The sequence below is a fragment of the Streptomyces sp. NPDC037410 genome, from assembly GCF_055602235.1.
The window spans coordinates 371,847-429,517 of sequence record NZ_JBVJWR010000003.1; the positions used below are offsets into that span (position 1 = coordinate 371,847).

Annotated in this window: 42 protein-coding genes (1 of these 42 only partly in view); 24 read left to right on the plus strand and 18 right to left on the minus strand. The window is 69.3% G+C overall.

Going from position 1 to position 57,671, the window contains the following annotated elements:
• A protein-coding gene (locus ACZ7HT_RS07125; RefSeq protein WP_471160896.1) for a M4 family metallopeptidase crosses the window boundary here: on the plus strand, positions 1 to 1,550 show its 3' portion. 529 nt of this gene lie to the left of the window's left edge; 1,550 of the gene's 2,079 nt are visible here — the last part of the coding sequence; its start codon lies off the left edge, out of view; the stop codon is at positions 1,548 to 1,550.
• A 133-nt stretch (positions 1,551 to 1,683) separates the two neighbouring features.
• On the opposite strand, the gene ACZ7HT_RS07130 is transcribed toward ACZ7HT_RS07125, so the two are convergent.
• The 3 genes from ACZ7HT_RS07130 to ACZ7HT_RS07140 form a co-directional block, all read right to left on the minus strand.
• Positions 1,684 to 2,595, minus strand: coding sequence for an ADP-ribosylglycohydrolase family protein (locus tag ACZ7HT_RS07130; protein ID WP_471160899.1), 912 nt, complete (start codon positions 2,593 to 2,595; stop codon positions 1,684 to 1,686).
• A 94-nt stretch (positions 2,596 to 2,689) separates the two neighbouring features.
• Positions 2,690 to 4,087, minus strand: a complete 1,398-nt coding sequence (locus ACZ7HT_RS07135) for a phage baseplate protein (protein WP_471160901.1) — start codon at positions 4,085 to 4,087, stop codon at positions 2,690 to 2,692.
• Between the two features lie 256 nt (positions 4,088 to 4,343).
• Positions 4,344 to 5,207 (minus strand): RNA repair domain-containing protein, encoded by an 864-nt coding sequence (locus ACZ7HT_RS07140; RefSeq protein WP_471160903.1) that lies wholly within the window; start codon positions 5,205 to 5,207, stop codon positions 4,344 to 4,346.
• 152 nt (positions 5,208 to 5,359) lie between these two features.
• On the opposite strand from ACZ7HT_RS07140, the gene ACZ7HT_RS07145 reads away from it, so the two are divergent.
• Positions 5,360 to 6,310: a MurR/RpiR family transcriptional regulator gene (locus ACZ7HT_RS07145; RefSeq protein ID WP_471160906.1), complete on the plus strand. Its 951-nt coding sequence runs from the start codon at positions 5,360 to 5,362 to the stop codon at positions 6,308 to 6,310.
• Positions 6,311 to 6,628: 318 nt separating this feature from the next.
• Here the strand turns inward: ACZ7HT_RS07145 and ACZ7HT_RS07150 are convergent, their stop codons facing one another.
• The 5 genes from ACZ7HT_RS07150 to ACZ7HT_RS07170 all read right to left on the minus strand — a co-directional run bounded on the left by ACZ7HT_RS07150 (position 6,629) and on the right by ACZ7HT_RS07170 (position 11,646).
• The gene (locus tag ACZ7HT_RS07150) at positions 6,629 to 8,710 is read right to left on the minus strand and encodes a trehalose-6-phosphate synthase (RefSeq protein ID WP_471160909.1); all 2,082 of its coding nucleotides are present in this window, start codon (positions 8,708 to 8,710) and stop codon (positions 6,629 to 6,631) included.
• Positions 8,711 to 8,791: 81 nt separating this feature from the next.
• The gene (locus ACZ7HT_RS07155) at positions 8,792 to 9,004 is read right to left on the minus strand and encodes a hypothetical protein (protein ID WP_471160911.1); all 213 of its coding nucleotides are present in this window, start codon (positions 9,002 to 9,004) and stop codon (positions 8,792 to 8,794) included.
• Between the two features lie 816 nt (positions 9,005 to 9,820).
• A complete protein-coding gene (locus ACZ7HT_RS07160) occupies positions 9,821 to 10,561 on the minus strand; it encodes an NUDIX hydrolase (RefSeq protein WP_471160913.1) in 741 nt (246 codons plus the stop codon).
• A 71-nt stretch (positions 10,562 to 10,632) separates the two neighbouring features.
• Positions 10,633 to 10,926 (minus strand): putative quinol monooxygenase, encoded by a 294-nt coding sequence (locus ACZ7HT_RS07165; RefSeq protein WP_471160915.1) that lies wholly within the window; start codon positions 10,924 to 10,926, stop codon positions 10,633 to 10,635.
• Positions 10,927 to 11,148: 222 nt separating this feature from the next.
• Positions 11,149 to 11,646, minus strand: coding sequence for a hypothetical protein (locus tag ACZ7HT_RS07170; protein WP_471160917.1), 498 nt, complete (start codon positions 11,644 to 11,646; stop codon positions 11,149 to 11,151).
• Between the two features lie 281 nt (positions 11,647 to 11,927).
• Between ACZ7HT_RS07170 and ACZ7HT_RS07175 the strand changes: the two genes are divergently transcribed.
• The 3 genes from ACZ7HT_RS07175 (at position 11,928) to ACZ7HT_RS07185 (ending at position 14,941) form a co-directional block, all read left to right on the plus strand.
• A complete protein-coding gene (locus tag ACZ7HT_RS07175; protein WP_471160920.1) occupies positions 11,928 to 12,887 on the plus strand; it encodes a peptidoglycan-binding protein in 960 nt (319 codons plus the stop codon).
• Positions 12,888 to 13,379: 492 nt separating this feature from the next.
• A complete protein-coding gene (locus tag ACZ7HT_RS07180; protein WP_471160922.1) occupies positions 13,380 to 14,618 on the plus strand; it encodes a geranylgeranyl reductase family protein in 1,239 nt (412 codons plus the stop codon).
• Positions 14,619 to 14,812: 194 nt separating this feature from the next.
• Positions 14,813 to 14,941, plus strand: a complete 129-nt coding sequence (locus ACZ7HT_RS07185) for a hypothetical protein (protein WP_471160924.1) — start codon at positions 14,813 to 14,815, stop codon at positions 14,939 to 14,941.
• Positions 14,942 to 15,449: 508 nt separating this feature from the next.
• On the opposite strand, the gene ACZ7HT_RS07190 is transcribed toward ACZ7HT_RS07185, so the two are convergent.
• Both ACZ7HT_RS07190 and ACZ7HT_RS07195 read right to left on the minus strand, forming a co-directional pair.
• Positions 15,450 to 16,100 carry a carbonic anhydrase gene (locus ACZ7HT_RS07190; RefSeq protein ID WP_471160927.1) on the minus strand — a complete coding sequence of 217 codons (651 nt, stop codon included), beginning with the start codon at positions 16,098 to 16,100 and terminating at the stop codon, positions 15,450 to 15,452.
• A gap of 355 nt (positions 16,101 to 16,455) precedes the next feature.
• The gene (locus ACZ7HT_RS07195) at positions 16,456 to 16,701 is read right to left on the minus strand and encodes a YybH family protein (RefSeq protein ID WP_471160930.1); all 246 of its coding nucleotides are present in this window, start codon (positions 16,699 to 16,701) and stop codon (positions 16,456 to 16,458) included.
• Positions 16,702 to 16,767: 66 nt separating this feature from the next.
• Here ACZ7HT_RS07195 and ACZ7HT_RS07200 point away from each other — a divergent pair, with 66 nt between their 5' ends.
• The gene (locus ACZ7HT_RS07200; RefSeq protein ID WP_471160933.1) at positions 16,768 to 16,989 is read left to right on the plus strand and encodes a hypothetical protein; all 222 of its coding nucleotides are present in this window, start codon (positions 16,768 to 16,770) and stop codon (positions 16,987 to 16,989) included.
• A 125-nt stretch (positions 16,990 to 17,114) separates the two neighbouring features.
• Here the strand turns inward: ACZ7HT_RS07200 and ACZ7HT_RS07205 are convergent, their stop codons facing one another.
• Positions 17,115 to 17,702 carry a GNAT family N-acetyltransferase gene (locus ACZ7HT_RS07205; protein ID WP_471160936.1) on the minus strand — a complete coding sequence of 196 codons (588 nt, stop codon included), beginning with the start codon at positions 17,700 to 17,702 and terminating at the stop codon, positions 17,115 to 17,117.
• A 141-nt stretch (positions 17,703 to 17,843) separates the two neighbouring features.
• Between ACZ7HT_RS07205 and ACZ7HT_RS07210 the strand changes: the two genes are divergently transcribed.
• A complete protein-coding gene (locus tag ACZ7HT_RS07210; RefSeq protein WP_471160939.1) occupies positions 17,844 to 18,887 on the plus strand; it encodes a hypothetical protein in 1,044 nt (347 codons plus the stop codon).
• 268 nt (positions 18,888 to 19,155) lie between these two features.
• On the opposite strand, the gene ACZ7HT_RS07215 is transcribed toward ACZ7HT_RS07210, so the two are convergent.
• Entirely contained in the window at positions 19,156 to 19,350 is a 195-nt protein-coding gene (locus ACZ7HT_RS07215) for a hypothetical protein (RefSeq protein WP_471160942.1), read from the minus strand.
• Between the two features lie 66 nt (positions 19,351 to 19,416).
• Positions 19,417 to 19,671: a hypothetical protein gene (locus tag ACZ7HT_RS07220; RefSeq protein ID WP_471160944.1), complete on the minus strand. Its 255-nt coding sequence runs from the start codon at positions 19,669 to 19,671 to the stop codon at positions 19,417 to 19,419.
• Between the two features lie 183 nt (positions 19,672 to 19,854).
• On the opposite strand from ACZ7HT_RS07220, the gene ACZ7HT_RS07225 reads away from it, so the two are divergent.
• Positions 19,855 to 19,995, plus strand: a complete 141-nt coding sequence (locus ACZ7HT_RS07225) for a hypothetical protein (protein ID WP_471160947.1) — start codon at positions 19,855 to 19,857, stop codon at positions 19,993 to 19,995.
• Between the two features lie 7 nt (positions 19,996 to 20,002).
• Here the strand turns inward: ACZ7HT_RS07225 and ACZ7HT_RS07230 are convergent, their stop codons facing one another.
• Positions 20,003 to 21,589 (minus strand): ISL3 family transposase, encoded by a 1,587-nt coding sequence (locus tag ACZ7HT_RS07230; RefSeq protein WP_471161128.1) that lies wholly within the window; start codon positions 21,587 to 21,589, stop codon positions 20,003 to 20,005.
• A 648-nt stretch (positions 21,590 to 22,237) separates the two neighbouring features.
• Here ACZ7HT_RS07230 and ACZ7HT_RS07235 point away from each other — a divergent pair.
• The 4 genes from ACZ7HT_RS07235 to ACZ7HT_RS07250 all read left to right on the plus strand — a co-directional run bounded on the left by ACZ7HT_RS07235 (position 22,238) and on the right by ACZ7HT_RS07250 (position 27,862).
• Positions 22,238 to 22,741, plus strand: a complete 504-nt coding sequence (locus ACZ7HT_RS07235) for a hypothetical protein (protein WP_471160950.1) — start codon at positions 22,238 to 22,240, stop codon at positions 22,739 to 22,741.
• Between the two features lie 514 nt (positions 22,742 to 23,255).
• Positions 23,256 to 23,609: a hypothetical protein gene (locus ACZ7HT_RS07240; protein ID WP_471160953.1), complete on the plus strand. Its 354-nt coding sequence runs from the start codon at positions 23,256 to 23,258 to the stop codon at positions 23,607 to 23,609.
• A 312-nt stretch (positions 23,610 to 23,921) separates the two neighbouring features.
• The gene (locus tag ACZ7HT_RS07245; protein ID WP_471160956.1) at positions 23,922 to 26,930 is read left to right on the plus strand and encodes a tetratricopeptide repeat protein; all 3,009 of its coding nucleotides are present in this window, start codon (positions 23,922 to 23,924) and stop codon (positions 26,928 to 26,930) included.
• Between the two features lie 194 nt (positions 26,931 to 27,124).
• Entirely contained in the window at positions 27,125 to 27,862 is a 738-nt protein-coding gene (locus ACZ7HT_RS07250) for a VOC family protein (protein ID WP_471160959.1), read from the plus strand.
• Positions 27,863 to 28,199: 337 nt separating this feature from the next.
• Here ACZ7HT_RS07250 and ACZ7HT_RS07255 read toward each other — a convergent pair whose 3' ends face one another.
• The gene (locus ACZ7HT_RS07255; protein WP_471160961.1) at positions 28,200 to 28,577 is read right to left on the minus strand and encodes a hypothetical protein; all 378 of its coding nucleotides are present in this window, start codon (positions 28,575 to 28,577) and stop codon (positions 28,200 to 28,202) included.
• 996 nt (positions 28,578 to 29,573) lie between these two features.
• Here ACZ7HT_RS07255 and ACZ7HT_RS07260 point away from each other — a divergent pair.
• Positions 29,574 to 30,194 carry a hypothetical protein gene (locus tag ACZ7HT_RS07260; protein ID WP_471160964.1) on the plus strand — a complete coding sequence of 207 codons (621 nt, stop codon included), beginning with the start codon at positions 29,574 to 29,576 and terminating at the stop codon, positions 30,192 to 30,194.
• Between the two features lie 291 nt (positions 30,195 to 30,485).
• Here the strand turns inward: ACZ7HT_RS07260 and ACZ7HT_RS07265 are convergent, their stop codons facing one another.
• Together ACZ7HT_RS07265 and ACZ7HT_RS07270 are read right to left on the minus strand one after the other, a co-directional pair.
• Positions 30,486 to 32,423: a hypothetical protein gene (locus ACZ7HT_RS07265; RefSeq protein ID WP_471160967.1), complete on the minus strand. Its 1,938-nt coding sequence runs from the start codon at positions 32,421 to 32,423 to the stop codon at positions 30,486 to 30,488.
• A 922-nt stretch (positions 32,424 to 33,345) separates the two neighbouring features.
• Positions 33,346 to 36,645 carry a DEAD/DEAH box helicase gene (locus tag ACZ7HT_RS07270; RefSeq protein ID WP_471160970.1) on the minus strand — a complete coding sequence of 1,100 codons (3,300 nt, stop codon included), beginning with the start codon at positions 36,643 to 36,645 and terminating at the stop codon, positions 33,346 to 33,348.
• 1,533 nt (positions 36,646 to 38,178) lie between these two features.
• Here ACZ7HT_RS07270 and cas3 point away from each other — a divergent pair.
• The 10 genes from cas3 to ACZ7HT_RS07320 all read left to right on the plus strand — a co-directional run bounded on the left by cas3 (position 38,179) and on the right by ACZ7HT_RS07320 (position 50,743).
• On the plus strand, positions 38,179 to 41,109 hold the full coding sequence (cas3, locus tag ACZ7HT_RS07275; protein ID WP_471160973.1) for a CRISPR-associated helicase Cas3': 2,931 nt from the start codon (positions 38,179 to 38,181) through the stop codon (positions 41,107 to 41,109).
• Positions 41,110 to 41,480: 371 nt separating this feature from the next.
• Positions 41,481 to 43,004, plus strand: a complete 1,524-nt coding sequence (gene casA / locus ACZ7HT_RS07280) for a type I-E CRISPR-associated protein Cse1/CasA (RefSeq protein WP_471160975.1) — start codon at positions 41,481 to 41,483, stop codon at positions 43,002 to 43,004.
• A gap of 29 nt (positions 43,005 to 43,033) precedes the next feature.
• The gene (locus ACZ7HT_RS07285) at positions 43,034 to 43,747 is read left to right on the plus strand and encodes a type I-E CRISPR-associated protein Cse2/CasB (RefSeq protein WP_471160978.1); all 714 of its coding nucleotides are present in this window, start codon (positions 43,034 to 43,036) and stop codon (positions 43,745 to 43,747) included.
• Position 43,748: 1 nt separating this feature from the next.
• Positions 43,749 to 44,933 carry a type I-E CRISPR-associated protein Cas7/Cse4/CasC gene (cas7e, locus tag ACZ7HT_RS07290; RefSeq protein WP_471160981.1) on the plus strand — a complete coding sequence of 395 codons (1,185 nt, stop codon included), beginning with the start codon at positions 43,749 to 43,751 and terminating at the stop codon, positions 44,931 to 44,933.
• A complete protein-coding gene (gene cas5e / locus ACZ7HT_RS07295) occupies positions 44,930 to 45,718 on the plus strand; it encodes a type I-E CRISPR-associated protein Cas5/CasD (RefSeq protein ID WP_471160984.1) in 789 nt (262 codons plus the stop codon). The genes cas7e and cas5e overlap by 4 nt, the downstream gene beginning before the upstream one ends.
• On the plus strand, positions 45,715 to 46,404 hold the full coding sequence (cas6e, locus tag ACZ7HT_RS07300; protein WP_471160988.1) for a type I-E CRISPR-associated protein Cas6/Cse3/CasE: 690 nt from the start codon (positions 45,715 to 45,717) through the stop codon (positions 46,402 to 46,404). Before cas5e ends, cas6e begins: the two co-directional genes overlap by 4 nt.
• A 35-nt stretch (positions 46,405 to 46,439) precedes the next feature.
• Positions 46,440 to 48,026, plus strand: a complete 1,587-nt coding sequence (locus ACZ7HT_RS07305; protein WP_471160991.1) for a Mu transposase C-terminal domain-containing protein — start codon at positions 46,440 to 46,442, stop codon at positions 48,024 to 48,026.
• On the plus strand, positions 48,023 to 48,817 hold the full coding sequence (locus tag ACZ7HT_RS07310) for an AAA family ATPase (RefSeq protein WP_471160994.1): 795 nt from the start codon (positions 48,023 to 48,025) through the stop codon (positions 48,815 to 48,817). The genes ACZ7HT_RS07305 and ACZ7HT_RS07310 overlap by 4 nt, the downstream gene beginning before the upstream one ends.
• Positions 48,818 to 49,190: 373 nt before the next feature.
• The gene (locus tag ACZ7HT_RS07315) at positions 49,191 to 49,772 is read left to right on the plus strand and encodes an RNA polymerase sigma factor (RefSeq protein ID WP_471160997.1); all 582 of its coding nucleotides are present in this window, start codon (positions 49,191 to 49,193) and stop codon (positions 49,770 to 49,772) included.
• Positions 49,769 to 50,743, plus strand: a complete 975-nt coding sequence (locus ACZ7HT_RS07320; protein ID WP_471161000.1) for a hypothetical protein — start codon at positions 49,769 to 49,771, stop codon at positions 50,741 to 50,743. Before ACZ7HT_RS07315 ends, ACZ7HT_RS07320 begins: the two co-directional genes overlap by 4 nt.
• Before the next feature lie 364 nt (positions 50,744 to 51,107).
• On the opposite strand, the gene ACZ7HT_RS07325 is transcribed toward ACZ7HT_RS07320, so the two are convergent.
• Positions 51,108 to 52,406: a GNAT family N-acetyltransferase gene (locus ACZ7HT_RS07325; protein ID WP_471161002.1), complete on the minus strand. Its 1,299-nt coding sequence runs from the start codon at positions 52,404 to 52,406 to the stop codon at positions 51,108 to 51,110.
• 1,234 nt (positions 52,407 to 53,640) lie between these two features.
• Here ACZ7HT_RS07325 and ACZ7HT_RS07330 point away from each other — a divergent pair.
• Positions 53,641 to 57,495: a DUF4365 domain-containing protein gene (locus ACZ7HT_RS07330; RefSeq protein WP_471161005.1), complete on the plus strand. Its 3,855-nt coding sequence runs from the start codon at positions 53,641 to 53,643 to the stop codon at positions 57,493 to 57,495.
• Positions 57,496 to 57,671 lie beyond the last annotated feature (176 nt).

Below are 57,671 nucleotides of genomic sequence, written 5' to 3' on the forward strand. Positions count from 1 at the left end.
CGAGCCACTTCAACGTGCTGGTGGACGCCCAGACCGGCAAGGTCGGGCAGACGTGGAACTCCTTCCACACCGCCGAGGGCACCGGCCACGGCTACCAGGTCGGCGACGTCCCGCTGACCACCACCGCGATCTCCGGCGGCTACCAGCTCAAGGACGCCACCCGCGGCAACGGGGAGACCCGGGACGCGCAGAACCTGACCGCCACCAACGACAGCCCGCCGGCCGGCTGGGGCAAGGCCTTCACCGACACCGACAACGTGTGGGGCAACGGCACGCTCAGCGACCGCGCCACCGTCGCGGCCGACGCCCACTTCGGCATCCAGGCGACCTGGGACTACTACAAGAACGTGCACGGCCGCAACGGCATCAAGAACGACGGCGTCGGCGCCCGTTCCTTCGTGCACTACGGCAACAACTACGCCAACGCCGGCTGGGACGACACCAGCTTCAGCATGATCTACGGCGACGGCGCCCCCGGCGACAAGCCGTTCACCGAACTCGACGTCGCGGGCCACGAGATGAGCCACGGTGTCACCTCTGCCACCGCCGGACTGAACTACTTCGGCGACGCGGGCGGCCTGAACGAGGCGACCAGCGACATCTTCGGCACCCTGGTGGAGTTCAACGCCAACAGTGCGGCGGACGCGCCCGACTACCTCATCGGCGAGAAGATCAGCTCCACGCCGCTGCGGTACATGGACGACCCGAAGAAGGACGGCGTCTCGCAGAGCTGCTGGACCACCAACACCAAGAACCTCGACCCGCACTACTCCTCCGGAGTGGGCAACCACTTCTTCTACCTGCTGGCGGTCGGCTCCGGCTCCTCCCAGTGGGGCAACAGCCCGACCTGCGACGGCGGGACGGTCACCGGCGTCGGCAACGACGCGGCGGGCAAGATCTGGTACCGCGCGCTCACCACGTACATGACCTCGGGCACCACCTACCCCGAGGCCCGTACCGCGAGCATCAAGGCCGCGATCGACCTGTACGGCGCGAGCAGCACCCAGTGCGCCGCGGTGGAGAAGGCCTGGAGCGGCGTGGCCGTCGTCCCGACCTCGACCACCTGCGGTGGCGGCACCACGCCGCCGCCGAGCGGCTCCAACCTGCTCTCCAACCCGGGCTTCGAGTCCGGCGCGGTCAACTGGACCGCCAGCTCCGGCGTGATCACCAACGACACCGGCGCCACCGCGCACTCGGGCTCGTACTACGCCTGGCTGGACGGGTACGGCAGCGCGCACACCGACACCCTGTCCCAGTCGGTGACCATCCCGTCCACCGCTACGGCGCCCACGCTCAGCTTCTTCCTGTCGATCGACACGAAGGAGTCGGGCACCACGGCGTACGACACGCTGAAGGCCCAGGTCGTCTCCGGCACCAGCACCACCACCCTGGCGACGTACTCCAACGCCACGCCGAGCGGCTACACCCAGCGGACCCTTGACCTGTCGGCGTTCAAGGGCAAGACGGTCACGATCAAGTTCACCGGCACCGAGGACTCGTCCCTGGCGACCAGCTTCCTGATCGACGACACCGCGGTCACCACCGGCTGACCCTCCCCCCAGGCTCCACAGAAGCATCCGATGGGCCCGACCGGTGAGAACCGGCCGGGCCCACCGTGCGTTTCGGTACCGCCCGGTGGGCGGGCGACACGGCGTCTGTCAGCGAGGAGGCCTTGACGGGTTCCTACGGCGATGTGAGCGGGGGCAGCGGTTCGCGGGTGGCGTGCCAGGCGGCCGGGAGAGCGGCGGTGCCCGTCCGAGCGGCGATCACTCCACCGGCGATGGCGCAGGTGGTGTCGATGTCGCCGCGCCCCGCGACGGTGGTCCACAGGCCTTCATGGAGGTCGTCGAGGTGTCCTGCCGCGCACCACAGGGCGTACGGCGCGGTATCGGGTCCGGACATCCGGTAGCCGGATCCCAGGACCTCCGCGGCGTGCCGGACCGAGGTGCGTGCCGGCATCCGGGCCGCGATCCGCAGGCCCGAGCGGACGTCGCTGTCGGGGAGGCGCGCGGCGACGGCGTGGAGGAAGTCCGGACGTGCCGGCGCCGGCCCGCCCCGGCTGCGCGCTGCCAGTGCCGCGGCGAGGGCCACGGCCACCGCCGCGGCGACCGCTTCCGGGTGGTGGTGCGACACCGCGCTCTGCCGGGCGGCCTGCTCGGTGACGGCGTCGAGGTCGGCGGCGTGCCAGGCGCCGAGCGGTGCGACGCGCATGGCCGCGCCGTTGCCCCAGGAGCCCTGGCCGCCGAACTGCCCGGCGACCACTACCCGCCAGGGCTCGCCCGCGCCGATCCGGCGGAGCACGTCGTGCATGGACGCTCCGTAGCCGCGGTGCGTGTCGTCGGCGTAGGCCTCGGCGAGGCGCAGGGCAAGCCGGCCCTGGTCGACATCGCCACGACCCTGGGCGAGTTCCCGAACGAGGACGACCGCCTGGGCGGTGTCGTCACTCCACCGCCACAGCGGCCCCGGGGGCAGGGTCCGTGTCTCCAGGGCTGCGGTGCCTTCGCGGCGCAGGATGCCGAACCAGCAGTCACCGAAGGCATCACCGAAGGCGAGCCCCGACAGCGAGTCCAGCACGGCGGCAGGCGGGTTGATCATCGGAGCAGTATCACAAGGCAACGGCGCCCCCGGCACTCCGATTTCGGCGCGGTACGGGCATGCCGTGTGGTCCACGCGCGTCACCCGCACGGGTTCAGCTGGTGAAGTAGCCGGCGTCGAGCCCGATCCAGCCGTTGAACGTCCGCTGGTCGAAGACGCGCAGCGATCCGTCCGTGAGGACTTCCCAGCGGACGGTCAGGGAGCCGGAGACCCCGGATCCGGTGGTCTGACCGACCAGGCCCTGCGTTCGGTTCGGGCGGATGTGCGGCGGGAGGACGAGGACCGTCTCGCCGTTGGTCCACGGGGTGCCGTCGGTACGGGCGAGCCGAAGGTGGATGTCGATGCGATTGCCCAGCTGGCGGTACTGGGGGGTGTAGTTGTCGGAGTTGGGGGTGTAGACGGCGGTGTCGTAGTCCAGAGCGGTCCACGGGACGTGGTCGCCGGTGCCGTCGGTGGTGCTGGTGATGCCGTAGAGGGCCATCTGGCGAGGTCCTGGTTCTTGTGTGGCGAAGCCGAAGACGAGCTGCGGCCCGTTGAGCGTCGGGCGCACGGTGATCGCTTCGGTCTCGCGGTGGGAGAGGTCAAGGGCGGTGGCGTTGAAGGTCCGCTCGATCATCTCGCCGGTGGTGATGTCGTAGACGTTCCACCAGGAGTTGCCCGGGCGCGGGTTGGTGGCGCTGTAGCCGCTGCCCTCGTTCTGGTGGACGAGGTCCCCGTACAGGCACCAGGCCTGGGTGCGGTAACGGGCCGGGAAGCTGTACAGCGGGGTGAAGGAGCGGCGCTTGAAGGCGTCGAGTTCGTAGACGCGGTACTCCTCGGCGCCGGCCACTTCGAGACGTATCCCCATGCGCCCGTGTTCGGCATCCAGGGATGCGGTGACATGCGAGGATCCCGGGACGGGGTCGAAGACCTCGATCTGGTCGCTTCCCGCATCGACGATGGCGTCGGCGGTGAACGCGATACGGCCGACACGCTTGCCGTAGGCGAAGCCGCTCTCGACGGGATCCGCGTCGGTCTCCAACCAGAGCCAGGGACGGCCGTCGACATGCTCGACGCCGAGTCCGCCGCCGTGGCCGACGCCCCTGAGGTACATGACGGCACGGACGGCGCCTTCGGGGGTCACCTCGTTGACACACAGATCGCCCCGGCGCTCGCGGTCGGTGCCGGGCAGGGCGGCGGGCTCGTCGGCCAGGCGACGGCCGTCGCTGATGAGTTGGGTCACGTAGGCGAGGCCGGTCACCGGATCGAAGGCCACCTGTTGGTGCACCCTGCCCTGCTTGAGCTGGATCTCCCCGCCGAACAGATCGACCGGCTCGGCCCGCAGGTCGAACCTGTGCCGTGCGTTCCAGCTGCTGCCGCCCGTCGGCTCGCTGTCGGCGGCGAGGGTCGCCGCGAAGGGAGCCTCTTGGCCGGTCGCCCGCGGGGCTCCGGCCGAGGCGAGGACAGGCGCCGCGGCCATGGCGGTGAGGAGGGTGCGGCGAGTCAGAGACATGACGCGAGGCCTTCGTAGCGCGGCTGCGACAGCACGACGGACACGGCCCGCACCGCGGACCCGAGGCCGACGTTGGCCAGGGTCGCCTTCGACGAGCTGCGGCGGCACGGTATTCGGACGGAACGGTGATTCATCAGCGTGCAAGCCCCCCTGCAAGATGATCTTCTGTACGGTGCCGTCATCCTTGCACAGCGAGAGACGAGGCTCGGCATGGAGCGCAAGGGGCCCAGCCGGCAGAGGCCCGTTCCGCGTCTGCCTATTGGGGTGGTGACGGGGGAGAGGCATCCGGGAGGTCTGGATCCTCCGGGTGCTGTACGTCGCCGCTGCCGAGCAGGACCCGGGCCCGGACCCGCATCGGCTCGTCGCCGCGCCGGGAGAGCAGGACCAGCTCGTCGACCCGGGCCGTCATGGAGCCGAGGAGGGCCTCCGCCTTGCGGGCGAGGGGGTGCGGGTCCGGGGCACGGCCGAGGGACAGATGCGGGGTGAAGCCGTGCGAGTGCGATCCGCACAGCGGGAAGCGGAGCTCCAGGGACTCCCACAGCCGCGCCCAGGGCTCGTGGTCGGCGGCGGCCGGGTCGAGCCAGACGGTGGCGTCCTCGCCGTGTCTGAACCAGTGGACGCCCGCCAGGCGGGCGGTGAACGGCGGCGTCTCCGCGAGTGCCGCGGCGACCAGCGGCAGGGCCCGGGGGAACTCGGCCTCGGGGACGAAACCGAAGAGCACGTTGACGTGCGGCGGCCAGCGGTGGATCTGCCGGTCGTGTGCGCGGCGGATGTGTTGGATCGGCGGCCACAACTCCGGGGGCGGCAGCCAGGCGACGGCGGTGCGGTTCGTCGACGGGACGGCGAGGACGTCGCCGGGTGCCGGGGCCGGCACGGGCCCGACCTGCCCGAGGAGGGTTTCGTCGAGCCGGTCCATGCCGCGGGCGCGGTCCCAGACGACCTGGCCGTCCGCCTCGAAGAACAACACCCGATGCCAGGGGATCTCCCCGCCCGGTACGAAGTCGCCGAGCAGGACCCGCTTCGGAGGGGCTCCGCGCTCGGCGATCCCCATGACGAACCGCTCGGGGTCGAAGCGCGGGTCCCAGAGCACCCGGTGGTAGATCTCGTCGCTGGTGTGCACGTCAGTACCTGCCCTCGACTATCAGGGTGACGCGCACCCGGCCGACCGTGCAATGCAGACGGCGTGGTGCGGCGGGCCGGTGCCTCGGGAGCGTCGGGGCCGGGCGCGGGTGAACTATCTTGGGCGGCAGTGAGATGAGAAGGAGACACTCCGTGGCATCCGGGCAGCAGGCGCGTGCACAGGCAGCCGCGATCACGCCGGGCAGGCGCTCGTCCGAGACCAGGACCGAGACCGAGGCGGGGGTCGAGACCGGCTCTCCTGCCGAGAGGGTGCGGGCGCTGTTCGGCGGGCACCGGCTGTCTCCCGCGCAGCGGCGTATCGCCCAGTTCCTGACCGATCACCTCACCGAGGCCGCGTTCCTGTCCATCACCGAGCTCGCGGAGCGCGTGGGGGTCAGTCAGCCGTCCGTGACCCGGTTCGCCTCCTCGCTGGGATTCAGCGGCTACCCCGCGCTCCGGGAGGCGCTCCAGCCCCTTGCGCTCAGCGCGGTCGCCGGTGCGCCGGGCGAGGGGGAGGAGCGGCATCGTAACGAGCTCCAGTCGGCGATCGACGCCGAGATCGAGAACCTGACGTCCCTGCGGCGCGCCCTCGCCGACCCCGACCGGATCGTCGACATCGGCCGCGAGCTGGCCCGGTCCGTCCCCCTGACGGTCGTCGGGCTGCGGATCTCGGTCTCCCTCGCCGAGTACTTCGCGTACGCCGCGCGGCGCATCCACCCTGATGTCCGGGTGGTGACGCGGGGTGGCAGCGTCGCTTACGACGGGCTGCTCCAGGCGCGCGAGGCCGGCGGCACGTGGGTGCTGGCCTTCGCGATGCCGCGGCACGCCAAGGAGACCCTCGCCGTCGTGCGTGCCGCCCGTGGCGTCGGGCTGCGCGTCGCGCTGATCACGGACCTCGCGCTCGGGCCGCTGGCCGACGAGGTCGACGAGGTGTTCACCGCGGGCACGGGCTCGCGGCTCGTCTTCGACTCGTACGCGGCGCCGGGGGTGCTGTCGGCGGGCATCCTCCAGGCGATGGCGGACGCGGACCCGGAGCGTACGCAGGCGCGGCTTGAGAAGTACGAGCACGCGGCGGAACAGCACGAAATCTTCATGGACGACTGAGACCGGCTGAGAGGGACCGAGACGGCAGGGGCCGGGTTCCGGTCTGTGATGCATGATCATTTGGAATGAAAATTTTCATTCCCTTGCTTACTTGACGGTATATATATTTACTAAGAGGGCCCCCACGGGCCCGATCGGCACATCGAAGGCTGCCCCCTCCTCCTCGGACGGCCCCGATGTCCCGACGGTCCGCGCGCCGCGTCATCGCGGGTGCTCTGTGGCGGCTCCGACCAACCCCTGGGTCGGGGCCGCCGCGCAGAGCCACACCGGACGGCCACAGCACGCATCAGAGGCCCGCAGCCGAGGTCCGGCGCGTACTCAGGTCGTCGCAGGGACGGGGACGGGGCCGGTCTGCAAGGGGGCCCAGGCGTGGTGGATGGCGGTGATGCACGCGCGGGCCCACTGATCGGGAGCCGGGATGTCGAGCAGGTCGTGCAGTCGGTTGATGTGTGCGGTGCGTTCGTGCGCGGGCATGGTCAGCGCGGCGTGCAGGCTGGCGACGAGGTCTTGCGCGCTGAGGGGGTCGGTGAGCAGGGCCGCGGAGCCGATGTGCTGAGCCACTCCCACGTACCGGGACAGCACGAGTGTTCCGGGGCGATGGGTGGCGTGGTGTGTGGTGACGTACTCCTGGGCGGTGAGGTTCATGCCGTCGGCGAGTGAGGTCACCCAGAACACGTCGGCGGCCAGGTAGTGGTCGATGACCTGGGGGAACTCGAGGTTGTGGGGGATGTATTCGACGGGCTCCCAGGCCGGTGTGGCCCAGCGGCGGTTGATGCGGTCGATCGCTCTTTCGAGCTCCTGACGGGTGGTGTCGTAGGCCTCGATGCCGGGTTCCGGAGGCGGGCAGATCAGACGGTAGGACACCTTCCCCCGGAGCTCGGGTCTTCGTGTCAGGAGCTCATGGAGTGCGTGGATCTTGTGGACGGGCGCTTTGGCATAGTCGAGCCGCTCCACGGACAGGACGAGCTGACCGTCGCCACCGTCGTCCTGCCGCCGATGCCGGAGGCGGGCCTCGGCCATGCGGGCGACGGCACGTCGGTCGATGCCGAGGGGATGCACGCCCAGGCGGGGGACACGCCTGGAGGCAGAGGCGAGCAGCCGGCGGAAGTTGTCGGCGCTGTCCACGGTGTGGAAGCCCGCCCAGTCCAGGTAGGCGAGTGACGTGATCAGTTGCTCGGCCGCTGGAATCCGACGGAACACCTCGGGCCTGGGGAACGGCGTGTGATGGAACAGCCCGATCGCCAGGTCGGGCCGCTGCGCTTTGAGAACCGCCGCGACGAGCCACAGGTTGTAGTCGTGCAGCCAGACTGTGCCCCCCTGCGCCGCGAGGGAGCCGATGTGATGGGCGAAGTCGACGTTCACCCGTTCGTAGTCAGGCCAGTGACGGGGCAGATCACGGATGAGATCGGGCTGGGACATCAGCGCGGGCCAGAGCGTCTCCTTGCATACGCGGTGAAAGTAACCGGCCCATCGCTCGGGGCTCAGCGGCAGGAGGGACAGCGGAACCCCGGCAGCCGTCGCGGCGGCGGTCGGCGTCCTCTCACCGGTGTGGGCCGCTGCCCACACGGCGTTCAGACGCTCATCAGCGAGCGCGCTCCGCAAGGTCGGCAGGATGCCGTTCGGACTGCACGGCGAACGCCAGCCGCCGTCGACCCAGCGCACGGGGGGACGGTGATAGCCGACCGTCACCGACCGGCTCTCCAGCCAGCCCAGACGCTCCATCCCCTCCAGAACAGCGGCAGCGCCCTCCCACACGGAGTGATGCACGTCCTCCCTCGCGGGAGCGGCAGCGGCCAGGGCCGTTTCGGCGTTCGCCACGACGACGGCGTGTGTGCCACGCGAGAGCATCGAGAGGTCATTGAGCGAGTCCCCCACCGCCAGCACGGCCTGCCGCGGCCAGCCCATGCCGCGCCTGAGAAGCTCCAGTGCGTTCCCCTTGCTCGCAGCGGCCGGCAGCACGTCGAAGAACTGGCCGGACGAGTAGGACCAGGAGCACCCCAAGGCCTTGACCGCGTACCTCAGCGCGCCGGTGAGATCCGCCGGATCCAGACGGAACGAGCACCGGCCTTCCTGCGGCACACCGTGCTGATACACAAGCCGCGGGAAGGCCTTCAGCTGAGACCGGACGAGTTCCGCGCCTGGCCAGCCCTCCCGTAGCTGCTCCTCCAACGCGCGGACATGCAGCATCCGCGGGGCGTCGACGACGCTCGCACCGACGTCCGCGATGATCCAGCGCGGCATCGGGACGAGGGGATCATCGCGCAGAAGGGCCTGCACGGAAGCAAGACCGCGCCCTGTGGCGAAGACGAGAGTGATCTGCGGATGCCGGGCCAGGGCGTCGCGCAGGCGCCGCCGCTCCTGTGGTTCGCCGCCCAGGAGGGTGCCGTCCAGATCGGTCACCAGCACCCTTGCCGCTGAAACTGCTCGCCGCTCCATCGGAGTCTCCCTTCACCGTCGTCGTCTGCTTCCGCCTGCGGCACTTCACCAAGCGGGATCGTGGGTGACAGGGTTGATGGGCAGGACCTCGTCACCTGCTTCCTGCGACGAGGCCGACGCCCGCTGGAACTCCCGGATCGCCTCTCCGAGCAGTGACTCGCGACAGTCGTCGCTTTCCAGGAGCCGGACGATCAGGCTGTCGGGCGCATTGCGTACAGCTTCCACGAGACGATCAGGGGCAGGCTCATGCGGTGCCATCTGGACCTCCAGTGCTACGGAAGAGGAGCGGCAAGCCGGCGGGCGCAAGGCCCGCTGAACAACGCGGACAGAGCACGGGCCGGCATCACCAGGCTCATGTGCCGTCCTGCGGCTCGGATCGCTGCAGCGCGCGACGAACCAGACGGCGCGCCGAAACCACTGCCCGGCACATCGACAGGCGGGCGTCTCGCAGTCCATCACCAGGCTGTCTCGCCTGGATGCGGGCCCCGGAGGGGCGCCGTTGCGTGAAAGCCTCGCCGGAATCGCTCGCTACAAGCCCGTCGGACCCACGGCTTCAGGACTGCTCCTGAACTGCGCCTACACCGGTCATGATCGCTCTCACCGCCCTGGCGCGCGTGATTCTGACCGCCATTGGAGTGATGGATCGCGCTGACGGCAGATGCATGCCGGGGATCTGCCCGGGCAGACACAGCTCCCTCGGCCGGGCAGACGGCGCCCAGGGATTCCAGGCCGACGGCCACCGGGATCTCTCCGGCAGCCACCCCGCCTCACCCGCGGCATGGGGGTGCGGCATGCCTTGATGCGCCCCAGTTGCTGCTCTGGGGCGCGGAGGAGGGCTTCCCTTCTTAGGGTCGCCGTCGGCATCGTTGGCCTTGGACATGGCGGGACTCGTGGGCACTTACCACCGCACCTGCCATGGCTGTTCCCGGTGCTCCGCCGGGCTGGTCCATCGCTCCCCGCGCGCAGAGGTTCGCGGTCTCCAACGTGACGGAAGCGCGGACGCCCTTCTTCGCCGGCTCGGCGATGGCCACGTACCGCCGATGGGGCCCCTTGCCCAGCGCGGTGTTGCACGGGTCAGCCGGTGAAGTACCGGTCGAACACCTGGGGCAGGTAGTCCGCCGTCAAACCAAGGCGACGTGCTGCGGCCTGTGAGGATACGAAGGCGATCTCGTCGAGCTCCGGCCCTGAACCGGACCTGGCTTGCACCACGGACAGATCCGCATGCAGGAGGCGTACGTGCGCCCCGGACGCAGGGGGGCAGAGAAAGTGGAAGCCGAGACTGCCGAACCGGGTGCCCCGGGTGAGGGCCCACAGCCGCAACTCCTCGACGGCGACACGTACACCGGTCTCCTCGACCAGCTCGCGGGCGGCGTGTCGGCGCAGATCTGCCATGGTCAGGGGGCGGCCGGCCGGGGGCGGTTCGACCGCACCGCCCGGAAGGCCCCACCGGCCGGGCGCCGCCGTGGTGGCAGACCCACGCCCGACCACGAGACCGTCTTCGGTGGGCAGGAGAGCGGTGACGAACACAGACCCGGGGACCTGCTCAGGCGGCCGTAGCCGACGCAGGGCTCGGTAGCGGTACGTCATGGGCGCCCAGCGGACGACCAGGCTTCCGTCTCCGGACTGGTCGACGCCGAGGGCGGCCACCAGCGGTCCGTCGAACGTGGCGGGGTTGAGGGCCGTCGTCTCCTCCCACAGCCGGTCCACCTCACGTCTCTCCCAGGGGGACAGGACAGGCGTCGGCCGCTCGCCGAACACCAGCCCGCGGGCGTCGAGGAACTCGACCGGAGAACTTCCAGGTATCGCTCGGAGCACGTGGGCCCTCCCCCTCGCATCTGCCTCCCGCGCCTTGCGGGGAGGGCCTCAGGCGGCAGCCGGGGCGCCGGTCACTCCGCAGCGGTGAACACGTGCTCGGCCGGCGGGCCGACGAGCAGTCCCGGACCCGCCGCCAGTGCCTCGGTCAGATGCGGGCTCGACAGGTGCGCATCGAACGCGGCGCGGTCCTCCCACTCCTCGAACACGATCCACGCACTCGGGTCCTCGGGGTGAACGTACGCCTGGTAGCTGATGTTGCCCGGCTCGGCCCGCGACGGCGCGACCAAGGACAGGGCCTGCTCACGGACCTTGCCCTCGGCGCCAGGGGCGGCCTTGAGCAGGGCGATCGCGGTGACCTTGGGCATGACGAGCTCCGTTCGACGCGTAGTTGGCGGGACGCGCGAGTCTATGGCTGCGCGCCGAACGCCACAACGCGCCACCGCTCGTACCCGCGTTGCCGGCTCAGCCGCCACCCGGCACGCCCGAACGCCGCCGTCTCATCGCATCTCCCTTACTCGCACCGGAGGGGCGTCCTACGACCGGGACTGGGACCGGACCGGACCGGTCCCAGTCCCGGCGGCGGCCGGTCAGACCTTGCCGTTGTAGTACGTGACGTCCCAGTGGTGCTTCTCGCGGGCGTACACGTTGCCGTTCGGGGACTTGTAGAGCAGGGCCCCGTCGCCGCGCGTGCCGGCCTTCTTGTAGTGCTTCTTGATGTACGTGTCGAGACAGGACGTCTGTACCGACATGTCGACCTTGTAGCCGCTGCGGTGGGTGTACGTGCCCCGGGTGCTGTGACCGACCTCGGTGCCACCGGTGATGACCACCGTGCAGCGGCTCGCCTTCTTGAAGGCGATGGCCCCGGCGACGGTGGCCCGGTTGATGTTCGTGAAGGACGTACAGCCCTTCCGGTTCCAGTCCGAGCAGTTCTTGCTAGACGTCCACGAGACACCTGCCGCGCGGAACTGCTGGGAGGCGGCCGCGTGGGTGTACTTGGCGGGGGCCGCGTCGGCGGATGGCGCGACCGCGAGGAGCGGGGCGGCGACCGCGGCGGCGAGGAGGGTGGGGCCGGTCCACTTGCGCATGACTGTGTGTCCTTTCGTCAGCACACCACCTCACCCGTTCGGGTGAGGTGCGGAGATGAAGCGGAGATGAAGTCGTCCCCCGCACCGATACGGCGGCACGCGGACGTTCCGCGGTGGGGGCGGTCGGGACGCCGGGAGCGGCGACGCCCTCCCGGCCCGCACACCGTGCCGCGCCGAGGCCCCGCGCCGCTAGCCTCGGCACCCGCCAGCGCTCATGCGTCCATGCACGCATGGATGCACCCGGCTGGCCTGCGACGATGCACATGCATAGGGGATGCGACATGGACCGCACACGGGCCGGCGCCGAGGAACCCGCCCTGACTGATCCGGCCGCGGCGCTCACCGCCGTACTCCGGGCGTGGTGGGAGGGGTGCGCCGGGGTGCGTCCCACACAGAAGGCCCTGGCCCGTCGGGCCGGGGTCGATCAGGCGACCATGTCCCGCTATCTGAACCCGGGACGGCCGATGGCCGCCCCGCCGTCGGTTGTCGAGGCCCTGCACGAGGCCCTCGAAGCACCGGACGGCGAGCTGGGCGAGGCGCTGCTGCTCGCCCGCGCGGCCCAGGAAGCGCGACGCGTGCCACGCGCGCGCGTGCCGCAGGCGCCAGACGAGGCGGTGCGCTCCGGCGCCCCGGGCACGGTGGCGGTCGCGAATCCGGCTGCCGTCGCCGTACCGGTAGCCGTCCCGGTGTCGTTACGCCGGATTCTGTGGCTCCTGCTCACCTGCGGGGCCTTCGCGGCGGGGCTCTGGCTGCGGCCGGTGATCGCCCCTCCCGGCACCGGTACCTCCACTGGCGGGGCCGACATGGCGGCCTCGCGCGACGAGTGGCCGGTCGTCCGCCTCGGCGATGTGCTGTGGGAGGCGCGTACGGTGCAGTACCTGCTCAAGGCGAAGGGCCACGCATTAGAAGTGACCGGCACCGTCGACCACACCACCGTCAACGCGATCACCGACTTTCAGAAGTCCCTCGGCCTCGTCCGGGACGGCCGCGTCGGCCCCCAGACCTGGCCGAGGCTGGTCGTCCCGCTCGGCGGAGGTGACGACGGTCCGGCGGTCGAGGCACTTCAGTCGCTCCTCACCGGTGCCGGCCATCCGACCGTGGTGAGCGGCACCTTCACCTCAGAGACGGAGGACGTGCTGCGCATCTACCAGGCCGAACGGGGACTCCCCGTCACCGGCAGGGCGACCCACCGCGACTGGCTGTCCCTGGTGAGCCACCAGGGCCCGCGCTTGCACGGCTGAGACAACCGAGCCCGGGGAGCGCCTCCGCGTGGCGACCCTGGTCGGCGTAGGCGACGGCGGTGCGGTGGTCGGCCATGGCGAGCCGCGCGGCGGGCCGGTCCTGCGTGGCGTACAGCCGCAGCAGGTCGTGGGTCTGTCAACGGCCGGGCATGGGAGGCGGGGGTGAGCAATCCGGCCTCTGCCAGATCGTCGAGCACCGGGGCGGCATGCCGCCCGTCGCGGCCCGGCCGCGGCGGGCTCCGTCCCGGTGTGCCGGGCTGGTACGAGCGGGAGGAGGCGGAAGAGCCGCGTCTACAGGGGCGTCAGATGCCGGTAGGCGCTGGCGAAGGCCTGCCGGACGTCGTTGTCCCCGGCCTTGAGCAGGGACAGCCGAGTGTGCTCGTCCCGCGGTGAGGCGGTCGACCCCGGCGAGCCTCGAGAGGCGCGAGCGGCTGGTGACCAGTGGTCAGCGACGGCAGCTACCCCTCACACCGCCACCGCCGGTGAAGCCCCATGAACGAAGCCGTTCTCGCACGCGCGGCCGCCTCAGCCGTGCCGCACGGACTGCCGGTGCCCGCCGGCGGGCATAGTAGGGGAGTGATCACCAAAAGTGACGGGATCGACGGTGGCCGTGACGGCGGCCGTGGGGGATCTGAAGGCGCCGATGACGAGGAGGCGCAGGCGATCGTGGTGGGGGCGGGACCGGCGGGTTCTGCTGCCGCGGTACACCTGGCGCGAGCCGGTGTGGACGTGCTGCTCCTGGAGAAGAGCGGTTTCCCCCGGGAGAAGGTGTGCGGTGACGGGCTGACCCCGCGCGCCGTCCACCAGTTGGTGCGGCTGGGCGTCGACATCGACGCGCCGGGCTGGATGCGCAACAAGGGAATGCGCTGGGTCTGCGCCGGACACCAGGTGGAGCTGGACTGGCCGCGTCTGGGCGCCCTTCCCGACTTCGGGCTCACCCGTAGCCGCCATGACTTCGACGACCTTCTCGCCGCCCGCGCGAGCGCCACCGGAGCGCGCCTCCGGACCCACGTGAAGGTGACGGGCACCCTGACCGACCGGGCGGGGCACGTCAGCGGCGTGACCGCCTCCCGCGGGCCGGATGCGGAGCCGGTCCGCTACCTGGCCCCGTTGGTGGTCGCGGCCGACGGCGCCTCAGCGCGTACGGCTCTCGGCCTCGGGTTCGAACGGGACGCGAAGCGACCCGTCGCGGCGGCCGCCCGCCGGTACTACCGCAGCGAGGCCCGCACCCACGACCCCTACCTGGAACTGTGGGCCGACCTGCGCTGTCCCCGCACCGGACTCGACCTGCCCGGGTACGGATGGGTGTTCCCCATGGGGGACGGGCGTGTCAACGTGGGCCTCGGCGCCCTGCCGCAGCAGCGGCGGCGCCGGCCCGTGGACCTGCGTGCGGCGCTGGAACACTGGCTGCCCCGCCTGCCCGAGGAATGGGGCCTGCACGAAGAGAACGCCGAGTCGCCCTTGCGTAGCGCGCCGCTGCCTATGGGGCTGAACCGGCGACCGCAGTACAGGCGGGGCCTGCTGCTCGTGGGTGACAGTGCCGGCATGGTCAGCCCGTGGAGCGGTGAGGGCATCGCCCAGGCGATGGAGGCCGCCGAGGTGGCGGCGGAGACCATCGCCCTGGGGGGGGGGGGGGGGGGGGGGGGGGGGGGGGGGGGGGGGGGGGGGGAGGGAGCCGGCGCCTGCGTGGGCACTCAAGTAGGGGATGATCGCATCCCCGGGCGGTTGTGATCTCCCCCCTCCCTCCCCCTCCCCCCCCCCCCCTCCCCCTCCCCCCCCCCCCCCCCCCGCGCCGGGAGCACGCGCTGCACCAGTACCCCGTCGAGATCCAGCGCCGGTGGGCGCGCTACTACCGGCTGGGGAACCTCGCGGGAGATCTCGTCTTCTCCCGGTTCGGCTACCGGCCGGTCCTCCACCCCCGGGTGATGGCGTCGCCGCATCTCCTGCGGGTCCTGGCCCGCCTGCTGACCCATGTCAGCGACGAGCCCGCGCAGGACACCGTCGACGCCGTCCTCCACGCACTCCTGCGCCTCGTCCCGGTGCCTCAGCGATAGCCCAGGCCCGGTGGCCGGCACTTGTCGCGCCGGGCATCCGGCACCGCCACCCAGTACGGAAGCCGTCTCATCGATCCTCGTCGACCCCGGACGTCCTGACCCGGCGTCGCCTTGCCGAGGCCAGGCACGACGTCACGTCCGCACTGGCAGCGAAGGGACTCCCACGAGCCCGGGCGGCCTCCGAAGCGGCCCGCAACGTCTCCATCGCCCTGGGCGTCGTGATCTCCTGGCTCTACGACCCCGACCACGTCGACCTTCGAGCACTCCTCGACGGCGCCCTCGCCCACCTCCCGACCTTCGCCCGCTCCCAATAGACCCCTTCGGCCGGACAGGCCACGCGACCTGACCACCCGTCGCAGGCGCGGGCGCCGAGCTCGTAACAGGCCGCGTTCTAGCCGCCCAGGCGGACGATGCGCTTCGAGAAGTAACTGCGCGACAAATGAGGACGCCAGTCAGCGAGGCTTGCCCGTGTCCGCAGCGGCAGGACACCCACGTTCATGCACGTTGATCAGATGCCGTCTTCGACGCTGTCCGTTCGGGCGACGTCTGCGAGAGGCTCATACTGGCCGCTGGCCTGGTCGAAAGTCATGACCTGCCCGGTCTCGATCTCGTACACCCAGGCGTGGAGTTTGAGTTGCCCCCGTGCCAGCGCCGCCAGTGCGCTCGGGTGGGTGCGCAGGTGCTCGATCTGGACGAGGACGTTCTCCTCGACGCACGCTTCCAGCCGCTCGGTCTCGGAAGCCGTGGCGTAGTGGTCGTCGATGAGCCGCCGTGTCGCCTCCGCGTGGACGAGCCACTGACGTGTCGCGGGCAGTCGTTCCAGTGATGCCGGGTCGAGCACCGCAGACATGGCGCCGCACTGGGTGTGCCCGCAGACGATGATGTCCTTGACCTTCAGGGATTCCACGGCGTACTCGATGGCCGCCGCCTCGGCCCCGGGCATGGGGCCGTAGGCCGGTACCAGGTTGCCCGCGTTGCGCAGCATGAAGAGATCGCCGGGGCCGGTCTGCGTCACCAGTGAGGGCACCACCCGGCTGTCGGAGCAGGTGATGAAAAGGGCCGATGGATTCTGGCCGGTCACCAGACTCTCGAACAGCTCTCGCTGCTGCCCGAAGACGCCGCTCTGGAAGATGTGGATCCCCTCGATGAGTCTCTTCACGCGCTTCCCCTCAGATGTCGGCCGTGGCGGTCCGGCACGGCTGCCGGGTCACGGGGTCGGTGCGCACGACGGTTCACTGTTTCGGAGCGCCAGGTCAGGCGCCTGCCGATCAGCTGCTGGTGTGTGGTGCAAATCGACCACACCACTCCTACATGATCACCCGCTCGATGCGGGTGAAGGCGCATCGAACAGCGACGGCACACCCCGTCATCGGTGTCGGCCCGCTCTGCCGCCTGCCGCCTCGATCCGCCGAACCTGCAGTGCGAGGTTCTGCTCAATATCCGATAGGGCCAGAGGCACCGCGCGGTTGAACCTCTCTGAAACCAATCAAGCTGACACGGGCCAAGTCTGCTGCTCATTCGCCCAGGTGGGGCCTATCCGCAGTACCGAACGGGTTGTCGATCACGTACCGCCACAGGCCGTCCGAGCCGTGCCGAGCGACATCCGTGGCTGTGCCTTCGATGCGGACGTGTTCTCCGTCCGGTCCCTCGCCGTCGATGACCCCATCGACGATGAGCAGCGCGATGTCGTCGGCGACGTAGGTGTGCCGAGGGCGGACGCTTATCGGCAATCCCAACGACTGGAACTCGGCGTTGCTCATTGATCACGACCCGATACGCGCCCTGACGCCGCGTCATTCGCCGGCGCCCTCGTCGTCCTCGTCGAGGTGGACGGTCGCCGGGTCACGCAGTGGCCGCAGGCCCTCACCCGGCGGGCGGTCGGCGAAGCCGTATCGGCCCAGCGACCCGCTGGTCCTGATGCGGGCCACCCGACCGACGGCGAGGGAACCGAGGCGGTCGAGGGCCTCCTCCGCGCCGAGACGGCCGAGGGCGGCATCACGCGCCTGCGCTGGTACTCCTTCTACCAGCTGGCAGAGTGGGACCGTTGAGGGTGAGGCGGCGGGTCATGACGGTAATGAGTGCCCACGACGCGAACGAGCACGCACCCTCTGCGAGACAGGCACCGTTGGCCGGCAGGTCACTTCACACCACAGCCCGGCCGACTCGCACAGCATCAGATGTCGCCGCGCACCACGGCATGAAGGTGCTGATCATGCCATCCGTCTTCGTGCAGCAGGGCGCCGCGCATCGTGCCTTCGAGGGAGAAGCCGGCCTTCGCCGCTACTCGACACGACGCCGAATTGGCTACGGCGTGGCACAGCCGGAGACGGTGCAGACCAAGTTCGTCGAACGCCCACGCGGTCACAGCCTTCGTGGCTTCGACCATGGTGCCGCGACCGCGTTCTGTGGACAGAATCCAGTACAGGATCTCGGCGCTGCCGCCATCGAGGTCGATGTCACCCCAACCGATCAAGCCCACGGCCTGACCGCCGTCAGGTCGGGCGATGGCCCATATCGCGCTCTGCTCGTTCTGCCAACGCTCGTGCATGCGCTCGATCCGCTTGCGTGCTTCCGTCTCCGACTTCACAGCGAGTCGGTTCCACTGGCGAATGGGCGGTTCCTGGGCGGCGGCCACCAAAACGTCGGCGTCGTTGACGTGCCAGGGACGCAGCTCAAGACCGTTGGGGAGAGCCAGCACGGGCTGTTCCATTTGGGCCAGGTGGCCTGCGGGAACGACGGGCGGGACCGGTGAGGTGATCATCGCGACATCGTGCCACAGCCCGACGTCGAACCCGCGGTGTCCACTACCTGACCGTGGACCCGGCGAACCCATGCGGTCACAGCACTTGGGCGTGTGCCGAAGACCCTGGGCAGGCCGGGCGGCGCGTGCCAGCATGACGCCGTGACGCAGATCAGCAAGGGGGAGGGCCTGCCGGCCCCCGGACAGTCAGGGCAGGCCGGACCGGTCCCGCTGGAGATCCCGCACGGAGCCGTCGGCAAGTCGTCGCGCCCGGGGCCGGACACGGGTTCGGGGCCGAGTCCGGGTTCGGGGCCGGACGCCGGTGCGGGACCTGGTTCGGGTTCGGGCACGAATACGGGTACGCACCGCGGTTCGGGCACGGGTACGGGCTCCGCCTCGGAGGGCGCGTCGGCCTGGTCCGGGTCCGGCGCGCGGGGGGAGGACCGCGCGCGGCCCCCGCGCCGGATCGACCTCGCGGACGGCGGACGGTGGGCGGGGCTGATCGCCCCCTCGCCCGCCCCGTCCGCCGGGAGGACCCTGTCCGCCGGGACGGCCGCGGCCGCCGGGATCCTTGGTGGGGAGTTCGAGGACATCGTGTACGTCGGCAGGGGCGACGCCAAGTTCGCCATGGAGGAGACACCTCCGCCCGGTTACGTCCTGGTCGACGTCGCGCGTACGGGCTCGGGCATCTTCTGGATGGACTCCCTCGACTGGAACGGTAAAGAGGCCGTCCACCTCGGCAGAAGCTTCCCGCCCCACCGGTTCGACCGGAGGGTGATGTGGTGCGACAACCTGTACCCCCTGCGCTTCCGCGTCCAGTGCGACAGCCGGGACGAGTGGGTGGTCGTGATCCGGCCCCTCAGCGCGGTGCGCGCGCTCGGCGAGGGGGCCACCGGGCGAGGCTCCGACGTCCTGCTCCACACCGGGCCCGCGGGCGAGCTGTTCTCCCGAATGCGCGCGGCGGAGGAGGGTGGGTGGCTGCGCATCGAGGGCCACAAGCCGCGTCGCCCCGGCGCCCCCGCCCCGTACCCGGACGCACTGGCGAGCGAGACGGGCCGGCGCCCGAAGGACGCACGGGTGCTCCCCGAGGGGCCCCTGGTCCTGGCGGTCGTCAACGGGGACGGCGACTGGTCGCTCGAAGTCCGGCCGGCCCGCCTTACGGAGGAGAAGAAGCCCGGCCTCTGGAACCGTCTGATCGGGCGCTAGCGACCTCGTGCGCGATAAGGGATAGGTACGTCGGACCGGTTGAGCTGAAGACAGCTGTCTGGCCTGGTGACAGCGTGCGCCGGTGCGCCGGATCGGCTCGGCCGCTGGCTTCGGCGGCTGGATCGTGGAGCAATCGGTGGCGGAGCTGGCCAAACCCTTCACGTTCGTAGTCGGCAAGGACAGTGTGCTTCGGCTGGCTCGCTGCGACGAAGCGAGTCCATGGCCTGTGCCGTCGGAGACACGGTCGTAGAACCTTGAGGGCCGAAGGTCACAGCCCATCGTTCATGGCCGCGACGAGGACAGTCGCCCCGTACCAGACGGCGAACTTGTCGTATCGCGTAGCAACGACGCGCTGTCTCTTGAGGCGGTTGATCCCGCACTCGACCGCACGGCGCTCGCGGTAGTCGACCGGGGCGAAACGCGGTGGGCAGATGCCCTCCTCCACGACCACCTGTCGGCGCACCCGTGGACGGGCTCAGCCATGTACGGGTGAACGTGCCCACCTCGTACTCGGACCCGCCCATGCCAGCTACACCACGTTGAAACCGCGCGATGCGTCGTAGATGTCAGCCTCGATGACGATCACGAAGAAGGTGGTGACGACGTAGTGGACCATGACGTGGTCTTCCCACGCGCTTCGCGTCACCGTGTCGCTCATGTAAGCAAGGTGGCTGTCGGCGCCTTCGGGATCAGCTGTGATCCTCTTGACGAGACGCAGGAACTTCCCCCGGTCCTCGGCCGGCATGTAGTCGCGGAATCGGGCAACCTGCTCAGTGAATTGCACGCGTCTCTTCATCGGGGCCGGATTCTATGGACACAGCGAAGCCCCCTGCAGGGAATATCAGCGAGCGCGTACTCGCCCGGGGGTAGTCCAGGTGGTGGTCTTCCCCTCCTGGAAGCCGAGACGAGGCCAGATTGCCGCGTCCAGGTGGTGCGGTGGTCGCCGTACGTGTGACTCCATGCGGCCATGGCCGAGCTTCCCGATGTCGGTGTCGACATCGCGGCAGACGAGCATGCCATCCTCCCCAGCGCCGTCGGCGAACTCAACTTGAGCACGTTCGTCTGTACCCGGTTGAGCACTTCCCTGGCTCTGGCAAGAATTTCGTAGCCGGAGATCATCTCGATGACGCGGTCGCCCGCTCCGTATAGCGGCGGCGGAGGTGGGCGATCAGAACGACGCGGTGTCGAAGGAGAGGGACGCCGGCGCGGCCGGCCATCAGGCGTTTCTGCAGCTTGACGTCGATGATGCGGCCTTCGTTGACGCCGGAGTTGTAGGGGGTGGTGATCCCCTGGGCGACGGCGTGCTGGTCTTCGCGAAGGGCTCCGGCGAGGCCGACGAGAGGGGCCAAGCCGCTGCGTGCCAGGTCGTTCAGCCAGCCCGGGAGGGGTGTCGCGTCGCGCTTGTCGAGCATGGCGGCGAACCGGCGAACCAGGTCGTGGGTGACCTTGAGTTCAGGGCAGTGCTCCAGGAGCCGGGGCAGTCGGTCGTTGATGTGGAGGTGGCGCCGGTGCGGGTGGGTGGTGATCCAGCGGGCCGTTTCACGTGGTGAGGGCGGCCGCTCGCGTGGTTCGTCGAGGGGCAGGCCCCGCCGGAGAGGTGCGACGGCCATCTTCACGCGCTGGTAGTGGCCGAGGTAGCCCTTGGTCTGGAGTTCCTCGTGCAGGATCTTCGCGCTGTGTTGCCCCTCGTCCCAGCGTTGTTGCAGGTAGTCGAGGTAGGGGTCCAGGGCGGAAGGCTTGCGGGGTGGGCGGCGCATCACCTCCTGCCAGGTGCGGGCCCGGGCGTATTTGCTGACCGTGCGGCGGTTCAGGCCGAGCTCGCGGGCCACGGAGCTGTGGCTCTGGCCGGTGCGGGTCAGGGCCTGAACGGCCTCGAACAGTCTGCGGGCGTGTCGTGCGGCCCGGCTGCCCTCCGCCGTATTCTCGGCAGCCTCCCCGGCCGGTGCGGGATCGCTCTCGCCGGCCGGAGGAAGGGCGGCAGGCAGGCAGCCGCGGTGGGCGGAGGCGATGTCCTGGACACGGCGGGAAAGCCCCTGCCACAGGTGGAAGCGGTCGCTGACCTGTACCGCAGCGGGTGCCCCGCCCGCGATGCCCTGCCGGTAGGTGAGGGAGCCGTCGCCGCAGGCGACCTCGACACCGGGGTGCTTACGGAGCCACCGGCTGAGCTGTTCGGCGTCGTGCCCTTCCCAGAGGGTGAGCGGAAGCCGGGTCGTGGCGTCGACCAGGAGGGTGCCGTAGGTGTCGCCGTAGAGCGCGAAATCGTTCACCCCCAGCACCCGGGGCGTCACCAGCGGCGGGAGAGGTACCCGCATCAGCTGGGACAGGACCGTGCACCGCGAGAGCCGGATGTTCAAGATCCGCAGCATCCGGGCGCCGCCCCTGCCTGCCAGCACCACGCCGACGTCCTCCACCAGGCGCTGCAACTGCGGCGTCCGACGCTGGTAGCGCACGGTCAGCCCCGCTACCTGCTCGGCAAAGGTCACCTTCGGGCACGTCGCGTTCTCGCAGTACAGACGGCGTACGGACAAGTCGATACGTACAGGCCGACCCCCGAGACAGACGTCGGCGAGGCGCCGTACGTAGCGGCTGTGGCACCACCCGCTGAGCCTGCCGCAACCCGTACACCCTGCGGGAACACCGGACCTCGTACGGGCGTGAACTGCCACACCGGCCTCAGAGACATCAACCGACACGACCAGCACATCAGCCAACTGCGGTAGCAAGCTCGCCAGTTCAACAGAGCACAACGACAGGCAGCCCGCTATGCGAACCGGTCGACCGTGTCACCGAGACGATCTCCGACTACGAAATTCTTGCCAGAGCCACTTCTCCCCGTACGCCGACAGCGCCTGTCGTGGGAGCCGGCGGACTGGGCCTTGCGCTCAGAGCGCCCGCTCCCCGGTACCGCGCAGCACTTTCCCAGCATCCTGCACAGCGACGAACCTCATAGCCCGCGGTGCGGAATCGTCCTGGCCCAGGGCATTACCCGCGAACACAGCGACCGGTTGGCCCGAGCCCGGCACCTGGCCCACGCCGTGACCAGCGGACCCGAGTCATCGCTCCCCAGCCGCGGTCGGTAGTGGGAATCACGACGAACTGTTCCCCGCGGCTCGGCGGCGAGGACCCGCAGGCCTGTGGGCCCCGTCCGGCGTGCGTGCCGGAATCCGGCCAATGATTGACGTGAGCATGACATTTCATGATCCCCGTGGCACGCTCCTTGCGCGTCGCGATCCCGGATGGAACCGCATGCCGCCGGACGTGCCGCCGTACGAGATCTCTCCGCACTTCTCCCGCGAGGCTTCCCGGCCTCGCCCCCCATACGCCACCAGGACGTGGCAAGGAGGAGCGACATGAGGCACATCTCCCGTTACACCGGCATCGCGGCCCTGACTCTCGCGACGGTCGTCGCGAGCACGGTCGCCGCCACCGCGATCGGCCCGACTGCCGAACTCAAGGCTGACGGCGTCATCGTGGTCGCGGGCAGCACCTGTACGTGGACCGGTGCGAACACCAGCGCCGCCGCGCCCAGTGCTCTGTCCATCGACCGGGCCACCATCAACCGCCCCGGCGGCAACCTCGCCTGCGATGGCGGGATCACCGCCACCCTCAACAACAACCCCGCCTTCACTTTCGACGATGCCACGGCCACCGCGCGCACCGACGTCATCGACATCACCGGCCAGCAGTCGTTCATCAGCTGCCGCTACCGAGCGACGTCCCTGGTCTGGGACCGTGACGGCTCGACCCGCAGGTACGTCAACCGTGCCTTCACCGCCACCCGCACCTCGGGCAGCTTCCTCTGCCCGGGCTCCGTCACCACCGCGGCCGGCGGCGCCTCCGTCACCTTCCGCTGACCCGAAGGCCGCACAAGAGGTACCCCACCGCCTTTCCTGCGCCACCCCCGTGAGAACCGCCTTCCCGGCGCCCACCCCCGTGAGGGGCGCCGGGAGGCCACCCTCACCCGGCAAGGTCTCCGGGAGGGCTACCGGATGGCGCCACTCGGCACCAGGTGGCCGGCAACGGCTGCCACCTCTACATTCACACCCTCCAACCCGACATCCGCGTCCGCATCGTCATCCGCCTCCGCCTCTGGGACACCCCACCCCCGCCGCCCACCGACGCCGAAGGCCACACACCCGTCACCCTCGACTCGGAAACCGGCATTCCCGTCGTCAACCAGCTCACTCAACAACAAGGCCGTCACCAGACAACGGGGCATGACAAGCCACAAGGACCACCCGGCCCCTACCCATACGACCAGACGGCCATCTGGTTCACTGCCGCCGGGACGAGCTTGGAACCAGCCGTGCCCCCACAGCGTTCCCCAGGAGAACGAGAACGCTGACGATCTGCTCTCAGGGGGGTGGCATGTCGCAGACATGGAAGATCACGATCATCGTGCTGGGGGTGGCCGGAGTCGTCTCCACACCGCTGATCTGGCTGTTGGACGGCCCTGACGCGGGACAGATGGTGGGGGCCTCCGTCCAGGCGGCCGTGGCCGTCGCGGCCCTGGTCTGGGCCCTGTTCCAGCGTCCGGGCGACCGCACCGACGACGCGGCGGTGAGGACCGGACAAGCCCATGCCACCGGCGGTGGTACGGCGACTACCGGCGTCAAGCGCGCGCAGGGCCGGGGAAGCGGCTCGGCGCGGGCCGAGAGAACCGGCGAGGCCACCGCCGACGGCGACGGCAGCAGGGCCACCAGCGGGATCGAGTACACCTGAGCTGCTCGATCAGACGGATCAGCCCGAGAGCACAGTCGGATCGACGGGAGGAACGATCGTCTCGTGGCCGCAGAACACAAGCGCCCGCAAGGTTCCGCTGACTCTGCCAACTCCGCCGACTCCGCCGACTCACAGGTGTCGGTGACTGACACAGGCGACGCCTCGGCGACTTCGGGGGGTACAGCGATCACCGGCTACCAGGGCCCGGCTCCGGGGAGCGGTGATGCTGCCGCGGCTCCCGCCGACGTGTCCCACACGGGGGATGCGACCGCGTCGGGCGGAGGGATCGCGATCACAGGCTCCGTCGGCTGTGTGACCGTTGTGCAGCAGCGGGGGCCCAGCGAGCCCGCCCCATGGCGCCACCCGGTCGGTGTGATCCCGTCCCGGGCACAGTTCTTCCAGCACCGTGCCGAGGCGGACCGGCTCCGGGCGGTGCTCGACGAAAGCAGCACCGCGGTGCTGACAGGGATGGGCGGGGTGGGCAAGACCCAGTTGGCCGCCGACCATGCCCGCAGCGCCTGGCGAGACGGCGGCCTCGACGTGCTGGTCTGGGTCACTGCATCGTCCCGCTCGTCCGTCGTGTCCTCGTACGCGAGAGCCGGCGTCAAGCTGTGCGGAGCCGAACCCGACGATCCCGACCAGGCGGCCCGAGCCTTCCTGGCCTGGCTCGAACCCCAGGCCGATCAGGAGTCGCGCCGGTGGCTCGTCGTCCTCGACGACATGGCCGACCCCGGCGATCTGACCGCGAACCCGGAAGACCCCGACAACAAGTACAGCCTGTGGCCGCCCGCCAGCCCGCACGGCCGCACCCTGGTCACCACCCGTCGCCGCGACGCCACCCTCACGGGCGACAACCGCCGCCCCGTCGAGGTCGGCCTGTTCAGCCCGGCCGAAGCCGTCGCCTACCTCGACACGTCGCTGTCCCTGCACGGCCGTCATGAGGCCGCCGACCGGCTTGCCGCACTGGCCGCGGACCTAGGCCACTTGGCCCTCGCCCTGGCGCAGGCCGCCACCTACATCGCCGACGCCGCAATCCCCGTCGACTGCACCCCCTGCCCCCACGAAGAGGGGGAGTGCCCCAGCTACCGCACCCTGCTCGCCGATCGCGCCACCGCGCTCGCCGACCTCGCCCCCGACGCACTCCCCGACGAACAGGGCGTCCTCGCCGCGGCCTGGTCCCTGTCCATCGAGCGCGCCGACCGGCTGCGCCCCGTCGGCCTGGCCCGCCCCCTGCTCCACCTCGCTGCCCTGCTCGACGCCAACGGCATCCCCCAGACCGTACTGACCAGCGCACCCGTCCGTACCTACCTTGCCGCACACCGCACCGCGAACGACCGGCGCTCGGCAGGGGAACCGGCCCCCGTCTCCTCCCGGGACGCGGCCCAGGCCATGCGCGCCCTGCACAGGCTCAGCCTCATCGACCACACCCCGAGCACCCCGCACCAGGCCCTCCGCGTCCACCAGCTCATCCAGCGCGCGACCCGCGACACCCTCACCCCCGAACAGCGGGACGCGTGCGCCCGTACGGCTGCCGACGCGCTCATCGCCGCCTGGCCGGAGATCGACCGCGACACCGAGTTCGCCAGCGTCCTGCGGACGAATGCCGGAGCTCTTCTCCGGCACGAGGAGAGGGCGCTGCTCCAGCCGGCGGTCCATCCTGTCCTCGGCAGAGTCGGCACGAGCCTGGGTGAGACGGGCCAGGCAGGCGCGGCCGCTGCCCATTTCCAGTACGTGGTCGACGCATGCACCCGCCACCATGGCCCGGACCACCCCAGCACCCTTGAGGCCCGTTTCGAAGGAGCACGCTGGCTGGGGGAGACGGGGGACACCTTCGGTGCGATAGAGGCGTACAAGCGACTGCTGGAAGACCGCCAGCGCATCCTGGGCACTCACCATCCGGACACGCTTCTCACCTACCAGAACCTGGCCTACGCAATCGGAGAGGCGGGCGACGCCCCAGGCGCGGTGGTCATGTACGAGCAGATCCTTCCGTTCGTGCTGCACCTGCGGGGCGCTGACGCTCCCGAAACCTTCATCACGCGCCAAGAACTCGCCCTTTGGCGCGGGGAGGCGGGAGACGCGACACGCGCTCTACGGGAATGCGAACTGATCCTGCAAGACCAACTACGGGTGTTGGGCCCCGACGCCCCACGTACGCTCGCCACTCGATTCGATCTCGCGCGTTGGCTGGGGCAGACCGGGAATGTCGTGGGCGCGGTTGACGAGTATGAGCGGCTGGTCGCCGATCGTGTACGCGTGCTGGGCCCCCATCACGTCGACACCCTCGCCACCCGCAGTCAGCTCGCCCGCTGCCGGCGGGACGCGGAAGACCGCGAGGGCGCGATGGCCGAGTACGAGCGGCTGCTCCCCGAGATGCTGGAGGTGTTGGGCACCGGACACCCCATCACGCTCAATGCCCGTCGAGGCTTCGCCGAGACGCTGGGGCGTCTGGGTGATGCGGCCGCTGCGGTCCGCGAGTTCGAGCAGCTGGTCGCGGACTATTCGTACGTGCTGGGCCTCCACCACGTCGACACCCTGGCCATCCGCGGACGGCTCATTCTCTGGCGGGGGGAGGCGGAAGACTGGGCCGGGGCTCTGGATGCCGGAGAACAACTGCTGGAAGACCAAGTGCGACAGCTGGGCTCCCATCATGAGGATGCCCTGGCCACTCGCTTCTTCCTCGCTCATGCGCAGATGATGACCGGGGACCTGGCCGGGTGCTTGGCGGCCTTGGAAGGTCTCTGCGTCGACATGGGGAGGGATCTCGGTCCCCACCATCCCTACACCCTGAACGCCTTGCAGTGCTTTGCCGTGTTCCTGAAGATGTCGGCGAACGAAGGCGGTGTGAGCACCGACTTCGCCGAGATGCTGACCGCTCGGGAGCAGGCGTCGGGCCCTGAGTATCGTCAGATTCTCCTGGCCTGGAGCGCGTTGGCTGTGCGGCTGGCGGAGACGGGTGACCCGGCTGCTGCCGCTGTCATCGGCGCCGAACTGCCCGCACGTCTGGCGGGAGCGATGGGGCCCGACGACCCGGAGACCCTCAACAGCCGCCACAATCTCGCCACCTTCCTTGGGCGGGCGGGATATCCCGCAAGCGCAGCCAGGATTCTCGCCGAGCTGCTGGTCGACCGGTTCCGGGCGCTGGGCCCGGAGCACCCGGACACTTACCTCACCGAGTCCGAACTGACCGGATGGCTTGAATTAGCCGAGGACCCGGCAGCCGCCGCGACCACCTGTGCCGAACTGCTGGAACGGGTACGAGCCGTCGTGGGGCCCGATCATCCCCGGGTTCTCGAGCTCGCACGGCGGTGCCGCCCGTAGGGGTGATCGTCGGGCCGGCGCCGCGAGGGGCCCGGCGGTGGCGGGCGACAACGGCCCGTCCGGCGCCGGCGATGTCGAGACGACTCTCGCCGAGCCGGTGCAGGACCTTGGCAAGCACGACCACAGTCAGCACCTGGTCGAGCTCACGTCTGTTCGCGGCAGCCTGGGCTGGCGGAGCCCATAGGATCTGCGGCATGGCAACAAGACTCGTGCAGATCAACATGAAGGCCCAGGACGACTCCGCCCTCGGCCGGTTCTGGGCGGAGGCACTCGGGTGGGGTGTCGACAGCGAGGGACCCGGCGTGACCAACCTCGAACCCGTGGGTTTCACCTACCCCGACCCCGTGGCCGTCTGCATCGACATCGTCGCCCGCCCGGAACCCAAAACGGTGAAGAACCGGGTGCACCTTGATCTGGCCACCACCTCGACCGCCCATCAGGAGGAGCTGGTCGCACGTCTGAAGGATCTCGGCGCGACGCTCGCCGACGTGGGTCAGGGCGATGTCCCCTGGACGGTCATGGCCGACCCGGAGGGCAACGAGTTCTGCGTCCTGGAGCCCCGCGCGATCTACCAGGACACAGGGCCGATCGCCGCGGTGGTGGTGGACTGCACCGACCCACGAGAGATGGCCCGGTTCTGGGGCGAAGCAATGGACTGGACGCTGCACGAGGTCACCGACGACCACGCGACCATGCGCTCCGCCAAGGGCGTCGGCCCCTACCTCGAGTTCCTCCGCACCCCCGACACCAAGAGCGTGTGGAACCGCGTCCACCTCGACGTCCGTCCCTACCCCGGTGACGACCTGGAAGCAGAAGAAGCCCGACTGCGCGCGCTGGGTGCCACCGACCCCGGTATCGACCAGTCCGCAATCTCCTGGACGGTTCTGGCCGACCCGGAAGGCAACGAGTTCTGCCTCCTCGCGCCTCGCTGACGTTGAGCAGCGACTCCGGCTGGTTCCGGGCGGCGGCGAAGACGGCGTGGCGTCAGCACATGCCGCCCCATAGATGGACGACGCCAACCGCCCGCCGCCACCACCTGACCCGCGCTTGATGAGGCACACCATCAATGTCCGATCGAACGCGGTAGATCGTTCATGGGACAGCCTTTGGGTGAACGTCGAAGGGGAGCCAGGTCTTGGGAGCCGCACAGCGGGGAGTGTCTATCGCCGACTGCTGCCACGGTGTCGTCGCCAAGGGCGGTTCAACGTCTTCATTGCGCCGCCTACTCGATAAGGATCGTTGCTCCGTCGTTGCCATGTCTTGCAGACGTCAAGCCTCTCTGCTCTTCCAGTCACAGACCGAGGCCAGGAAGGTCGGCGCGACCATGTAAGGGTTGTTCTGGCCGCCGATCACCTCGACGAGGACGGCCTCGCCGACGTCCTTGAGCACTCGAATCTCATTGCCGACGCGAACCGTCAGGCCGCTGCCGTCGTTGCCGTCGGCGTTGACGACGAAGACCTGGTCGGACATGGACTCAAACTTGTTTCCGAACGCTCTCCGCAGCTTCTTGTACGCAGCAGTTGTGCCGGCTTCGGCACCGCGCAAGGTCAGGTAGCTGAGCACGCCAACGCCGACAAGCAGTACCTTCGGGCCGCCGACCTGCTTCGCGGTGGTAGTCATCCACTGGTAGCCGCCGAGATTCCCCACCCTGGTCCCCTCACGGTTGATGATTCGGCGAAAATACCATCACGGTGATCACCCGGTTTCTGTGTTCCTGCTCTGCATGAACACAGAAAGCCGGTTTGGTGCGGCGGACTTCTGCTATGGCGAGAGCCACCATTACGCTGATGATGGACCTGGGCCTGCCCGACTCGTCACCCCCGAACAGACCGCAACCGATACCGTGCCCGCCGACGGCGGGAACGTGACGCTGACCCTGAACAAACAGGAACCGCAACTGACGTTGCCCTCAGCGACCGGTTCAACGGGGAACGCTTCGAGAAGGCCCTGCAGGTGGTACTGAACTCCGTCGTGTTCCGCTCAAGCGGCCAGGCCTCATTACCTGGGGCACCGGAACAGAGATGTTCAGCAGCTTCACAGACCCCGTCTTGGTCACGCTGGCCGTCCTCGCCTTGCGCGGCCGCATCAATCGCCGACCTCTACGAACGTCCGCACCCGGAGCGATCGATGGCGCGGGTCCAGCGGGCGGTGGCCGCGGCGACGTCGGTGTCGGCGGCGGTTGCGCACCGGAAGCGCACCGGGCCTTCATCGCACGGCGTTGTCTACCCTTGCTATGCCAGGCTCCCGGACCCGGCAAGCCCGCAAGCCCGCCACCCGGCTCCGCTTCTCCGACTGCGTCGCCTTCACTGCCCGGCCACCCCGTCGACGCCATGGCCCGGCCCGACGCTGAGTGGCCGGCCGCTCATGCTGCGGTCATCGCCTGGGAAGGCGGCCCGCGAGGGCGAGCCCCGTCACCGTCCTGTCGCTGGTCCCCACCTGTACGCGACTACGGGGGTCGTCCCCTCGACCCGACGGCGTAACCGGGCGCTGGAGTCCAGGCGCCCCGGGCAGGCGCGCGACGCGACGCGCACATCAAGTTTGCCAGAGGAATATGCCAACCCGCTGCGCGGAGACGCCTCGATGCATCACCGTGGATTCTGCGGCCGTTCGGGACGCCGTGTGCCGACGAGGAGGCGAGCCAGGATGACCTGGAAGCGTGACGGGTTCGAGTCGCACGAGGGCAAGGTCGGGGTGCTGCTGGCCGACGGCGGCGAGCCGGGTCCGGTCTACTTCGACCTGGGCAGCGGCTCCCACTTCCACGAGTCGACGGACTGGTGGGCGTACGACGGTTCGTTCCGCAGGCCGACGGCGACTTCGACGCGGGGCAGGTGCGCATGCGGGTGGCGCGGCGAGCGCACCTTCCCGATCGAATGGCAGAAGGTCGACCGCGACCACCTCGATGCCTATGACACCTCAGGGCCCGAGGGCGATTGGGAGGACCACATGGACGAGGTCGCCGCGCACGCGGTGCCGCTGCCCGGGGACCTGGCCGGCCTCCTGCAGCAGTTGCACGAGCGCCTGGACGAGCTCGTCGACGACAATCCGCTCACCGTACTGAAAGCCGTCGGTGAGCTGGAAGCAACCGTCGCATTCTTGGGAGGTGTTGAGCAGGGTCAGGACGCTGCGGCAGAAGATGTCGGTCAGCGGGATCTTCCCGACGTACAGGTGACGGGACAGGAACTCCGGCGTCACCTCCTTGACCCGGTCGGTGAACGTCTCGACCAGGTGGGTCAGCGCGTCGGCTGCCGTGGCCGCGGTGAGTGACGGCGGGCAGGAGAGGGTGAGCTCCGGGTCGATGACGGCGGCGTACGTCCACCGCCCTCGGCGACGCCTTCTGGTTGGAGCCGATCGCCGCAGTGCCTGGCACCCCCCGCGTTTGCCGGAGCCGGCCGCACCGTCGAACGAGCCACCGCCTACCCGACCGACCGCGATGCCCTCACCACATTCCTCCTTGCCCATGCCGGCATCCGCATGGTCCTTGAGGTGCGGTGTAGTGCCCTGGTGGTATGTGGTCGGTTGTACGGGGCGAACCCCAGGGTTGCCCCGCCGGCCCGGTCAGCCGACTGTGGTCCCTTCTGGAGTGTGCAGGTGGGTTGTCAGGATGCTCGGGATCGGACCGATTGCTTCGGGTACGACTTCGGCGAGGGCCGGGAGCGCGTAGTGCCAGGCAGGAGTGGCCATGACGCGGTGGAGCATGCTGCTCGCTGCCTCGTGGTCGGGGAGTGTGGCGGAGGTGGTCTTCAGGGCCAGGTTCTGGATGGCGCGGGTGAAGGGGTCCGTGCCGGTGGGGTAGGGGACTGGGCTGGGGCGGCAGGGTACCCGGGCGAGGTACGTGGCGACGGCGGTCAGCACGGACGCCCGATGGTGTCGGGCGACGGGCAGCGCGGCGACTCGCTCGACGCCGGCGAGGTCGCCGACTGCCGCGTGGAGTACGGCCAGTGCCGCGGTCGGGAAGTGTTCGGGTCCCCGATTGACGAGGTCCTGGGTCAGCCAGGCGATCTGTCGGCCGGGGTCCTCGCCGGCGCCGATGCGCAGGACGGCCTGCACGAGGACGTCTTCCGGCTGCCGGGACTGCGGACCGCGATGAGACTCCTGCGCCCGTGCCTTCTCCGTCACCGAGGCGAAGAGCACCTGCTGTTCCGGTGCGAGGCGGGCAGCCAGCGGGAGGAGTTCGGCGACGGAGCTCAGCAGCCCCTGGCTTCGGATCGCGTGCTGGGCGGCGTCCAAGCGCTTCAGCAGAGGCAGGACCAGGTCGCCGGCGGCGGCGGGGGCGAGCGGGGCGAGTTCCGTGGCGACAGCGATGCGCACGGCCCGGTCGGCCTTCCGCCACGCCGCGCGCTGCCCCGCGCTGGCCGGCCGCTCGTGTCGGGCTACGAGGTCCAGGGCGGACTCCACCTCGTTCGCGCACGCCAACGCCTGCGCGGCGTAGGCCCAGCTACCGCTTGACGCGTTGGAGCACGCGGCTGCACGAGCCGCTTCCTGTGCGTGACGGCGTGCTGCGGCCGATTGACGGGAGTCTCCGTAGGCGAGGGCCATGGCGGCGTGGACGCGCGCCCGGTCGGCAGGGTGGCGCACCAGGTCGAGCAGCCGCATGGCATCCGCCGCCGCATCGGTACGGATGAGCGCGCCCACGAGATCCGGTAGCCACACCGGACCGCGGCCCGTGCCGGCTGCGGACATGGGCAGGAGGGCCAATGCCTGCTGCAGGCGCTGCTCCGCCTCGTCGATGCTTCCTTGGTCGGCGAGCGAGAAGGCTTCCTCCCCGACGCGGCCCGCCTCGGCGAAGGGCAGGCCCTCGTCTTCGTTCCCCTCTTCGAGCTCGTGCTCCTCGGGCAGGACGCCGTGGCCGAGTTCCAGCATGCGACCGGCCACATCCTGCGTCGTCCCGGTATCGGCCAGTGCCTGCGAGAGGACGGCGAGCGTACGCCGGAAGCCGAACTCGGCATGGAAGGCGTCTGCTGCGGACAGCCCCCTGGCGTCACCTTCCAGAACGTCGTCGAGCCATCGGCACGCCACGGCCATGAGGCGCCCGGCCTCTGCAGGCCGGGTGCGGGCCACGAGCGAGGCGGCAGCCGCGACGACGGAAACGTGCTCCAACGTGGGCGCCTTCTCCCACACCTCCGTCGCGTGTGCCAGGACCCGGTCGTGGAGGCGGTCGACGCGGTCCTGATCTGCCGTGGCCACCGTCTGCCAGAGCTCGACGGCGGCTGCGGCGGACCCTTCGGCCGGGTCTTCCGCGGCGAGCAGCTCGGCCTCTTCCTCCAGGTCGTCCAACAGCGCTCGCGCATCGTCCGGATGGTCCGGTGCCAGCAGGCGGGCAGCCTGCGTCCAGGCCTCGTTGCGGGCCGCACCCGTGCCACGGGCGGAACGCAGCAGGGCGAGCCCGTCCCGGCGGTCCTCATCCCGGCCCGGGCGCACTCTTCCGCCCGGGCGGCCCGATCCGGTGCTTTCAGGTTCCTGCGCCAAGGCCATCTCCAGCAGGAGCAGGGCCACCTGCCCTGCTCCGGCCTCCGCCTCGTCGGCGGTCCAGCCTGGGCCGGCTGCCTGCGACACCTCAGTTCGATGTCACAAGATTTCTCATTGGTATGACACAGAGTGATCCAGGTCGTGCCGGATGCAGCGAGACGTCACTTGCGATGATGCGTGACATGGTGCGAGAAAGGACGGGACATCTTGGTGAGATGTCCTAAGGGATCCATTGGTTGACCTGCGGATACCCATCAGTCCCACTGGTCTTGACTGGAGACTTCACGTGCGTGTGAACGACCAGGAGGGCTCCCCGGAATGACCCCACGTGCGTGGGGACGGCTGGGCGTCGGCGTGGAGGAACTTGGTGAATTCGGAACGACCCCCACGTGCGTGGTGGGGACGAGGGCAGCCTAAGGGCTTGCAGGGAAGCAACACGTTGATTCCCTGCAAGCCCTTAGGCGAGAACTGTGACGTGATGCAGGACTGACCCCTATGTGTCTGGGGAGCGCATAGCTCATCAAGACCCTTGAATACTAGAAAGAGACCCCACTCATGTAGGGGACGACGTCCGGTGGCCGCGTAGCGGTGTTCTGAGGCCGGAACGACCCCCACGCGCGTGTGGGGAAGACGCCGCCGCGTGAAATCTGCGTACGGTCATGACGGAACGACCCCCACGCGCGTGGGGACTACCTCGGCGCGTACGGTCCGGACTGGAGCGCGCTGGAACGACCCCCACGCCGCGTGGGGACTACCACCTGTACCCGGATGACCTGCCGACCGGTTGGGAACGACCCCCACGCGCGTGGGGACTACCGGACCTGCTCGAAGTTCGGCTCGCTGTTGAACGAATGACCCCCACGCGCGTGGGGACTACTCGCGGCTCTGGTCCTCGATCCCGTGCGTCAGCGAATGACCCCCACACCTGTGGGGACTACTGGGCCGTCGGTCAGGGACGCGCCCGTCCCACACTAGCCGACGGGGGAGAAGCGGGCCTGGTCGAACTCCGCCACGTGTGAGTGGGCAGGCTGTCGGCGAGGGTGGCGAAGTACCGCTGGTCGCGCCAGGCTTCGCGGTTGCCGATGACGAAGAGCCGGCGTTTGGCGCGGCTGACGGCGACGTTGAGGAGGTTGGGGCGCGATGCGGCCCAGCTGCGGGCGCCGGGACTTCGGGGGTCGGTGCCAAGGACAAGGATGACTACGTCGGCTTCTTTGCCCTGGGTGGTGTGGACGGTGCCGACCCGGTCGTGGGGGAGCAGTCCCCGGCATGCGGCGCGGGCTCCGGCCACGACGGCCCGGAAAGGGCTGATCACGTAGACGTCGTCGGGCAGGCTGATGCCGTCGGTGTCCTGCAGACGTTCGAGGATCCGGCGCAGTGCCCGGCCTTCTTCCGGGATCCAGTGTCCGTCGGTTTCGGTGGAGGTGACGTCGACCCAGCTGCTGGGCGGGCTGTAGGCGTAGGGTCCGCGGTCCGCGGTGCCGAACACCATCAGGCCGTCGTAGGCGATGGTGTTGCTGATCTCGAACATGGGATCGTCGCAGCGGCGGTGGACCCGCAGCGGAGAACCGACCCAGGTTTCGAGACTTCCGTCGGCCAGCTCGGCCGGCAGAACAGTCCCGTAGAGGTTGGTGCGGTCGGCCAGCTGCTGGACGGACGTCCGCCCGGGCGACCACTCCTCGTCCACGCCGTACTCTGCGCGCAGCGCCTGCTGGGCCGTCCACGGCAACGGCACGACGGGCTCGAGCTGCAGCGGATCGCCCACCACGACGGTGCGCCGGGCCCGCCAGATTCCGCCCACCGCCATCTGCGGGGTCGCCTGGCCGGCCTCGTCGATGAACAGCCACCCCAAAGCCTCCGGACCGAGCCGCCCGAACACACGGTCCAGCGAGGCGAACGTCGTCGACACGACCGGCACCACCATGAACAGGCTCTGCCACGCCGCCCGCAGATGTCCCTGCGGAACCGTTGAAGGCACAGCGCCCGTCACGACGTCCATGGCGCCCAGCAAGTTGCCGTACATGGTGCGCGCGGTGCATCGCAGGAACGCCTGGTGAAGGTGAAGAGCGGCGAGGAACAGTTCACTGCGGGCCAGGGTGACGGCCGTATCGGCCCAGGGCGCGGCCAGTTCCCGCGCCGTGTCATCGCTCAGCCAGGCATCTTCCGGAACATGCCGGCCCCACTGCCTGTGTGCCGCGGCGATGACCTCTTCCACCTCCCGCACACGCCCGTCCGCCGCCTCCTTGGCTTGTACACGGGAGGCGAGCTCGGCCGTAGCGTCACCGGCGGCACGACGAGCGCTGCCGAGCGCGACCTGAGCCGCGTCACGTACCTGGCGGGCCTGCTCGGCCCGTGCGGCGAGTTCCTGCTCCTGACGGTGCCAGTCCCGCGCCGCACGCCCCAGCGTGAACAGGCTCACCACGAAACCGGGCCGACGCCCGAACTGCTCCTGATGCCGCGCCTCAGCCTCACCCACTCGAGCCTGAGCGGCCAGCCACGCCTCCTCGGCGCCCGGCACCAGCCGGCGGCACCGATCCGCCTCGGCCGAGGCCGCCCGCACGTCCGCGGCGGCGGCGCGGGCGGTGTCCCGCGCCGCGGAAAGACCCGCCAGAGCCGAAGCGGCGCTCTCTCGCTCCTCGCACAGGCGCTCGACCTCGGCGAGTGCCTCGGAGAACCGGCCCCGAGCCTCCCGCCACACGCCGCTCTGAGGCGTCTCACGCCACTGCTTCAACAGGTGAGACAGCCCCAGGCCGCTGTCGATCCACGCGTCCTTGCCCCGGCCGCGCGCCCGCGCCCCTCCCACGGGCGGCGCCGGCACGCCGGCGTCGGTCGTCCGGTACTTGCCGTGCCAGAACCGGTTGACGAACTCCATCCTGTTCTTCTTGCTGCCCAGCCTGGCCGCCACAGCACCCCAGGCCGGATCACCCGCAAGGAGCCGGGTGGCCTGCTCGGCGAAGTAGTCGGCCCCCTCACGCCACTGCTTGCCCAAAGCCGCTCGCGCGGGGATCTCGGTGGAGATGTTCTCCACCGCACCGTTGTTCGCCGAGGCCACCACCATCTCGAACCCGGTGAAATCCTCCCGCAGCGGCGTCACCCGACGGGTGTAGTCCCCACTCTTCCACGTCAGCACCGAGGCATCCGCGAACGCCTGCGAAGGCAGCGCAAGCGCGGCCAGCCGCCGGGCACGCTCGACGATATTCGCCGCGAAACAGTCCCGCAGCATCGTGGTCTTGCCCGTCCCCGGCGGACCGTTCACCGCGAACAGCCCGCTCGCCGGGGCGAGCTCCTCGAAGATCGTGTTGACCGCGAACTGCTGGCTCAGCGCCAACGGATGCTCCGGCTCGGCCGGCCACCGCCCCAATGGGGCCGACGACGGGCCCACCGCACCCAGCACGGTCCGCGGACTGTGCCGCACATCGACCCTGCGCCCGACATCCAGGTCCGCGCCCGCAGTCAGATACGCAGCGAGCCCCATACCGGGATCCGCGGTCTCCAGACCGAGGGCAACCCGGTCGAGATCCGCAGCGATGAAGCTGTTGAGGAAGTCCTGCTGATCGGCCTCCCTGGCCCGGTCGGCCCGCACCGGGAGACTGCGGACACGCACGCCGTCAGGAGCAAGAACGTCGGCGACACCCCACGCCTCCGCCACCTCTCGAGCCAAGGCCAGTAGGTCCTTCGCCTCAAGAACCCGCCCGCCCACTCCCTCGTCATCAGACCCATCATCCGCACCGAGCGGCACGTCAACGGGGTCCGCACACCGGTCATCGGGCAGACGCCCGAACTCCGCCGCCCGTGAGCCCCATACCCCCGTCTCCCGGTCGAACCCGTCCAGCCAGCCCGGCACACCCGGACCGGGAGCCAACGCCCGGCCGGTCGCCCACCCACAAGTGGACAGAACCGGAGAATCCAGTAGCAATCGCCCCTCATCGGTCACGGTCAGGGCAAACAGGGCACTCTCGCCGTCCATGCGGCCGTCATGATCCTCACCGCTCTCCCCGAACACCCGCACCAACGTGTCACGGACCGCACTCAGCGAGAACGTCCCGCCGTACACCACGTGCTGCCACACAAAACCCGAATCCAGCGGCGCCGACCGAAGAGGATGCCCCGCCTCCCAAGGAAGCGGCAGATCCACGTCAACCGCCCAGACCCTCTCACGCGAAGCCACCCGAGGAACCTGCTGCGGACTGAACAACTCCACCGCACGCCAAAAACCCACGATGCCAGCCCACCGCCGACGCTCACCCTGCATGACGCCGCTCCCTGATCCGTGGCCTGGCCACGCACCACACCTCCGGCCCACCCTACTCACCACGACACCGGCCCGGCAGACAGCCTCCATACCTCCCCTGGCCAGACGTCCCAAGGCGAAACCCCCAGCACGCACGGACGACGACGCAGCCCAGCACACCCATGCCCTCCGTGACCGCCGGCACAAGAGACCCCTGAGGCGAGGTGCCGTGTGTAGATAAGGGAAGGGAATGCCACCCAGGCGGGAGCGGACCACGACCTGCTGCACACCGCCGGACAGGTGCCGAAGAAACGAGCTCTGAAGAGACCGGGACGGCGCGGAACCGTCACCGCTGAGGGCACTGCGCCTTCGCCGGCGTCAATCTGGGCGAACCGCGCAACGACCACCAGGCCGCTGCCACGCGCGCGGAGAGAAATTTCGTACCCCACACCCGCGAGTAGCTCTCCCACACAGACGGCCCCGGCAAAGGACGGATCGCTTCGGCGAGGCGAGGTGCCAGAGGGCGGACCTCAGCCGCCAGTCACTGGGCGCCCCGCGCTGATCTGCGCCGACCCCAGCCGCCCACCCGGAATCGGAGGGACGTGCTCCAGGGCTCGCTGAGACGATCCCCAACCCGAGGCTTCGTTGTATCCACAGCGGCCCGAGTTCGGCACGGTCATGCCGCGGTGCCAACGTGCCGTCAGGGCCTGCAGCGGGAGACCCCCAGTCACGTGGGGAATATCGGCTGTGGGCAGGGCGGGGGCCGATCTGGGTGGAGAGACCCCCACGTGCGTGGGGAGCGCCGGGCGCGGGGAGCAGACTGCGCGACCTGCGACGAGAGACCCCCACCTGCGTGGGGAGTGCTACGGGATGCTCCGGTAACACTGCCACTTCCAGGAGATACCCCCACCTGAATGGGGAGTTTCCGGTGTCAGTGCGCCATCCGGCGATGGGGGCGGAGAGACTCCCACGCGCGTGGGGACCATCCTGCACGGGGTCGGCGCCTGCTTGCTCATCGGAGATACCCCCGCGGGGACCCCCACGTGTGCGGGGAGCGCCGGGGCTGGCTGTGGCGGGCGCAGGCGGCAGTGGAGGGACCCCCACGCGTGTGGGGACTACCGCTCGCGGGAGATCCGCGCTGTCGGTGGCAAGGAACGACTCCCACGGCGCGTGGGGAATGCATGGAGCAACACCAGCTCCAGACGTGCATCACGGAGCGACCCCCACGCGTGTGGGGAGGCTGCGGGGTAGTGCGGTGGGTGGAGGGGCGCGGAGAGAGACCCCCACGCGTGTGGGGAACGCCCTTGCTGAGTTGTGGGGTTGCCCCCCAGCGGGCCGGTTCCCGTAGTTTACTCACGGATCGCTGTCTTCGGCCTCAGGGTGTGTTGACCGTGGCCGGGTGTAGGGGGATCTCCATGCGCGAGGCGTGGCCGGAGTGAGACAGCCCCACGTGCCGGAGAACGTTTGTGGGCTCTCACGCCGGTCTTGGCGAGGCGGCGTGCCGGTCGGCAGGTACTGGGCACGGCCTGATGATGCGGTTGAGGGTGAAGCTACGTGCCTGCGTCAGGCAGGATTCTGGGCGTTCAATGTGCGTGTTCTGGAGGGGCGTTGGGGGTCAGGGAGGATGCGCGGCGGTCCGGCGGGCTTGATTTGACACCGTGGGGGAAGTTCGACCGCGGCGAGATGGCGGTCTATGCGCTGCTCTTTCATCTGCTGGATGTGGCCGCGGTGGCTGGTGTGGTCTGGGACCGGGTTCTCACGCCGGCGCAACGTGGGCTGATCGCCTGGGGGATGGGGGTGGGCCTGGAAGAGGCGCGCCGTCTGGTGATGTTCTTCTGTGCTCTGCACGATTTGGGCAAGGCATCGTGGTTCCAGCAGCAGGAGGCGCACCCGTGGGCTCGGGTCAGTGACGCGTTGCGGGACGATGCTCGCGGGTGGCGGCGGATGCGTCATGAGCGTGCGTCCATGCACGCGGTGCTTCCGCTGCTGGCCGAGGCGGGATACCGGGCGGATCGTTCGGACAGTCCAGCGGTGCGGGTGGCGCAGATCGTCGGCGGGCACCACGGACGGTTCCTCCAGCTCGACATCGGCGGTGCCGCGCGTCTTTCGCGGACGCAGGTAGTGATGGGCGGCCCGCGGTGGCAGGACCTGCGGCGCCGGTACTTCGCGCTCATCCGGCATCTGACCGGTGCCGAGACGGTGCCCGAGCGGATCTCCGCACCGGCCGCGGTTCTCATCACAGGCGTGGGAGTGATCGCGGACCGGCTGGCCAGCAGCCGTCACTACTGGCTACCCAGAGCCCTGGCGCCCGCCTTCGGTGCGGGGGAGCACTACCGTCGTGCATGCCGCGATGCCCTCCAGCTCGTCGAGCAGGCAGGGCTTGCGCGCGTCACTCTTCCTCCCGCCCCGTTCTCCTACGTCCATCACGGCGTCACCGAACCCAACGCACTTCAGGCGTCGCTGATGGAGCAGCTGCCGCCCCTGGCAGCCGCGAAAGGACCTGGCATCGTTGTGGTCACCGACACCACCGGAGCGGGCAAGACGATCGCAGTCCTGGAGGCGGCACGCATCTTCAACTCCAGCGGCGACACCCAAGGCATCGCCTGGCTCCTGCCGACCACCGCCACCGCTGACGCCGCCTACGACACCCTCGAGAACCATGTCGCCGCGCACCGTCCCGAACACGCCCCGGTCTCGCTGGTGCACAGCCACATCTGGTCCAACCGCGCCTACACCGACCACCGCCTCGCCGGCGCCGAAGGCGAGCTGACCTGTGACGAGCACTGGAACGGCGACGAGCCCGCCGGCACGGCGGGCCAGGGAGAAATGCGGCCTGCTGAACGGGTGACCATGCCCGACGGGTGGCTGCGCGGCTGGGACCGGGCACTGCTCGCCCAGTTCACCGTCGCCACGCACGACCAGGCCCTGATGGCCGCCCTGCCCGTGCGTTTCAGCGCGCTGCGCATGCTCGCCTTGTCAGGACGCACGGTGGTCGTGGACGAGGTCCACGCCATGACACCGTTCATGCTGCAGATCCTTCAGCGCCTGCTGGAATGGCTGGGCGCTCTCGGCTGCCCGGTCGTGCTGTTGTCCGCAACGCTGCCTGCCGCCGTCACCGACACCCTTGTGCGCCACTACCTGACCGGCGCCGGCCGAAAGCGCCGCGATCTGCCCGCACACAGCTACGCACCCGCCTACCCGGGATGGTCCTTCGCCGCCGCCACCGACGCCTCGGCCACCCACATGGACCCGGACGCCACCCGCCGCCACGCCCAGGCACACCGCCGCACCGCCCGGCTGCAGATGATCCCGGTCCGGCACCACTCCCATACCGACCCCGACGACGCCCCTGCCCGCGAAGAGCGCCTTGCATGCATCACTCGGGTGATCGGGCCCGTCGCCGAGCGGGGCGGATGCGCGCTCGTGGCCTGCGCCACCATGGACGAAGCGCAGCAGATCTTCCTCCACCTGCAACGTCACCTGACCTGGCCGACCGACGACACCCTCGTCCTGCTGCACTCCCGGCTGCCCGAGCACGAACGCGAAGACCTCGTCCGACGGCTGCGGCAGCGCCTGGGGTCCGGGCGCGCACCGGGCGAACATCTCGTGGTCGTCACGACCAGCATCCTTGACATGAGCCTCGACATCGACGTCGACGTCATGATCAGCGACCTCGCCCCGCTGAACATCCTCCTGCAGCGCCTGGGCCGCCTGTGGAGATTCGAAACCCGCTGGACCGACGGCCCGGAGCGCCGGCGGGCCTGGCTGCGCGGCACCGTTCCCGCCCTGCACGTCCTTCAGCCCACCGACCACAAGGGCCGCACCCGCATCCCGGCGGCATGGCGGACCCTGCACCCGGCCCACCTGCTGCACATCACCGCCGACACCCTCCACCCCACCACCGCGCAGGGGCGCCTGGTCACCCTCCCCGACGACGTCCAGGCCCTCATCGAGACCTTCCACGACCGCACCGCCGGCGAAGCGGACGACGCGCAGCCGCTCACCGCGCGCGAGAACGCCTACCACGAGCGGCGCCGCCGCGAGGAGCACCACAGCGCCCTGCACCTGGCGCCCGCGCCCCGCCACACGATGTCGCTGGCCGACCTGCATCGGCAGGACCTGCATGCCCGCGAGGCCGTCACCCGCCTGGGCGTCATGCCCCGCCGCCTTCTGCCCGTCTACCAAGGACCGAGAGGCCGGCTGTTCCTGGACGCGGCCTGCACCCGCCCGCTCGCTTTGGACCGCAAGCCGAATGCCGCGGCCATCCGCGCGATCCTGCAGCACACCCTGCCCGTCCCGGCACCCTGGATCACCGGCCACCGCCGTCCGCCGGAGGCATGGAAACACAACGCCCTGCTGGCCGACCTCGCCCTGCTGCCTCTTAACCCCGCCGACCCTGACACCGGGGTCCGCTTCGCGAACCACACGCTGAACGTCAGACCCGTGCTCGGACTGACCGTCGACCGCCACCGGCCACTTCCCTGAACTCGCCTCCTGGGAGCCGCCTCCCGGAACCGAGGTTCCACCCCAACTGGCATTACCGGAACCGAAGTTCCAACCAACTGGCCAGTAATTGAAAGGTGATTGACACGGTCTGAGAAGCGCCCCGGCTATGCCTATTATTGGACAGCGAAGGCGCACCACACACAGGCCTTTTCGCATTCCGTCATGCTGGGCACTGAGCGCCGCAACCCGGATCACCCACCATGTCACCCCCCGGCACTTGCTGCCGCAGCCGCTCCATGACGAGCGGTCACCCCTCCACGCGCCGAGCCCAACCGCTTTCCCGAGGGCAGCGTGTACATCCCCATCCTTACGCTGCGGCTTTGCCGTGCCCGAATCGGAACCCAACTCCTGTGCCTGAAGACTTATTTCCCACCGACCAGCGTCCCTGCATACCTGTCCGATGGACATCGGGACGCCAAGAACTGCTCGGCTGGCGCGACGTACTCCTGCACGCGCACGAGATCGAAGACCTGGTCCTACCGCTTCCCCCGGCCGCCTCCGGCGTCTTACGCATCCTGACCGCCATCACCGCCCGGATCACCGACCTGGACGACCCGGAGATGAGCGCCAGCGAATGGGCCGAGCGCCGGCACGAACTCCTCACCTCCCGCAGAGGCTTCGACCCCGACCGTGTCCACGCCTACTTCGACCGCTACACGTGGAACCTGTACGACCCGGACCGGCCCTTCCTGCAAGACCCCCGCCTGGCCGAGCAGTGCCCCACACGCTCCGGAGTCAACAAACTCGCCTTCGGCCGCCCCGAAGGCAACAACCTCGGCTGGCTGAGCCCCCACAGCGACACCGACCCGCAGCCCCTGCCCAGCGCCCACGCCCTGTGGCACCTGCTCATCCACCACTTCTACGGCGCCTCGGGACGCTGCACCCCACGCACCGTCGCCGGCACCACCAAAGCCGACGCCAAAGCAGGACCGCTGCGCTCCACCGTGTCCTTCCACCCGCTCGCCGCCACCCTGTACGAAACACTCCTCGCCGGCCTGCCCAAACCCTCCCACCAGTGGCCCGACGCACCCGACGCCTGCCCCTGGGAAGAACCCCTCCCAGGCCCGCTCGGCCCGCCGGCGCCCGTGACCTGGCCCGGCCGCCTGCTGACCGGCCGCTCCTGCCACGCGCTGCTCCTCATCCCCGACCACGACGGCAGCCACACCATCGACGCCTACGTCACCTGGGCCACCCAGAGCCCGCTGCCCGCGCTCGACCCCTACCTCCTGCACGACCTCACCACCACCAAGGGCACGCCCGTCACCCGCCGCTACCGGCCCCGTCCCGCGGACACCGACCGCGCCCTGTGGCGAGACCTCGACGCCCTCCTGCTCGCCGGAGACGAAACCTCCCGCACCCACCGCCCCGACGCATTCACCACACTCAACGACCTGCCCCCCGACATGCGAGCCCGCCTGCGCGTGCGCGCCCACGGCTTCGACCAGGACCCGAAAACCGTCAACAAGACCTGGTACACCGCCCTGACCCCGCCGATCTGGCCATGGATCCAGGACAACGACCCAGGCGCCGCCGAACGCCTCGTCGAGTGCCGCATCGCCGCAGAAGCAACCGGCACCCTGCTCGACCAGGTCTCCCGCAACGCCTGGAAGACGGTCAACAGCAGCCCCATCGCCCGACTGCCCAAGACCCTCACCCCCTGGACACGTCAGGCGCGGGCCACCTACTGGCCCCAGGCGGAAACCACCTTCTGGAACCTGCTCGACCACCCCGACCAAAGCGCACGCACCGCGTTCGTCACCGACGCCGTCCAAGCCCTGCGCACGGCCACCCGACCCGCCCTGCACCAGCAGTTCCGCGCCGCCGAAGCCATCTCCCGCGCCATCGGCGAACTCAGAGCCAGCTCCCGCCGATAGCCGACCACACCCGTACCGAAGGCACCTCCATGCCCACCACCGCGCAGCGCCGCGCACACTACGACACCTTCGTCACCCAAGTAGTCGACCTGTGCGCCACGAAACCCATCCGCAACGACCTCAGATCCGGACGCGGACGCCCCGCCGAAGAATGCGACCGGATGCAGCCCCACCTGATCCGCCACATCGCCGGATACGGAGCACGCCGCGCCCACTACACCACCGCGAGCCTCATCTCCCTCCACCGCGACCTCGACACCCCCTACATCCCCGACCGGCCCGCCCGGCGTACCGCCTCACCTGACGCCGATCCGGCCGCCGGCCCGAACCCGACCGGCCACACCCAGGTCAGTACTGGGGGAGAAGACAGGCTCACCCCCGTCCGTGCCGGGAGGCAGGCCACTGCCGCCTCCCTGGAACACGCGGAGGCCCGCACGTGGAGGGCACGCCCCAACCTCGGCGCCAGCCTCGCGCTCGCGGTCAGCCGGCACGGATTCGATCAATCCCGCATGGCCGACCGCCTCAGGCTTCTCACCCGCCTGCCCGCCAGCCAGCTCCACCCCCGCCTGTGGTCACTGACCGCCCACCTGCACGCCCGTGACGCCGCCCGCCTGGACTTCGCCGTCCTGCTCGAAGACCTCGCCTGGTGGGACGACGACCGGCCCCAGATCACCACCCGCTGGCGCGAGTCCTACTTCCTCACCCTCCACACCCGCACCGACACCCTCGACGAGGACGACTGACATGACCCCCTACGCCCCTGCCCGGTTCATCGACCTGCACGTCCTGCAGCCCGTGCCGGCCTCCCTGCTCAACCGCGGCGAGGACAACGAACCCAAGACCCTGATCTACGGCGGCGTGATGCGCTCCATGGTCTCGCCCCAAGCATGGAAGCGCGTCATCCGCCTGGACATGGAGCAGGAACTCGGCGAGCACGCTGTACGCACCCGCAACCTTCCCCTGAAAGTGGCCGAGACCCTCACCCAGGCCGGCTGGCCGACCGAACTGGCCGCCTTCGCCGGCGCGCAGGTCGTCCGCTCCGCCAGCACGAGCGGCCTGAAGATCGAAACGGCCCAGAAAGGCATCACCTCCGCCCTCCTCTACATGCGCCGCGACAGCCTCGACCAGCTCACAGACCTGTGCCGGGAGCACCGCCAGGCCCTTGAAGAAGGATTCGCCGAGCAGCAGGCCACCGCGACCAAGCAGGAGGGAAAGAAGACCGATAAGAAGGACGCCACCCCCGCCATCCTGCCGACCAGGGAAGTCGCTGCGGTCATCAAGCAGCGCACCGCCACTATCAACCTCTTCGGCCGGATGCTCGCCGAAATCCCCGGCGCCGGCATCGACGGAGCCGTTCAGATCGCCCCGGCCTTCACCGTCCACCCAAGCGACCCCCAGCCCGACTACTTCACCGCGGTCGAGGACTGGTCACTTCCCGGACAGAGCGGCAGCGCACACCTGCAGACCGGCTTCTTCACCACCGGCGTCCTGTACCGCTACACCACGGTCAACCTCACCGAACTCACCGCCAACCTCGACGGCGACCACGAACGAGCCCTCCACCTCCTCAGCGCGTACGCCCGCACCTTCATCGAGAGCCTGCCGCAGGCCAAACGCACCTCCACCGCCCCGCACACCCTGCCGCACCTGGCCCACTACACCGTCCGCGACCGGCGTCCCGTCTCCTACGCGGCAGCGTTCGAACGGCCCGTCCGCCACGCCCCCGGCGGCGGACACGCCCGGCCCGCCACCGAAGCCCTCGCCGACTACGCACGCCAGATCAACCGGCTCCTCGGCACACGCCACCTCATCGCCGCAGGCCACGCAGCCTTCCACAACACGCCCCTCGACCATCTCGGCACCGCTCACGACTCCTTCGACACCCTCGTCGACGCCCTCACCGAAGCCGCCGCCAAGGACATTGCGTGAACGGACTCATCCTGCGCCTCGCCGGCCCCTGGATGTCCTTCGGCGAGCACGCCGCCTTCACCCACCGCGACACCCTGCCCTTTCCCACCCGCTCCGCCCTCATCGGCCTGTTCGCCGCAGCCGAAGGCAGACCCCGCGACAGCGCCCTCACCCCCGACCCCGACACCGGCCACCACCCCTACAGCCGCATGGTGTTCACCGTCCGCATCGACCAACCCGGCCGACGGCACACCGACTTCCACACCGCCGGCGGCGGCCGCGCCCACAAGGAAGGACTGCGCACCAGCAGCGGCACCTACCGGGCACAGAACAAGTCCACCCTCGTCACCCGCCGCATCTACCTCACCGACGCCACTTTCACCGTCGCCGTCCAAGACCCCGACACCACACGGCTTGAGGAACTCGCCGCCCGGCTCGAACAGCCCGCGTTCGCGCCCTACCTCGGCCGGCGCTCCTGCATCCCCGACGATCCCCTCCTCCTCGGTGCCCTGCACTCCGACCCGATCGGCGAGCTCCGCGAACACATCCCCCTCACTCTCAACGACCCACCCCGCCATGGACAAAGCACCGTGCCCGTCGGCTTCGTCTGGGAACAGCCCCCCGCGCACGTCCCCGCCGCCCAAAGCCACCTCGAAATCGCTGACGTCCCCCTCGACTTCACCCCCGCCCGGCGCACCCACCACACCCGCCGCGTCTGGCGCACCACCGAACTTCTGCCCGCCCACCTCTACGCCCCCCACCCGCTCGCAGCGCTCACCCGCTACCTGAACCAGGCCAACCCATGACCACCACCACGCTGACCCGCATCCATCTCAACCTCGCCAGCCCCCGCGCCCGCCGCGACCTGGCCGACGCCACCAGCCTCCACCGCACCGTCATGCTCCTCGCCCCAGACGACCTCGGCCCCCATCCACGCCACCAGGCCGGCCTGCTCTTCCGCCTCGAACGCACCCCCACCGGCACCACCCCGCCCACCCTCCTCATCCAGACCCGCCACCACCCCGACCTCACCCGCCTGCCCGCCACCTACGGCACCGCCCAGACCCGCAGCCTCGCCCCCACACTCGACGGCCTCACCCCCGGCCGACAGGTCCACTACCGCATCACCGCCAACCCCACCGCCCACCACCGCCGCCACGACGAAGACGGCCGCCCCCTCCCCGGCAACTACCGCAAGCGCACCGCCCTCACCGGCGACCAAGCAGCCGCCTGGTGGCACCGCCGTGCCACCGGGGCCGGACTCACCCTCCACACCGCCCACACCACCCCCCTGCCTGCCGCCAGCACCCACCCCACGACACCCGACACAACCCACCAGGACCGCCCCACACCCCGAGCTCAGCACGTCCTCGTCCGCTTCGACGGCCTGGCCACCATCACCGACCCCGACCAGCTTCGCGACGCCCTCCTTACGGGCATCGGCCGCGCCAAGTCCTACGGAGCCGGCCTTCTCTCCCTCGCCCCCGTTTGACTCGCCACGACCTCACACAGCCAAGAGAGCCACCGATGACGGCCAAGCACCCTGATCCGCCGCCCAAAGACCTCACCAGCCTGCAACAGAAAGCCGTCAACCGGCTCTGGCGCCTCCGACAGCAACACCAGCTCACCACCACCGACCTCAAAGCCGTCAGCGACGTCTTCGACATCAGCACCCGCACCGTCCGCCGCTGGATCGACAACGCCGCCCAACACGACGGCATCTACACACCCCAAGGCCGACGCCACTTCACCCTCACCGCCCCCATGCACGACGCTCTCGTCCGCTGGTGCGGCAACGCCGCAGCCGCCTACCGAGAACTCCGCCGCGAAAACCAACTCGGCACCCCACCCACCTCCCCGGCAACCTTCCACCGCGCCGTCCAGCGCGAACTCAGCCCCGGACAACGCGCCGCCCTACGCCAAGGCGAAAAAGGACGCCGCCACCACGACGTCTACCGCCAGCGCCCCCCAAGCTTCCGCAACGACGCCTGGGAGACCGACCACGTCGAAGCCAGCATGTGGGTCAACATCGACGGCAAGCGCCACAAACCATGGATCACCTGGTTCATCGACCACGGCACCTGCGCCGTCTGCGGTGTGGCGATCACCCCCCACCAGCCCAGCACCGACGCCGTCCTCGCCGCAGTCCGCGACGCCGTCCTCATCGGCGGACACCACCGCCCCTTCGGCGGCATCCCCAAACTCGTCCGCATGGACCGAGGCCGCGACTTCCTCAGCGAAGCCGTCGGCGACGCACTGAAAGCCTTCGGCACCGAAATCATCGTCCTGCCGCCCTACACACCCCACCTCAAAGGCACCGTCGAAGCCCTCAACGCAGCCGTCAAACACACCCTCTTCAAAGGCATGCCCGGCTACACCCAAGCCCCCACCAGCATCCGCGACAAACGCGGACGCAACCCCTGGCAACTCGAAGACCTCGTCGACTACGAAACCTTCATCACCCTCGTCCTCGACTGGATCGACTGGTGGAACAACGACCACACCATCGCCCGCCTCCACCGCCGCACCCCCGCCCAAGCCTGGGCAGCCGACCTCACCCCCATCGAAACCCTCGACCCCGAAACCCTCCACACCTACACACTCCAACGCATCGGACCACCCCTCACCATCACCAGCAAAGGCATCCGCTGGAACGACAGCTACTACATCGCCGAATGGATGCACGGCCACGCCGGCGCCGGCGAACAAGTCCACCTCCGCCACGCACCCCACCACTACCACCGCGTCGAGCTCTACGACGCCCGCACCGGCGCCTACCGCGGCCCCGCCTTCCGCAGCGACGAAATGACCAACACCGAAGCCCGCGCCCTCGAAAACAGCCGCCGCCGCGAAGCCGACCACTACGCCACCAAACTCGCCCGCGCCCGACGCAACGCCCGAACCCGCTACGCAGCCACCTCCACACCCGCCACACCCCAACGCCTCAACCGCCTCAGCGCACCCCAGGCCGCCAGCGAAATCCGCAGTCATGAAACCCGGCAGCCCGACGCCGCCTTCGAAGCACGCCCCGACCTCCTGCCCAGGCCCCGCCCCACCGCCGGTCACTGGACCAAACCCCTGCCCGACAACCCGCCCGCCCCGGAGAGCACATGACCACCGACACCCCCCAGGCCGAGCCCGCCGCCCCCCGCCGCGACTATCACTACCTCGGACTCGCCCAAGCACGCACCATCCTCACCCGCGCCAGCGAAGAGACCTACGCCAACCTCGTCACCACCCTCAAAGCGGACCAGGGCAACGGCGCCATCATGTGCGTCCACGGCGGCGTCGGCCTCGGCAAGACCTTCGCCGTCGGCCTCCACCTCGACGAACTAGCCCCCCAAAGCACTATTCGCGTCAAACTCAGCTCCTCCAGGATCCAGGCCCTGCGCGAAACCCTTCACAAGAAGCTGGACCTCCCGGGCGACCCGCCGGCCAACGGAACCCGCAGCGAAGCCATGATCAAAGAAGCGCTCGCCGGCACCCCGCGCGTCCTCGTCGTCGACGAAGCGCAATGGCTCGAGACCCGTGCCTTCGAGTTCATCCGCGAGCTCTGGGACGACGAAGACACCCGCCTGGCCGTCGTCCTCGTCGGCGCCGAGAGCTGCTACCGGAAGATCAAGAGCCGGCCCGCCCTCGACTCCCGCATCCTCGTCTGGCAGCGCTACAAGCCCCTCACCCCCGCCGAGGTCCTCAACGTCGTCCCCCAGTACCACCCGATGTGGGAAGACGTCCCCCTCGAAGACATCCCCTGGATCGACGACATCGCCTGCCACGGCAACTTCCGCCAATGGGCCAAAGCCACCTACCTGCTGGACGAGGCCATGACGAACCCGCCCTACCCGAAATACAGCCGCGACCTCGTCCGCGCCATCCTCAGCAGGATCGACCCCACCATCCTCTGACCAGAGGAACCACCCGAGGTCGGGCGGCGGGCCGCCCCGCCGCTCTTGACCTGCACGATGTCACAACTTCCCTCCCCTGAAGCACTGTTATGCAGCGTCTACTCGTTGAGACGCACTCGGCATCCAGCGTCGAAGGGAGACAGCGGAGTGGATCCGGTCGTGGCAGGGGCGGCAGCCACCGTTCTTGTCAGCATCGTGAGCGGTGCGGTAAAGATCGCTCACCACAAGCTCAGCGCAGAGGTGGAACTGGCCCGCATTGCGGACGCCGGAATCACGGAGCGCGTCCGTCACACCGTTCCGTGGGGCACGCTTCACGAAAATGCGAAGGACAGGCACATCCAGGCGGCTTCCCACCAGAGTGGGGGTGGCCACGATGGACGATGCCGCCGGCGCTGAACTTGCAACAGCGCCACCACGGGACTCTCCCGCTGCGTTACCCGGACGCCAGCTGGCCGAGGCGCTGCACCAGGAGCAGTACCCCGCCCTGGTCCGCTTCCTCCTCCTCAACGGTGCCTCGTGGACCGCCGCTCAGGACGCAGCTCAGGACGCGTTCACCCAGATGTGCGCACCCGGGCTGTCCATCGCCTACCCCAGAGCATGGCTGCGTAAGGTCGCCTGGAGATCATGGGTGAAACAGAAGATCGCGCCCGAGGAACTCTGCTCGGAGCCTCCCGAGCCGCACGAACTGACCATGCGCTGGCAGACGCCTGCCCAAGCGGTCGAACTCGACGAAGAGAGCAGGTCCGTCATCGCCCTGCTGCTGCAGCTTCCCGCAAAGCAACGCGCTGCTATGGCATGGACCCTCGACGGATTTACCACAGAGGAAAGCGCGCGTGCCATGGGAACCACACCCGTGGCGGTCCGACAGAACCTCACCAGGGCCCGCGCAGCACTGAAAGCCGGCCTCATCCTCAACGGCAGCACGGGGCACAAAGAGAAGGAGGAAGGACGATGAGCGATCCGGCACGCGCCTCATACAGGCAGTGCTCCGACCAAGCTCTGGACACACTCCTCACCACCGCGCACAGCAGTCTCGGCAACGCCGTTCACGACCGTCTGTCCGCACAAGGCGGCACTCCCGAACTGCGTGATCCCGACCTCGCCCTCAGCCGCACGCTGGCCGTAATGCACCGGGCGCTCGGAACCTCAGTCTCCCAGCGCCTGACCCGGCCGGCGGGTCCGGAATACGAAGGGGCCATCACCAGCCACCTGGAACCCAACCTACCGATCGGCCACCCCCTTGCAGGCAGGCTCGCGCCCGTGCGTATCAAATACCGGCACCGTGCTCTGCAAACCGCACAGTCCTACAGGCTCAAAGACCTTATGCCCGCCCTGGCCGGCGCCCGCACAATCACCGAGAACGTCATCGGCCTACTGGAGTTCGATGACTCCGACCCCCAGGTACGCGCCTCAGTACAGCGTCTCGAGAGACTCCTTGAACAAGCCGAGCACCTCACAGAACGCCCGCCCACGACAACGAAGCCGACCACTCCGGACTACCTGAGCGCAGTGCAACAATCCCTGGAGATCCATGCCCAGCCGCTCCTGTGCGCTGTTCACAACGCCCACCAGCTCCTTCGGGACGAGCTGGTGCCGATGCTCGCCGAACCCGACTGCGCCATGGACTCGGAGATGGTCACCCGGGACCTTGCAGGTGATCTCGATCAGGCATGGGCTAAGGCCCACGACCTGTCGCGCGCCGTCGCGATCGTTCAGACGGTGAGCAACGACTTCACCGGAGAAGACCTTCGACAGGCGAAACTCGAAGGAACCACCCTTGCCGGTGTCCGCTGGAACGCATCGACAACCTGGCCCGAGGAGTGGGAACCACTCATCCGCCGTGCATCGACGCCCGCAGCGGAGGAACCCGGGGTCCTCGTCGTCGCGGCAGAACCGAGCAACACCAAGGTGTCAGCCGACACCTGATCGTCTCGCGCTCATCAGCAACCACGCCACAACCGCCAGGACACCATGAAACGGGCAGATGTAGTGCACGCGGTACCCGCGTGCCCCTCCCGTCCCGCGTGTCCGAAGGGCACGCGGGAGTCGCGACGCGAGAAGGGTGCACCGGCGGCGGATCGCGGAGGGAACACCCCTGCCCCTCTCAGATTCAGTGACAGGCCCCAGCGTCAGCGGGCGGTGTGTCGGCGCCGCCGTGCTGTCGTACGGCGGCGCTAACGTCGACGACATGACGGACACGACGTACACCGCGGCGTGGGTGCCGGGCGATGATCCTGCGCAGAGCTGGGATGTCGCCGCCGATCTGGCCGCCGCATGGATCCAAGCCGGTTCAGCTCACCCAGACGCCCTCGGGTGAGAGCCGGCGCGCGAGCTGCCGGCCCGACCGGCTGACCGGGGTGGACCAGGACACCTCGGCGACGGGGGAGCCGAAGTCGTCGGCGAGCGCCTGGACGAGTGTGGCGCCCACCCCTTGGCGCCGGTAGCCGTCGGCCACCCAGACCAGGTCGATTCGCGGCCGCAGGGTGTCGTCAGCCTCGCCGTACTGCGAGTCGTCGGCGAGGTCCCAGGGCCGGTGGTGATCGGTGTCATGGGCCGCCAGATAGCCGATGACGTACCCGTTCGCCTTCAGCAGGTAGGCCCGTACGTTGTCCTCGGTCTCCTCGGGCTCGCCGAGGTGCGACCAGGAGCGGAAGTCGTAGTGGTTCTCCCGCTGCGGCATCTTCGCCACCTTGTAGACGAGCCTGCGCCACGCGATGGGGGACTGGGTCGTCACCACGGCCAGGTCACCCAGCCAGTCCAGGTTCTTGGGCACCCGCACACCGAACGCCCACGCCGCGTGGTGGCCGGCGTGCTCGCCGCTGTTCCAGTCCTCCTTCAGGCTCATCCCGCACCGGCAGTCACTGCCGACAGAAGGCTGCACGGTCTGGAACCGGACCGGCATGGCGCGATGACTGAGGTCCTGGTCACGGCCGCCCACCCAGGGCCGGTAGGGCGCGTCATCCAGGTCGACATGACCGCTCCACCGGTCCACCCACCCGGGATACTGCTCGGGAAACATCTCCCGGAGCTGCTTCTGTGCGGTCGGCAGCGTCGGGCGCACCCACACGCTCCCGGCCGTCGCCCGGCCGTTCAGACGCAGTCCGCTTCTTCTGGCCTTGCCGCGCAGGAACCGCAGGAACACAGCTGGGCGCGAGTGGAAGTCCACGCCACGCACCAACTCCCGCTCGCCGGGAGCCAGCCAGTCATCCACCGGCAGCGCCAGCCGGTCGGCCAGCGCTGCAAGCCCGCTGTAGTCGTGGTCGAGCTCAGCCATCCGCAGAGCTTCGACCGCAGCCTCAACCTCCGTGTACGGAACGGGCAAGGCGACCCAGCGAGAACCACTGCTCCAAGCAAAGTCGCCCGGGTACCCGTCGTACCAAAGCCGGTCCACGGCCGCAGCCTGGACCTTGTCGACGGCGTCGGTGTAGAGAGCCGGCAGCTCGGCCGCATGACCTCTTGAGGCCGCGGCGTCGACGTACCCGTCGCGGTCGAGCTCGACCGTGGCATACCAACGGTGCGGCCGGACACGGATCTTCTTGCAACGCCAGTCACGCGGATCGGCATCAAGGTGGACGGTCCGCTCACTCATCTGCTGCTCCTCTTCCTGCCGTCTCTCTCCGGTGGTTCACGGGCGCCGCACGTGCACAGGCTGTGTGGCAGGGCGACATGGTGGCGTCTGGCGTGCCCAGGACGGGATGCCAGACCCCTCCAGAGCCCTCGCTCGAGGCCCAGGTTCCTGGGGGAAGGCGTACCCCTGGGCAACAGGACACACGCTCAGCGCCAGCGCGCCCGCGGACCCTGACCGTGTGACCACCTTATGAGCGTGCTCGTTGGCCTGGGGCGGGAGAAGACGATCTCGACGAAAAGAGACTCAACATGGCGTGTGATGACCCTTGGATCGAGAAGCGGCGTTACGAGTACGACGGTGGGCGCTATGTCGGCTGTGGAAACTGCGGCGGGGACCTGTGCACCGCCTGCAGGTTCAACCATCTGCCGCCGAGCGACGTGCACTTCGAGTTCAACGACGACAACGTCTGCTCGGACTGCAGCCCAGACCGTTGATCACAGGACCTGCCCAGCCGCAACACACAGCGGCTCCCGCGCCGCCTCGCAGCGGACGGGCACTGCCAGCCGCCTGGAGGCGACCCCCACCCGAGCCCGAAGGTGCGGGCGCGCATCGGTGCCCGGCGCTGACCCCGCCGGCAGTTGGTCCGTGTCCTGTCTCACCAACAAGGCGATTCAAGAACAAGTCGAGTCGTTCACCGGGGCAGACTCCCCAGTCGTCTTCGTCAAGAGCAGCCATGCGCTCAACGCTGCCTGCAGCTCGATCATCGCTGTGCGGTCGAGGATTTCCCCTGCCGTGCCGACGCGCAGCCTCAACGCCGTGGCTGGTCATGGTCCATCCCACCGGAAGTAGACGCGCAGGAGTGCCCGGGGAACCGTGAGCGAGGGTGCGTCGCATCGCCGCGACAGGTGGCGGAAGCTCCCTCCCACGAGGTACCCATGAGACGGTCGCGGGACGGGTGGGCAGACCGAGAGCGTTGCGGAATCCCTTGACAGCCGCTTCGAGCGGCTGGGGTGCGGTGGGGGCCGCGCCGATGAACGCCTGAATCAGCTCGCGATGACGCACCGCACGGCCTGTGGCGGGTGTGCCTCCACGACCACCCAGCCGGAATGGCCCAGGTGGCGGTGCCTTCCAGCGGTGACGAGTGAGGTCACCTACACCCGCCCTTGTCCCCGGCACTTGCTGGACTGTCAGTACCGCCCTCTAGGCTCCTGGCAGGATCGAACTGGCTCCTGAAGAGGCCAGGAGAAAGAGGTGAGTGTTGACGACTGTTCGTTCGACGCATCTCGTCGACCGCGCCGGCGTCTCCCGGGCTTCCTACCTGGTGACCACCCGGCTTGGATGGCTGTTTCGCGAGCAGGAGACGAGCGACGTCGGAATCGATGCCCACATCGAGGTCGTCGACGGCGCCAGTCTCGCGGCTAAGACCACAGGCGGCGCCACCGGGCGGCTGCTCGCTGTCCAGGTCAAATCGGGGGACAGTCAGTTCGCCGCTGCAGGCGAAGGAGGATGGTGGTACCCATGCGACGCGGCGCATGTGGAGTACTGGACCAACCACTCCTTGCCTGTGGCTCTGCTGCTGTTTCACCCCTCGTCCGAGCGCGTCTACTGGCAGCACATCAACGCTGACACCCTCGTCTCCACAGGCAAGAACTACAAAGTCTTCGTTCCCTCCCATCAAGAGATAGACGAGGCCAACGCGGAGGCACTGGGCCGCCCCGCCAAGCTCCGCGAGGACGTAGCCCCTATTCAGGCGGCCACTGACCGCCTCCCAGGCGACACTCGTCTGCGGCTCCTACGTGATCACCAGGTCGGCGCTGGTTACGCCGAACTCCTGGCCGTCCTTCTCGCCGAAACCGACGACCCGGCCGGGACGGTAGCCGGACTTCTCACTCAGGAACCGGCCTGGCTGACCTGCCTGAAGAGCGAGCACGAGGAGAACGCCTGGAAGGTGATCGCCTCCTACGCCACGGCTCATGAACTCGGTCTCTCCGCGGTCGAATCCCTGCAAAGGGCTGCAGACAAGGCCGTTGAAGACAAGGGCCGCTGGCTCGCCCTCGCCGCGTTCTCTGCTCTCTCGCACGCACCCGACCAAGCACTCCGCCTGGCCGACGCAGCCGAGGAAGAAGGCGACGTCATCCTCGTAGCCGCCGTCCGCGCAGTGGCCGACGCTGGAGGCGCGCACCCCACACAGCTCCCGGAGACACTGGTCCGCGCCTTCACCTCCGCTGACCCAGCCGCCACCCAAGACATCAATGTCCTGCGCTTTGCCGCGCACTGCCACCTCGCGGCCGGCCGGTACGACGACGCCGAGGGCATGCTCGAAAAAGCTCTGCTCGTGGCGCCGGACAATCCGAACGTGCAACTCGATCTCGCCCGCTGCCTTTTGAACCGCGCCTCCAGGGCACCACAGCAGGCGTTCCTCGACGCAGGCCGCGCCCAGCGTCTGGCTCTTGCCGCGCGAGCCGACTTTCGGCGATGGCGCGGGCCTAGTATCCGTGCCGCCCGCGTGGTGATGCAGACCCGTTTGCACACCGGTGAAGTCGACGCCGCCATCAGGACGGCGATTGCCGGACCCGACGGAGACGCCCAGGACCTGGAGGCCGCCGACCAACCTCTCCGGATGGACGCAGTCCGCTTCGCGTACCGAGCGGGCCGAACCGATCTCGCGGCCGTGATCGCCGCCGGACTGACAGGTGACCGCGCCCAGCTCCAGCTGGCAGCGTTCGCGGCCGACGCAGACCCAGCGGCAAGCCGCGAGACCCGGATCGCCGCATGGCAGCGTGTCGCTGCCGGCGCCATCGACGATGACGAGCGGTGGACTGCGGCATTCGCACTGTCCGCCCTCGGCGTCTGGCCCGTGCCCCACCTGGACGAACTCCGTGACCAAGGCGCCATCCACGAGGCCGTCTACCAGACCCGATGGGCCCTCGCGGAAGCGGTGAACGGTGACACCGCCGCCGCGATCCGGCGCCTACGGCAATGGGAGAACCACAGCGTCGTAGCCGTGACCGGTCTCGTCGACCAACATGAACGTGACGGCCATCTCGAACTCGCGGCAGAATCCGCAGAACGGGCTGGCATGCGCTTCGGCGATACCCAGCTGCGGGTGCTCGCCGTCGACCTCTGGGAGCGCTCCGGGGCCAGAAACCAGGCTCGCATCAAAGCTCTCACTCTCCTGGGCCGCCCCTTCCTGCCCGCCGCCATGCGCCGGCATCTGCGCGGCCTGGCCATCCAGTGGGCGAACGACCGACGGGACTGGACCGACATGGAGGAACACGCCCTCGTCGGACTTGCCGAAACCGTCGGCATCGAGCACCTCACCGCCATCGAAGGTGCTGCCGGAGCCGTCCCACATCACGCACTTCCCTTCGCCTGGGCAGCGATCCGAGCCCAGCTCAACGCCCGCAAATTCCAGACAGCACAAGACACGCTCGCCAGATTCGCCCCGCAGATCCGCGATGCGGACGACGCGCGCCCATGGCTCATGCTGGTTGCCTGGTCTGGGTGGACGCTGGACCTGGCCGAAACAGCAATCGGTCTCGCCGAGCGCTACCGCCACGATGATCCTGAACTCACCGGAGCTCTCCTCGCCGGTCTTCTGACTGCGACCGGCGAGCCAGCCCAGTCACCTGCGGACAACGGATATGGTGAGGTTGAAGCGGTCGAGGGACCGCGAACAGGGCTGGACCTTCCTGAGCCGCTCTCCACCAGACTTCAGGCCCTGCTCGCCGATCCGCCGGCAAGCCGCGCACTCACCGCCATGGACGGGGATGCGGAAGACCTCGTCCACTACGTCGAGCAGACCCTGGGGCCCCGCGAAGCCCTCCTCGACGCCGCGGCTGATGCCGTACGCATCGGCGCCGTCCCCGTGGGCATGCTGGCCTGGGCAGCACGCCGGCCCGTCGCCCTGGCCGTCGCCCAACGAGCCGCCGGCCTGATCCCCGCCTGCAGCATCAGCCCCGCTCAGATCGCAGCGGAGGTCAGAGCTGTCCAGAACTCCCTGAATGGCACTGTCGTCATCGACGCCACCGCTCTGGCGGTCACGTCTCTCATCCCCGGACGGCTTGACCAGCTCCGGGCAGTCTTCGCGGCCACTCCCACCACGAAAGCGGTCTGCGACGACCTCATCGAGACCCGGTACGCCCTCCACGACATGCTCCGTTCCTCGGGACAGCTCGGCATCAGGGGCGGACGGTTCACCATCACCGAGTACACCGACCACGACAGGCAGCACCTTGCCGAGCAAGCGGCGGCCTTCAGCCAGATCATCCCCAGTCTCCACACCGTCGACGTCCCTGACCTGACCGAGGTCCGCCGCCGACTCGGAATCACCGGTGTCCCGGAAGACGCAGACGCCGCATGGCTGTCAGCGGCCCAGCACGCACTCGACACCGGTGTCGCCGTGTGGTGTGACGACGCTGCCCTGCGCGGCATGCTCATCGACGCAGGGATCCCGACTTTCGGCACCGTCGCTCTCCTGCACGTCCTCAAGGAAAGAAGCGACTACTCCGAGTTCACCCTCGATCGCCACGAACGCGACATCCTGAAGCTGGTGGAGGCCTACGTCGTCGATCTGCCCGTCAGCGTCAGCGACATCGCTGACATTGCCCGAGCCAGAGCCTGGCAGCCCGCCCCGGCAGCAACCATGTTCGCCCGCCCGCAGTTCTGGCAAATCGAGGCCGCACGACCACTGTGGGCGGCAGTTGCAGAGAAGGTATGGGACAACGCCCCAGACCAGCTTGCCGGATGGATGGATTTCGCTGCCGTCGGACGAACCGCCCTCCTGGAGCCCCAGGACGTTCCCCAGGCCGTTGTCGAACTTGCGGCGGAGACCCTCATCGCCGTGGGTGTGGGACCCGAGACCGCAGATGCAGTAAAGGAATCCGCGGTGCGCTCCATCGACACCTACGGCCAGGCGGCGAGCCGGCGAGGGCAGGTGACCGGAAGACCCGTGCAGGAACTACCGCCAGCAGTTGAGGAGGACATCTGGACCATGCTCCACGAGGTTGCGACGCAGCAGCTGATCACCCTCCAGGGATTCACGCAGAACGCAGCCGAAGCCATCATCCGCGCCGCGCTGCCAGATCCCCACAGGCCGGGCGGACGATAAACAGAGCACCACCGTCTCCTTGCTGCCTCACACAACAGAGCCGACCGTTCTCCCCGATCTCAGGGTCCTTCCCGGTGGATGCTGCTCGTGCCAGCGACCGGCGATGCAGGCCCGGGTCTGCTGCCGAATGTGGGCGTCAGCTGATACCGGCCGACGGGTATACCGACGCGCGCCTG

Bases quoted from the DNA above. Each gene is read 5' to 3' on its own strand.
- ACZ7HT_RS07130 (WP_471160899.1), bottom strand. From the start codon at position 2,595: ATGATCAACCCGCCTGCCGCCGTGCTGGACTCGCTGTCGGGGCTCGCC.
- ACZ7HT_RS07135 (WP_471160901.1), bottom strand. From the start codon at position 4,087: ATGTCTCTGACTCGCCGCACCCTCCTCACCGCCATGGCCGCGGCGCCT.
- ACZ7HT_RS07155 (WP_471160911.1), bottom strand. From the start codon at position 9,004: ATGGCACCGCATGAGCCTGCCCCTGATCGTCTCGTGGAAGCTGTACGC.
- ACZ7HT_RS07165 (WP_471160915.1), bottom strand. From the start codon at position 10,926: ATGCCCAAGGTCACCGCGATCGCCCTGCTCAAGGCCGCCCCTGGCGCC.
- ACZ7HT_RS07170 (WP_471160917.1), bottom strand. From the start codon at position 11,646: ATGCGCAAGTGGACCGGCCCCACCCTCCTCGCCGCCGCGGTCGCCGCC.
- ACZ7HT_RS07175 (WP_471160920.1), top strand. From the start codon at position 11,928: ATGGACCGCACACGGGCCGGCGCCGAGGAACCCGCCCTGACTGATCCG.
- ACZ7HT_RS07180 (WP_471160922.1), top strand. From the start codon at position 13,380: ATGAACGAAGCCGTTCTCGCACGCGCGGCCGCCTCAGCCGTGCCGCAC.
- ACZ7HT_RS07185 (WP_471160924.1), top strand. From the start codon at position 14,813: ATGGCGTCGCCGCATCTCCTGCGGGTCCTGGCCCGCCTGCTGACCCAT.
- ACZ7HT_RS07195 (WP_471160930.1), bottom strand. From the start codon at position 16,701: ATGAGCAACGCCGAGTTCCAGTCGTTGGGATTGCCGATAAGCGTCCGC.
- ACZ7HT_RS07205 (WP_471160936.1), bottom strand. From the start codon at position 17,702: ATGATCACCTCACCGGTCCCGCCCGTCGTTCCCGCAGGCCACCTGGCC.
- ACZ7HT_RS07225 (WP_471160947.1), top strand. From the start codon at position 19,855: ATGGCCGAGCTTCCCGATGTCGGTGTCGACATCGCGGCAGACGAGCAT.
- ACZ7HT_RS07235 (WP_471160950.1), top strand. From the start codon at position 22,238: ATGAGGCACATCTCCCGTTACACCGGCATCGCGGCCCTGACTCTCGCG.
- ACZ7HT_RS07240 (WP_471160953.1), top strand. From the start codon at position 23,256: ATGTCGCAGACATGGAAGATCACGATCATCGTGCTGGGGGTGGCCGGA.
- ACZ7HT_RS07250 (WP_471160959.1), top strand. From the start codon at position 27,125: ATGGCAACAAGACTCGTGCAGATCAACATGAAGGCCCAGGACGACTCC.
- ACZ7HT_RS07260 (WP_471160964.1), top strand. From the start codon at position 29,574: ATGACCTGGAAGCGTGACGGGTTCGAGTCGCACGAGGGCAAGGTCGGG.
- ACZ7HT_RS07270 (WP_471160970.1), bottom strand. From the start codon at position 36,645: ATGCAGGGTGAGCGTCGGCGGTGGGCTGGCATCGTGGGTTTTTGGCGT.
- ACZ7HT_RS07285 (WP_471160978.1), top strand. From the start codon at position 43,034: ATGCCCACCACCGCGCAGCGCCGCGCACACTACGACACCTTCGTCACC.
- cas7e (WP_471160981.1), top strand. From the start codon at position 43,749: ATGACCCCCTACGCCCCTGCCCGGTTCATCGACCTGCACGTCCTGCAG.
- cas6e (WP_471160988.1), top strand. From the start codon at position 45,715: ATGACCACCACCACGCTGACCCGCATCCATCTCAACCTCGCCAGCCCC.
- ACZ7HT_RS07305 (WP_471160991.1), top strand. From the start codon at position 46,440: ATGACGGCCAAGCACCCTGATCCGCCGCCCAAAGACCTCACCAGCCTG.
- ACZ7HT_RS07310 (WP_471160994.1), top strand. From the start codon at position 48,023: ATGACCACCGACACCCCCCAGGCCGAGCCCGCCGCCCCCCGCCGCGAC.
- ACZ7HT_RS07315 (WP_471160997.1), top strand. From the start codon at position 49,191: ATGGACGATGCCGCCGGCGCTGAACTTGCAACAGCGCCACCACGGGAC.
- ACZ7HT_RS07320 (WP_471161000.1), top strand. From the start codon at position 49,769: ATGAGCGATCCGGCACGCGCCTCATACAGGCAGTGCTCCGACCAAGCT.
- ACZ7HT_RS07325 (WP_471161002.1), bottom strand. From the start codon at position 52,406: ATGAGTGAGCGGACCGTCCACCTTGATGCCGATCCGCGTGACTGGCGT.